At 70.1% G+C, this 57,671-nt stretch carries 45 protein-coding genes and 1 rRNA gene (1 of these 46 running past the window's edge); 26 read left to right on the top strand and 20 right to left on the bottom strand.

Annotated features, from left to right (window positions below):
* Nucleotides 1-225, bottom strand: the start of a protein-coding gene (locus E3O46_RS14455) for a nitrilase-related carbon-nitrogen hydrolase (protein ID WP_134446198.1). Its footprint begins 687 nt before the window's first position; the window shows 225 of its 912 coding nt (coding positions 1-225); it begins with the start codon at nt 223-225; the stop codon falls past the left edge of the window.
* Between the two features lie 176 nt (nt 226-401).
* Here E3O46_RS14455 and E3O46_RS14450 point away from each other — a divergent pair, with 176 nt between their 5' ends.
* The 5 genes from E3O46_RS14450 to E3O46_RS14430 all read left to right on the top strand — a co-directional run bounded on the left by E3O46_RS14450 (nt 402) and on the right by E3O46_RS14430 (nt 5,520).
* Nucleotides 402-1,454 (top strand): putative F420-0 ABC transporter substrate-binding protein, encoded by a 1,053-nt coding sequence (locus E3O46_RS14450; RefSeq protein ID WP_134446197.1) that lies wholly within the window; start codon nt 402-404, stop codon nt 1,452-1,454.
* A gap of 3 nt (nt 1,455-1,457) precedes the next feature.
* Complete coding sequence (locus tag E3O46_RS14445) at nt 1,458-2,531, top strand: putative F420-0 ABC transporter permease subunit (RefSeq protein ID WP_198413455.1); 1,074 nt, start codon at nt 1,458-1,460, stop codon at nt 2,529-2,531.
* Nucleotides 2,522-3,334, top strand: coding sequence for an ABC transporter ATP-binding protein (locus E3O46_RS14440; RefSeq protein WP_134561948.1), 813 nt, complete (start codon nt 2,522-2,524; stop codon nt 3,332-3,334). The genes E3O46_RS14445 and E3O46_RS14440 overlap by 10 nt, the downstream gene beginning before the upstream one ends.
* A 63-nt stretch (nt 3,335-3,397) precedes the next feature.
* Entirely contained in the window at nt 3,398-4,399 is a 1,002-nt protein-coding gene (cofD, locus tag E3O46_RS14435; protein WP_134560363.1) for a 2-phospho-L-lactate transferase, read from the top strand.
* Between the two features lie 86 nt (nt 4,400-4,485).
* Nucleotides 4,486-5,520 carry a PTS sugar transporter subunit IIA gene (locus E3O46_RS14430; protein ID WP_134561947.1) on the top strand — a complete coding sequence of 345 codons (1,035 nt, stop codon included), beginning with the start codon at nt 4,486-4,488 and terminating at the stop codon, nt 5,518-5,520.
* Between the two features lie 197 nt (nt 5,521-5,717).
* Here E3O46_RS14430 and fgd read toward each other — a convergent pair whose 3' ends face one another.
* The 3 genes from fgd to cofE are packed head-to-tail and all read right to left on the bottom strand — an operon-like array spanning nt 5,718 to nt 8,355.
* Nucleotides 5,718-6,740 carry a glucose-6-phosphate dehydrogenase (coenzyme-F420) gene (gene fgd / locus E3O46_RS14425; protein ID WP_198413725.1) on the bottom strand — a complete coding sequence of 341 codons (1,023 nt, stop codon included), beginning with the start codon at nt 6,738-6,740 and terminating at the stop codon, nt 5,718-5,720.
* A gap of 5 nt (nt 6,741-6,745) precedes the next feature.
* Nucleotides 6,746-7,459, bottom strand: a complete 714-nt coding sequence (gene cofC / locus E3O46_RS14420; RefSeq protein ID WP_134446193.1) for a 2-phospho-L-lactate guanylyltransferase — start codon at nt 7,457-7,459, stop codon at nt 6,746-6,748.
* A complete protein-coding gene (gene cofE / locus E3O46_RS14415; RefSeq protein ID WP_241987434.1) occupies nt 7,456-8,355 on the bottom strand; it encodes a coenzyme F420-0:L-glutamate ligase in 900 nt (299 codons plus the stop codon). The genes cofC and cofE overlap by 4 nt, the downstream gene beginning before the upstream one ends.
* A 199-nt stretch (nt 8,356-8,554) precedes the next feature.
* Between cofE and E3O46_RS14410 the strand changes: the two genes are divergently transcribed.
* From E3O46_RS14410 to E3O46_RS14400, 3 genes are read left to right on the top strand one after another with little or no spacing between them, the layout of a single operon-like run.
* On the top strand, nt 8,555-10,573 hold the full coding sequence (locus tag E3O46_RS14410; protein ID WP_134561946.1) for a fructose-specific PTS transporter subunit EIIC: 2,019 nt from the start codon (nt 8,555-8,557) through the stop codon (nt 10,571-10,573).
* 9 nt (nt 10,574-10,582) lie between these two features.
* The gene (locus E3O46_RS14405) at nt 10,583-11,419 is read left to right on the top strand and encodes an exodeoxyribonuclease III (RefSeq protein WP_134446191.1); all 837 of its coding nucleotides are present in this window, start codon (nt 10,583-10,585) and stop codon (nt 11,417-11,419) included.
* A gap of 43 nt (nt 11,420-11,462) precedes the next feature.
* Nucleotides 11,463-12,095 (top strand): antibiotic biosynthesis monooxygenase, encoded by a 633-nt coding sequence (locus tag E3O46_RS14400; protein WP_134446190.1) that lies wholly within the window; start codon nt 11,463-11,465, stop codon nt 12,093-12,095.
* 13 nt (nt 12,096-12,108) lie between these two features.
* Here E3O46_RS14400 and E3O46_RS14395 read toward each other — a convergent pair whose 3' ends face one another.
* Nucleotides 12,109-13,068: an AEC family transporter gene (locus E3O46_RS14395; protein WP_134561945.1), complete on the bottom strand. Its 960-nt coding sequence runs from the start codon at nt 13,066-13,068 to the stop codon at nt 12,109-12,111.
* A gap of 81 nt (nt 13,069-13,149) precedes the next feature.
* On the opposite strand from E3O46_RS14395, the gene E3O46_RS14390 reads away from it, so the two are divergent.
* Complete coding sequence (locus E3O46_RS14390) at nt 13,150-13,965, top strand: alpha/beta fold hydrolase (RefSeq protein ID WP_134560373.1); 816 nt, start codon at nt 13,150-13,152, stop codon at nt 13,963-13,965.
* Between the two features lie 233 nt (nt 13,966-14,198).
* Nucleotides 14,199-19,295 (top strand): SCO7613 C-terminal domain-containing membrane protein, encoded by a 5,097-nt coding sequence (locus tag E3O46_RS14385; protein ID WP_134561944.1) that lies wholly within the window; start codon nt 14,199-14,201, stop codon nt 19,293-19,295.
* Nucleotides 19,296-19,356: 61 nt separating this feature from the next.
* On the opposite strand, the gene E3O46_RS14380 is transcribed toward E3O46_RS14385, so the two are convergent.
* Genes E3O46_RS14380 through E3O46_RS14370 form a run of 3 tightly spaced genes read right to left on the bottom strand, consistent with a single transcriptional unit; the run spans nt 19,357 to nt 21,941 of the window.
* A complete protein-coding gene (locus tag E3O46_RS14380) occupies nt 19,357-20,391 on the bottom strand; it encodes an oxidoreductase (RefSeq protein ID WP_134561943.1) in 1,035 nt (344 codons plus the stop codon).
* Nucleotides 20,388-20,912 carry a pyridoxamine 5'-phosphate oxidase family protein gene (locus tag E3O46_RS14375; protein ID WP_134446185.1) on the bottom strand — a complete coding sequence of 175 codons (525 nt, stop codon included), beginning with the start codon at nt 20,910-20,912 and terminating at the stop codon, nt 20,388-20,390. The genes E3O46_RS14380 and E3O46_RS14375 overlap by 4 nt, the downstream gene beginning before the upstream one ends.
* A gap of 9 nt (nt 20,913-20,921) precedes the next feature.
* Nucleotides 20,922-21,941: a LacI family DNA-binding transcriptional regulator gene (locus tag E3O46_RS14370; protein WP_134446184.1), complete on the bottom strand. Its 1,020-nt coding sequence runs from the start codon at nt 21,939-21,941 to the stop codon at nt 20,922-20,924.
* A 139-nt stretch (nt 21,942-22,080) separates the two neighbouring features.
* Here E3O46_RS14370 and E3O46_RS14365 point away from each other — a divergent pair, with 139 nt between their 5' ends.
* On the top strand, nt 22,081-23,025 hold the full coding sequence (locus E3O46_RS14365; protein WP_134561942.1) for an NADP-dependent oxidoreductase: 945 nt from the start codon (nt 22,081-22,083) through the stop codon (nt 23,023-23,025).
* A 13-nt stretch (nt 23,026-23,038) separates the two neighbouring features.
* Here E3O46_RS14365 and E3O46_RS14360 read toward each other — a convergent pair whose 3' ends face one another.
* A complete protein-coding gene (locus E3O46_RS14360) occupies nt 23,039-23,875 on the bottom strand; it encodes an SDR family NAD(P)-dependent oxidoreductase (RefSeq protein ID WP_134446182.1) in 837 nt (278 codons plus the stop codon).
* Here E3O46_RS14360 and E3O46_RS14355 point away from each other — a divergent pair.
* Both E3O46_RS14355 and E3O46_RS14350 read left to right on the top strand, forming a co-directional pair.
* Nucleotides 23,874-24,641, top strand: a complete 768-nt coding sequence (locus E3O46_RS14355) for a hypothetical protein (RefSeq protein ID WP_338145030.1) — start codon at nt 23,874-23,876, stop codon at nt 24,639-24,641. The genes E3O46_RS14360 and E3O46_RS14355 overlap by 2 nt on opposite strands.
* A 103-nt stretch (nt 24,642-24,744) precedes the next feature.
* The gene (locus E3O46_RS14350; RefSeq protein WP_134446181.1) at nt 24,745-25,539 is read left to right on the top strand and encodes a 2,3-bisphosphoglycerate-dependent phosphoglycerate mutase; all 795 of its coding nucleotides are present in this window, start codon (nt 24,745-24,747) and stop codon (nt 25,537-25,539) included.
* Between the two features lie 26 nt (nt 25,540-25,565).
* Here the strand turns inward: E3O46_RS14350 and E3O46_RS14345 are convergent, their stop codons facing one another.
* From E3O46_RS14345 to E3O46_RS14315, 7 genes are all read right to left on the bottom strand, one after another.
* Complete coding sequence (locus tag E3O46_RS14345) at nt 25,566-26,711, bottom strand: glycerate kinase (protein WP_134560381.1); 1,146 nt, start codon at nt 26,709-26,711, stop codon at nt 25,566-25,568.
* A 116-nt stretch (nt 26,712-26,827) separates the two neighbouring features.
* The gene (gene rbsD / locus E3O46_RS14340; protein ID WP_134446179.1) at nt 26,828-27,211 is read right to left on the bottom strand and encodes a D-ribose pyranase; all 384 of its coding nucleotides are present in this window, start codon (nt 27,209-27,211) and stop codon (nt 26,828-26,830) included.
* Nucleotides 27,208-28,146, bottom strand: a complete 939-nt coding sequence (locus E3O46_RS14335; RefSeq protein ID WP_134560385.1) for a ribokinase — start codon at nt 28,144-28,146, stop codon at nt 27,208-27,210. The genes rbsD and E3O46_RS14335 overlap by 4 nt, the downstream gene beginning before the upstream one ends.
* Nucleotides 28,143-29,087, bottom strand: a complete 945-nt coding sequence (locus tag E3O46_RS14330) for a substrate-binding domain-containing protein (RefSeq protein ID WP_134560387.1) — start codon at nt 29,085-29,087, stop codon at nt 28,143-28,145. The genes E3O46_RS14335 and E3O46_RS14330 overlap by 4 nt, the downstream gene beginning before the upstream one ends.
* A gap of 65 nt (nt 29,088-29,152) precedes the next feature.
* Nucleotides 29,153-30,124 (bottom strand): ABC transporter permease, encoded by a 972-nt coding sequence (locus E3O46_RS14325; RefSeq protein WP_338145029.1) that lies wholly within the window; start codon nt 30,122-30,124, stop codon nt 29,153-29,155.
* Nucleotides 30,125-30,129: 5 nt separating this feature from the next.
* Nucleotides 30,130-31,791, bottom strand: a complete 1,662-nt coding sequence (locus tag E3O46_RS14320; protein ID WP_134561941.1) for a sugar ABC transporter ATP-binding protein — start codon at nt 31,789-31,791, stop codon at nt 30,130-30,132.
* 1 nt (nt 31,792) lies between these two features.
* Nucleotides 31,793-32,881: a LacI family DNA-binding transcriptional regulator gene (locus tag E3O46_RS14315; protein ID WP_134561940.1), complete on the bottom strand. Its 1,089-nt coding sequence runs from the start codon at nt 32,879-32,881 to the stop codon at nt 31,793-31,795.
* A 245-nt stretch (nt 32,882-33,126) separates the two neighbouring features.
* On the opposite strand from E3O46_RS14315, the gene E3O46_RS14310 reads away from it, so the two are divergent.
* Complete coding sequence (locus E3O46_RS14310) at nt 33,127-34,329, top strand: N5-glutamine methyltransferase family protein (RefSeq protein WP_134560395.1); 1,203 nt, start codon at nt 33,127-33,129, stop codon at nt 34,327-34,329.
* Nucleotides 34,330-34,408: 79 nt separating this feature from the next.
* On the opposite strand, the gene E3O46_RS14305 is transcribed toward E3O46_RS14310, so the two are convergent.
* Entirely contained in the window at nt 34,409-36,475 is a 2,067-nt protein-coding gene (locus E3O46_RS14305; protein ID WP_134561939.1) for a glucose PTS transporter subunit IIA, read from the bottom strand.
* A gap of 393 nt (nt 36,476-36,868) precedes the next feature.
* Between E3O46_RS14305 and E3O46_RS14300 the strand changes: the two genes are divergently transcribed.
* The 7 genes from E3O46_RS14300 (at nt 36,869) to E3O46_RS14270 (ending at nt 44,822) form a co-directional block, all read left to right on the top strand.
* Nucleotides 36,869-38,278, top strand: coding sequence for a DUF6421 family protein (locus tag E3O46_RS14300; protein WP_134561938.1), 1,410 nt, complete (start codon nt 36,869-36,871; stop codon nt 38,276-38,278).
* 15 nt (nt 38,279-38,293) lie between these two features.
* Nucleotides 38,294-38,983, top strand: coding sequence for an SDR family NAD(P)-dependent oxidoreductase (locus tag E3O46_RS14295; RefSeq protein WP_134561937.1), 690 nt, complete (start codon nt 38,294-38,296; stop codon nt 38,981-38,983).
* A 124-nt stretch (nt 38,984-39,107) separates the two neighbouring features.
* Nucleotides 39,108-39,992: an ABC transporter ATP-binding protein gene (locus E3O46_RS14290; protein WP_134561936.1), complete on the top strand. Its 885-nt coding sequence runs from the start codon at nt 39,108-39,110 to the stop codon at nt 39,990-39,992.
* Complete coding sequence (locus tag E3O46_RS14285) at nt 39,989-41,113, top strand: ABC transporter permease (RefSeq protein WP_241987433.1); 1,125 nt, start codon at nt 39,989-39,991, stop codon at nt 41,111-41,113. Before E3O46_RS14290 ends, E3O46_RS14285 begins: the two co-directional genes overlap by 4 nt.
* Before the next feature lie 72 nt (nt 41,114-41,185).
* Entirely contained in the window at nt 41,186-42,310 is a 1,125-nt protein-coding gene (locus E3O46_RS14280) for a threonine aldolase family protein (RefSeq protein ID WP_174774650.1), read from the top strand.
* Nucleotides 42,307-44,007: a long-chain-fatty-acid--CoA ligase gene (locus E3O46_RS14275; RefSeq protein WP_134560409.1), complete on the top strand. Its 1,701-nt coding sequence runs from the start codon at nt 42,307-42,309 to the stop codon at nt 44,005-44,007. Before E3O46_RS14280 ends, E3O46_RS14275 begins: the two co-directional genes overlap by 4 nt.
* 221 nt (nt 44,008-44,228) lie before the next feature.
* The gene (locus E3O46_RS14270; RefSeq protein WP_134561935.1) at nt 44,229-44,822 is read left to right on the top strand and encodes a nitroreductase family protein; all 594 of its coding nucleotides are present in this window, start codon (nt 44,229-44,231) and stop codon (nt 44,820-44,822) included.
* 112 nt (nt 44,823-44,934) lie between these two features.
* On the opposite strand, the gene E3O46_RS14265 is transcribed toward E3O46_RS14270, so the two are convergent.
* Nucleotides 44,935-45,981, bottom strand: coding sequence for a zinc-dependent alcohol dehydrogenase family protein (locus E3O46_RS14265; RefSeq protein WP_134446165.1), 1,047 nt, complete (start codon nt 45,979-45,981; stop codon nt 44,935-44,937).
* 139 nt (nt 45,982-46,120) lie between these two features.
* Nucleotides 46,121-48,307 carry an ATP-dependent Clp protease ATP-binding subunit gene (locus E3O46_RS14260; protein WP_134446164.1) on the bottom strand — a complete coding sequence of 729 codons (2,187 nt, stop codon included), beginning with the start codon at nt 48,305-48,307 and terminating at the stop codon, nt 46,121-46,123.
* 185 nt (nt 48,308-48,492) lie between these two features.
* Between E3O46_RS14260 and E3O46_RS14255 the strand changes: the two genes are divergently transcribed.
* The 5 genes from E3O46_RS14255 (at nt 48,493) to E3O46_RS14235 (ending at nt 57,154) form a co-directional block, all read left to right on the top strand.
* On the top strand, nt 48,493-50,424 hold the full coding sequence (locus tag E3O46_RS14255; RefSeq protein ID WP_134446163.1) for a primary-amine oxidase: 1,932 nt from the start codon (nt 48,493-48,495) through the stop codon (nt 50,422-50,424).
* 99 nt (nt 50,425-50,523) lie between these two features.
* Nucleotides 50,524-51,432 carry a universal stress protein gene (locus E3O46_RS14250; protein ID WP_166791086.1) on the top strand — a complete coding sequence of 303 codons (909 nt, stop codon included), beginning with the start codon at nt 50,524-50,526 and terminating at the stop codon, nt 51,430-51,432.
* 87 nt (nt 51,433-51,519) lie between these two features.
* Complete coding sequence (locus E3O46_RS14245) at nt 51,520-54,921, top strand: DEAD/DEAH box helicase (RefSeq protein WP_134561933.1); 3,402 nt, start codon at nt 51,520-51,522, stop codon at nt 54,919-54,921.
* A 137-nt stretch (nt 54,922-55,058) separates the two neighbouring features.
* On the top strand, nt 55,059-56,378 hold the full coding sequence (locus tag E3O46_RS14240) for a glycosyltransferase 87 family protein (protein WP_166790701.1): 1,320 nt from the start codon (nt 55,059-55,061) through the stop codon (nt 56,376-56,378).
* A 134-nt stretch (nt 56,379-56,512) separates the two neighbouring features.
* Nucleotides 56,513-57,154 (top strand): histidine phosphatase family protein, encoded by a 642-nt coding sequence (locus E3O46_RS14235; RefSeq protein WP_255454098.1) that lies wholly within the window; start codon nt 56,513-56,515, stop codon nt 57,152-57,154.
* 229 nt (nt 57,155-57,383) lie between these two features.
* Here the strand turns inward: E3O46_RS14235 and rrf are convergent.
* Nucleotides 57,384-57,500 (bottom strand): 5S ribosomal RNA (gene rrf / locus E3O46_RS14230).
* Nucleotides 57,501-57,671 lie beyond the last annotated feature (171 nt).

Genomic DNA, 57,671 nt, shown 5'->3' with positions numbered 1-57,671 from the left:
CTGGATGATGCCGAAGTAGGGGCCGTGGAAGAGCTCCTGGAAGCAGATCACCTGCGCTCCCTGCGCGGCCGCAGAGCGCACGAATCCCTCGTGCTTGGCGATCATCGACGCTTCGTCGCCGGTCCAGGTGGCCTGGGTGATCGCGGCTCTCACGATGTTCCCGCCCTTGCCGGCCGCATCCGCGCGGATCTTCGCGCTGGCCGGGGTATTGGATCCGTCGGACATGTCTGCCTCCACCAAGTCACTACTGCGAGATAACTGAAACGTCCGCCGAAACGTCCGGCGTGCTGAGTGCGTGTGGATCATCCTGTCGCCCAACGGGCCGGGAGGCAAGCACTCAGCGAAACCGTTATCCGGCGCTGGTACCATTCAGAAAGTCCCGCCCGGCCACCGAAGGTCTCATGACACGTCTCCCGTTCTTCCGCGGGCCCCGCGCTTCTCGCGCCTGGCCGGCGCTCATTGCTGCCACGGCGCTCACCGCCCTCCTCGGAGGCTGCGCGACCACGAGCCCGATTCCCGCAGGCCCCGCCCCGGATGCGGTCACGGCCAGCCCCACCCCGACGTCGAAGCCGGCCTACCCGCTCACGATCGAGAACTGCGGCACGACGGTCACGGTCACGAAGGCCCCGAGCCGGATCGTGTCGATCAAGTCGTCGGCCACGGAACTTCTCCTCGCGCTCGGCCTCGGCGACAAGATCGTCGGCACCGCGTTCCTCGACGGTCCGCTCCCGCAGGCGCTCAGCTCGATCGGCACCAACCTCAAGGTCGTCAGCGACTTCCTGCCCAGCCAGGAGGCCGTGCTCGCCCTGAACCCTGATTTCGTCTTCGGCGGGTGGGAGTCCAACTTCGCCGCTGACGGCGTCGGCACCCGCGACACCCTCGCCGCGGTCGGCATCGGCAGCTATGTCGCGCCGTCGGCCTGCAAGGGCGCCGACCAGCCCAATCCGCTCACCTTCGACACCGTCTTCGGGGAGATCACCCAGGCCGGCGCCGTTTTCGGGGCCCCCGAGGCAGCCGCACGGCTCGTCGCCACCCAGCGCAAGGAGCTCACGACGCTCTCCCCCGCGACGACGAAGACCTCTGCGCTCTGGTATTCGAGCGGCGTCGACAGCCCGTACGTCGGTGCCGGGATCGGTGCGCCGCAGATGATCATGGATGCCGCCGGACTCACGAACGTCTTCGCGAGCGTGAAGGACACCTGGACCTCCGTCGGCTGGGAATCCGTCGTCGCTGCCGATCCGAGCGTGATCGTGCTCGTCGACGCGACCTGGAACACGGCAGAGTCGAAGATCAAGACCCTCGAGACCAACCCCGCGACGAAGAACCTCACCGCGGTGAAGAACAAGCGGTACATCACCCTCCCGTTCGCTTCGACGGAGGCCGGCATCCGCAACGTCGAGGCCGCGGCAACGACGATCGACCAGCTGGCCGACCTCAACTCGCTGAGCAAGTAGTCGGTGACTGCGGGCACGGACTCCGTGGCGGGACGGACCCGGCCGGCCGCATCCGCTCGCCGGAACGGCCGCTTCGGGCTGTGGCTCGCGCTCGCCCTGGCCGCGCTTGTGCTCGTCTCCGCGCTGGCCGTGACGATCGGGCCCGCTCCGGTGAACCTGGCGGATGTCGCAGGCAGCCTCGCGGCGCACCTCGGCTTCCCGCACTCCGGCACGGTGCCCGTCCTCACTGACGCGATCGTCTGGCAGCTGCGGCTCCCCCGGGTGCTGACCGCGGCGTTCGTCGGTGCGGGCCTCGCCCTGAGCGGCGCGGTCATGCAGAGCGTGACCCGCAACCCGCTCGCCGACCCGTACCTTCTCGGGCTGTCCTCAGGGGCGTCGCTCGGCGCGGTCTGCGTCGTGATTCTCGGCGTCGGGGTCGCACTCCCGCTCGCCGCCTTCGCCGGCGCACTCGCCGCGCTCATCGCGACGCTCTCCATTGCCAGGGTCGGCGGAACGATCACGCCCGGCCGGGCCGTGCTCGCCGGCCTCGCGATCGCCCAGCTCGGCGCGGCGGGCACCTCCTTCGTGATCTTCTGGTCGGCCAAGGGCGACTCCTACCGGGAGATCCTGAACTGGCTGCTCGGCTCCCTCGCCGGCAGTTCCTGGGCCACGGTCCTCATCGCCGGGAGCGCGCTCCTCCTCGCCGGCACCGGGCTCGTGCTCGCCGCGAGCCGGCTGGACGCCTTCGCCTTCGGCGACACCGCCGCGGCCTCGCTCGGAGTCGACGTCAACCGCACCCGGTGGGCGCTCCTCGGCACGGTGGCACTGCTGACCGGGGCGATGGTCGCCGTGAGCGGTGCGATCGGGTTCGTCGGGCTGATCCTCCCGCACCTCGTGCGCGGGCTCAGCGGGCCGGGGCACCGCAGGCTGCTGCCGCTCGTCGCGGTATATGGCGCGGTGTTCCTCGTGATCGCGGACACCCTCGCCCGAACGGTCTTCGACCCGCGCGAGCTGCCGGTGGGCATCATCACCGCCCTGATCGGGGTTCCGGTGTTCATCGCGCTGATCAAGAGCCGGAAGTCCGTTTCATGGGTGTAGTCATCGAGCGGGTGTCGTTCCGCGTCGGCGGGCGCACGATCCTGGACGACGTCTCCGCGATCATTCCGACCGGCTCGGTGACGGGCCTGCTCGGCCCGAACGGCGCGGGAAAGTCCACACTGCTGCGCCTCATCGCGGGCCTGCACACCCCGACGAGCGGGCGGATCACCCTCGACGACGCACCCCTGGCGACCCTCGGCCGACGCGAAACCGCCCGCCGGATCGCCCTCCTCGAGCAGAACGCGAGCCCCACGATCGACCTGCTCGTGCGCGAGGTCGTCCTCCTCGGTCGTATTCCGTACCGCTCCGGAATCTTCGGCGGCTTCGACGGCGCCGAGGACCTGCGCATTGTCGCCGAATCGCTCGCCCAGGTCGGCGGCACCGACCTCGCCGACCGAAGCTGGGGCACCCTGAGCGGCGGCGAGCAGCAGCGGGTGCAGATCGCCCGCGCGCTAGCCCAGCGGCCGAACCTGCTCCTGCTCGACGAGCCGACCAACCACCTCGACATCGGCGGCCAGCTCGGTCTGCTCGCCCAGGTGCGGGACCTCGGCCTCACCGCCGTCCTCGCCCTGCACGACCTCAACCTCGCCGCCGCATACTGCGACCAGATCCTGTTGCTCGCCGACGGCCGCCTGGCAGCCGCAGGCACACCCGCCGATGTCCTGGTCCCAAGAGTCATCGCCAAGGTCTACGGCGTCGACAGTTTCGTCGTCCCGCACCCCCGCGGCGGGCATCCGTCCCTGCTCTTCGCCCCCTCACCCCCACCCCGCCCGTTCGCGAAAGCGGGTGAATCGTCGTTATGACCCATCGAAAACGACGATTCACCCGCTTTCGCGGCAGCAGGACGACAGCAGGAGGATAGGGACATGACGAAGATCACGGTACTGGCGGGCGGGATCGGCGGGGCCCGGTTCACGCGGGGGCTGCTGCACTACCTCGCGGCGAGCGACCCCTCCGCGCGGGTGACGGTCATCGTCAACACCGGCGACGACATGTGGCTCGATGGCCTGCGGATCTGCCCCGACCTCGACACGGTGATGTACACCCTCGGCGGCGGCATCAACGAGGAGCAGGGCTGGGGCCGCCCGGACGAGTCCCGCCGCACCTCGGCCGAGATCGCGGCGTACGGGCGCGGCTGGTCGTGGTTCACGCTCGGCGACCTCGACCTCGCGACCCACATCGTGCGCAGCGACCTGCTGCGCTCCGGCTCCACCCTGAGCGAGGCGACCGCGTTCCTCTGCGAGCGCTGGCAGCCAGGAGCCCGCCTCCTGCCGATGAGCGACCAGCCAGTCGAGACCCATGCGCGCCTCGCAGCGGATGCCGACGAGCACCGCGCCGGGGACCTGATCCATTTCGAAGAATGGTGGGTCCGGTATCGGGCGAGCGTGCCGGTCAGCCAGTTCGTGCAGCGCGGGCTCGACACGGCGGAGGCCGCCCCCGGCGTGCTCGAGGCGATCCTGGAGGCGGACCTCGTGATCCTGCCGCCGTCGAACCCCGTGGTCTCGATCGGCACAATCCTTGCGATCCCGGGCATCCGTGACGCCCTGCGATCCACGCCCGCCCGCGTCGTCGGCGTCTCGCCGATCATCGCGGGAGCCGCCGTCCGCGGCATGGCCGACGCGTGCCTCCAGACCATCGGCGTCGCCACGACCGCTGCGGCCGTCGGCCTGCACTACGGCGCCCGGTCCACCGGCGGCATCCTCGACGGCTGGCTCGTCGACGAAACGGATGCCGCGGCGCTGCCCGCTCTCGCGGCCGCCGGGATCCGCTCACTCGCGGTGCCGCTCTGGATGCACGACCTGGACACGACGGCGGAAATTGCGGCAACATTGTTCCGGATCGCGTCGCCTGCGCGGGGGATACACTAAGTCAGGCTAATTATTCTTCAAGCTAACTAATTTGCCCCCGGTTCAGCGCTCGATTCCGGTCGGCCTACCGGAAGGACCCTACTGTCATGCCCGCACATCTCGACTCCGCGTTGCACGGCGGCTCGATCACCGCCGTCGTCGGAGCTGTCCCCGGCATGCCGGCATACGTCCCCGCGCTCATCGTCGGCGCCATCATCGTCGCGGCCGCCGTCGCGATCGTTCTGATCGTCGTGCGGCACCGCGCAGCGCGCCGCAGCGCAGCCAGCGCCTCCACTGGGTCCGGCTCGACCAACACGGCCAGCGCGTCCGGCGCGGCCTCGGATGCCACGGGCACCCCGGGCCACCCGGCCGGCGCGGCCCCGACCACCGTCGGGAACGCCCCGGGCAGCACCCAGACGACCGCACCCGGCTCCGATGCCGCCCACGCTCCCGCTTCGGCCGGAACGCCGGGCGCATCCGCTCTCGCCTCGGCCGCCGTATCCGCCCCGGCGCCGTCCCTGGTGCACCCGAGACATGAGCCCGTCGTCATCAGCACGCCGCACCCCAAGCGAAAACTCGCCACGATGACGATGCCGCTCACCACGGCGATCCCGATCGTGCCGACCACCTCAACCGGCTCGGTGTCGACCGGCAAGAAGACCGTGCTCGACTACATCGACGAGCGCACCATCGTGCTCGACGTCGAGGAGACCGACCGGGACCGGATGATCCGCACCCTCGCCGGCATGATGAGCACGACCGGGCGGATCACCGACGTGGGGCTCGTCGCCCAGGCCGCGTTCCGCCGCGAGACCCACGGCACCACGAGCATGGGCAACGGCATCGCGATCGCGCACGCCAAGTGCGACTCCGTCGTCGCCCCGGTGCTCGCTTTCGCGCGCAGCAAGCACGGCATCGACTGGAACTCAGCGGACGGCGAGAAGGCGACCCTGATCTTCATGATCGCCGTGCCCAAGGCCTCGGCAGGAACCGAACACCTCCGGGTGCTGTCCCAGCTCTCGCGCTGCCTCGCGAAGCCGGCGTTCCGCGCCGCGATCCAGTCCGCGCAGACCCCGGCCGCCGTGCTCGAGGCCCTCGCGATCAGCGCCAACCTCAAGAAGCCCGAGCAACCCCAGCCCTAGCCCGATCCGGCCGTCATCCCAGCTCCAGCTCCAGCTCCAGCTCCAGCGATCGTCAGTCTTCCGAATTCAGGAGTTGCGGCCGCCAGACTGCAGCACTTCCCGGAGCAGTGCGGCGAGGGCGGGCACCGCGGGCGCAACTCCTGAATTCGGCACGCCCACTGTCGAAGGTGACGCTCGGTCGTGTCTGCACGCGCGGCTCAGGCGCGGGCGCGGATGCGGGGGGCCAGATCGCGCTCGAAGGCCGTCAGGAACCGCTCCTGGTCGTGGCCGGGCGCGTGGAAGACCAGGTGGTTGAAGCCGGCATCGATGTACTCGCCGATCGCCGCGACCGTCTCGTCGGGGTCAGAGCCCACGATCCAGCGCTTGGCGACCTGCTCGATCGGCAGGGCATCCGCGGCCGCCTCCATCTCCGACGGGTCGGTGATGTCGTGCTTCTGCTCGGGCGTGAGCGACAACGGGGCCCAGAACCGGGTGTTCTCGAGCGCGAGCGCCGGGTCGGTGTCGTAGGAGAGCTTGATCTCGATCATCCGGTCGATCGTGGCCGCATCCCGCCCGGCCTTCTCCGCGCCGGCCGCGACAGCCGGTAACAGCTTCTCGGTGTAGAGCTCCATGCCCTTTCCCGAGGTGCAGATGAAGCCGTCCCCCGACCGGCCCGCATAGCCCGCCACGAGGGGTCCGCCCGCGGCGACGTACACCGGGATGCCTCCCTCGGGTCGGTCATAGATGCTCGCGTCATGGGTGCTGTAGTACTCGCCCTCGAAGCTCACCTTGTCCTCCGACCAGAGCGCGCGCATCAGCGCGATCGACTCGCGCAGCCGGGCGTAGCGTTCCTTGAACTCGGGCCAGTCCTGGGCGCCTGCGCCGCGGAACCCGGTCGCGATCTCGTTGAGGGCCTCTCCCGTCCCGACACCGAGCATGATCCTGCCCGGGTAGAGGCAGCCGAGCGTCGCGAAGGCCTGGGCGATCACGGCGGGGTTGTACCGGAAGGTCGGCGTCATCACCGAGGTGCCGATCTGCACCCGTGTCGTGCGCTCCCCGACGGCCGCCATCCAGGCCAGAGAGAACGGGGCGTGGCCGCCGGTGTGCCGCCAGGGCTGGAAGTGGTCACTCACCGCGACCGATTCGAAACCGTGCCGCTCGGCGGCGACGGCGATCTCGACCAGCTCACGCGGGGCGAACTGCTCGGCGGAGGCCTTGTATCCGAGTTTCAGAGGAAGCATGATGCTCATTTCTCGAGGGGGCGATCGGGGGACGGAACCAGGGCTGCGGGCGGTGGGACGGGCGACTCCTGCTGGGCCGAGTCCTGCGGGGCGGCGGATGCTGCGGTGAGCAGGGCGGATGTGTACGGTCCGGCACCCAGTCGTTCGACCAGGGCCAGGTCGGCCGGGGTGTCGACGTCGCGGCGGATTCCGGACCCGGCCGGCAGCGTGAGCGGAACGTGCCCGGCCGCCTCGTGCGCCGCGCGTGAGCCGGAGCCGAAACGCGGGCTGATCGGCACCCCGGCGAGCGCGAGCAGGGTCGTGGTGCCGGTCCGGTCGGCATCCGGCACCATCGACCGCTCGTGGTGGGCGGCAAGCGCGAGCGTCCGTTCGACGTCATCCGCGGTGAGGGCAGGCAGGTCTCCGGTGATGACGGCGCGGTGCGCAGCGGGGAACTCCGCAGCGGCCGCGGCCAGTCCCACGTCGATCGCGGCGTTGAGCGGGTCGACCGGGTCCCGAACCTCGGCGACGATGTGCGCGCCCAGGCGGGCGAGTCGCGCGCCGAGGACGGTGTCCCCGGTCACGACGAAGACGGCAAGGACCGGGGCGGCTGCGGCGAGGGCAGCAACGGTGTCGAGGGCGAACGCGTCGGCGAGCTCGGCACGGTCCGGGCCGGCGCCGCCGAGGCGTGTCTTCGCGCCAGGGTTTCCCTTGACCGGAACCACGACCACCCAGCTCACGGCAGGTCGGCTTCCGCGGCGGTGAGTCCGGCGGCCAGTCCGGCCGCGTAGCCCCTGGTGTAGCCGAGGGCCTCGGCCTCCGCGCTGCCGAGCCGGAACATGTCGGTCTCGCTCGGGCGCAGCAGAATAGCCGCCCCGCGATCGACAACACCCGATCTGGCGGTGACGGGGTCAGCGGCCGGGAGCGGCAGGACCAGCCGGCCGAGCCCCCGGATCACGGCGACCGGGTTGCCGCTCGCCTTGCCCTTGACGAGGTCGGCGGCGCCGGCGATCTCGTCGCCGACGGCGGGCGCGGTGACGTTGAGGAGTTTGCCGGCGGCATCCGTCGTGCCGCGCAGGTCGTCGAGCACGGCGACGCCGGCCGCGCCGATCGCGATGTCGGTCTGGCCCTCGCGCCAGGGGCGCCCAGCGGTGTCGGTGATGATGACACCGAGGCGGAGCCCGGTGCGTGCCCGCACCGCGGCGCAGAGGGCGCGGGCGGAGGCATCCGGATCGGCCGGAAGGAGCAGCACGAAGCCCTCGGGGGTGTTGCTCGCGTCGACGCCGGCCGCGGCCATCACGAGGCCCTGCCGGTTCTCGACGATGCGGGTCACGCCACCCGGGTACGCGCGGGTCGCGACGACGCGCACGGTCTCGTCGGTGATCGCCTGCTCGCGGTCGGCCGCCGCGCGCAGGCGGCCTTCGGCCTTGGAGACGATCTTGCTCGTGACCGCGAGGATGTCGCCGTCACGCAGCAGGGTGCCCCCAGCGACTCCGGCGGCCGCGACTTCTGCAGCGGCGAGGATCAGCCCGGCGAGGTCGGCGCCCGCCGCGACCTCGGGGATCCCCTCGAGGGCGAAAACGCTCAGTTCGCCGCGCACCGGTCCCGCTTTCCGCTCATCCTTCGATCCTGTCACGTCCCGCAACCGCCCGGAGGTCCCGGCTCTTCCCGACTCGTCGCAGATCGAGGTTCCCACGTCACGTGAACGTCGATGTGCGACACCTCACGAGCCACCCTCGTTCGCGGGGCGAAATAAAGTTAGTTAAGCTTATGAAATTGAGCTGCGGTGTTCACGGAGATTCCGGTCGACCTCGGCCCGGAAGGACTCTCGAGCCATGCCCGAACCCCTCACCGCGACAACAGCACCACATCGACTCCTGATCCTGGGGATCACGGCCTGCCCCACCGGCATCGCGCACACCTACATGGCTGCCGAGAAGCTCGCGGCCGCTGCGGCCGAACTCGGCTATGACATGAAGGTCGAGACGCACGGCTCCGTCGGCGTCGAAGGCGCCTTCAGCCCGGCCGACATCGACCGTGCCGACGCCGTCGTGATCGCGGCAGACACCAGGATCGACCCGTCACGCTTCGCGGGCAAGCGGATCATCTCCGTCGGGGTGGCCGACGGCATCCACCGCCCTGCCGCTTTGATCCGGGAGGCCCTCGCCGCCGCGCCGTCAGCGGCCGCCGACGGACCCGACGGCTCGGCCGGGAATACCCCCGCCCCGACCACCGGCAGGTCAGACGTCGGCGGCACCCTGTACCGCGCCCTGATGAACGGCGTCTCCTACATGATCCCGTTCGTCGTGGTCGGCGGGCTGCTGATCGCCATCTCGCTCTCCCTCGGCGGCGAGGCGACCCCGAAGGGTCTCGTCATCCCGGAGGGCAGCTTCTGGTTGACGATCAACCAGATCGGCGTGCTCGGCTTCACCCTGATGGTGCCGATCCTCTCCGGGTTCATCGCCTACGCGATCGCCGACCGGCCCGGGCTCGCGCCGGGCATGATCTGCGGCTGGATCGCCACGACAGGGTCGTTCTACCACTCCGAGTCCGGCGCCGGCTTCATCGGCGGCATCGTCACCGGGTTCCTCGTCGGTTTCGTCGCCCTCGGCATCAAGAAGATCCCCGTGCACCGGTACATCAAGCCGATCATGCCGATCCTCGTGATCCCCGTGCTCACCACCGTGATCGTCGGCGGCGCCTTCGTGCTCGCCCTCGGCCAGCCGATCAGCTGGGTCTTCTCCACCATGAGCACGTTCCTCACCGGCCTGCAGGGCGGCAGCGCGATCGTGCTCGGCCTGATCCTCGGCGCGATGGTCGCCTTCGATATGGGCGGCCCGGTCAACAAGACCGCGTTCCTCTTCGGCAGCGCCCTGATCGCGACAGGGAACCCGGCCCCGATGGGCATGGTCGCCGCCGCGATCGCCGTCCCGCCACTCGGGATGGGCCTGGCCACCCTGATCCGCGGCCGCTACTTCTCCAAGCCGGAGCGTGAGGCCGGGATCGCCGCCCTGTTCATGGGGTTCTTCGGCATCACAGAAGGCGCCATCCCGCTCGCAGCCGCCAAGCCGCTGCAGGTCATCCCCGCGAACATGCTCGGCGGAGCCGTCGCCGGCGGCATCGCAGCCCTCTTCGCGGTCACCGACTCCGTGCCGCACGGCGGACCGATCGTCGCCGTCTTCGGCGCCGTCTCCGGGGTGCCGATGTACTTCGCGGCCCTGCTCATCGGTGCCGTCGTCACCGCCCTCGTCTCCCTGCTGCTCCTCGGAATGTCCGCGCGCAGGGCCGAACGCCACACGCGGCAGGCCGCCGCGGAGACACCCGTCTCGACGGCACCACAGGCAGTGCCGGCACCGGCCCCGGCCCCGGTACCGAAGACGGTTCTCGACTACATCGACGAAGACACGATCGTGCTCGACGCCGCCGAGACCGACCGCGACGCGATGATCCGCACCCTCGTCGGCCGGATGGGCGCCACCGGCCGCGTCACCGACGCAGGCGTCGTCATCCAGGCGGCCCTCGCCCGCGAGAAGCTCGGCACCACGGCCGTCGGAGACGGCATCGCGATCCCGCACGCCAAATCGGACGGCGTGAGCGCCCCGATCCTGGCCTTCGCCCGCAGCAGGCACGGCGTCGCCTGGAACGCGCCCGATGGCACCCCGGCCACGCTGATCTTCCTGATCGCCGTTCCGGAGGCGGCGGCCGGAACCGAGCACCTCACCGTGCTCGCCCAGCTGTCCCGCGCCCTGATGAAGCCCGCCTTCCGCGCCGCACTGCAGTCGGCAGCGACCCCGGCGGACGTGCTCGCGGCGCTGGCCGCGCAGGTCGGCCCGAAGCCGGCATCCGTCAAATAGGCTGGGCGCATGCGCATCGCCACCTGGAACGTCAACTCCATCCGAGCCCGCTCCGCCCGTGTCGTCGACTGGCTCGTGCGCGAGGACATCGACGTGCTCGCCATGCAGGAGATCAAGTGCAAGCCGGAGCAGTTCCCCTCCGACGTCTTCGAGGAGGCCGGCTACGAGCTCGCCATCCACGGCCTCAGCCAGTGGAACGGCGTCGCCTTCGCGAGCAGGCACCCCGTGACGGATGTCGCAACGAGCTTCCCCGGCATGCCCGGCTTCCTGAAAGGCCAGGAAGGCCCCGGGCTGCCGCTCGAGGCCCGTGCGCTCGGGGTCACGGTGAATGACCTGCGGCTCTGGAGCCTCTACGTTCCGAACGGGCGCGCGCTCGACGACCCGCACTACGCGTACAAGCTCGACTGGCTCGCGAAGCTCGACGAGCACACCCGCGCCGAACTCGCCGCCCGCCCCGATCTCGCCCTCGCGCTGATGGGCGACTGGAACGTGGCCCCCCTCGACTCCGACGTCGGCGACCCGACGCTGGTCCCCGGGGTGTCGACGCACATCTCACCGCCGGAACGGGCCGCATTCGAGGCCTTCGCCGCCGCAGGGCTGACCGACCCCGTGCGCACCCTCGTGCCGGAGGGCTTCACCTACTGGGACTACAAGCAACTGCGGTTCCCGCGCAACGAGGGCCTCCGCATCGACTTCATCCTCGGCTCACCGGCGTTCACCGACCTCGTCACCGCCGCGAGCATCCACCGGAACGAACGCAAGGGTGACGCACCGAGCGACCACGTGCCCGTCGTCGTCGACCTCACCCTCGACGACGAGGACGACGACCGCCCGATGATCTTCTGACCCTTTCGGGCGAGATGCCGCGACCGTCGGGGATACTGGAAGCATGTCTTCCGTATCGCCGGGGAACGACGGCAATCCGGCGGCGGCCGGGCCGTCCGATTCCGTCACCGTCTCCATCACGCGCCGGGTGCAACCCACCCGGATAGCCGAGGCGACCCACTGGGCCCAGCAGGGCATGGACCTCGCGAGCGCGTTCCCCGGCTTCCTCGGCTCCGGCTGGGTGCGCACGAGCGCGGACTCGCTCAGCTGGCACATGCTCTACCGTTTCGACAACTCCGATTCACTGGATGCCTGGGAAGGCTCCGATGAGCGCGCCGAGTGGCTCGCCCAGGGCGTCGACTACATCCTCGACTCGCGCGTGCAGAAACGCACCGGCATCGAAGGTTGGTTCGACACCCCGCAGGAGGGCGCGGACTCGGGCATCTACCAGCCCTCGCAGTGGAAGCAGACCGTCGCGATCGGCCTCGGCTTCTTCCCGACCAACGTGGTCTTCACCTTCCTCGTCACACTCGCGATCCCCGAGTGGGGCGGCTACCCGATCGTGCCCCGCATCCTGATGACGACCCTCGTGATGGCGCCCACGATGACCCTGCTCGTGATGCCGTGGATCACGCGGTGGCTCCGCCCGTGGCTGACCCGGCCGCCGGCATCCGCCTACCGCCGCCCACAGGTCTAGACCACCCGCAGCTCTAGGCGGCCGGCGCGAGCAGGGCCGCGATCACGAGCAACGCCGGGATGGCGGCGATCGTCGTCACGAGCACGGTGTCGCGGGCGACGACCATGCCGCGGTCGTACCGGGCCGCATAGTTGAAGACGTTCTGCGCGGTCGGCAGGGCTGCGACTGTCACGACCGCGAACAGCTCTGCGGGGCCGAGCCCGAAGACGAATCGGCCGAAGGCCCAGGCAACGACCGGCATCACGGCCACCTTGAGCGTCGCCGCGAGCGCGACCTGCTTCCTCCCTGAGCCGGGTCGCAGGATCCGGTCGCCGTGCAGTGACATGCCGAACGAGAGAAGGACCATCGGGACACCGGCCCCTCCGAGGATGTCGAGGGGTGCGAACACGGCGTCCGGGATCGGGATCCGGAACACGGCCACGATCAGACCGGACAGGGAGGCGAGGATCAGCGGGTTCCGGAACGGCTGCGTCAGGATCGACCCGACCGAGACCCGGCCGCTCGTCGCGACGTCGAGGATGCCGAGCAGGATCGGCGCGAAGACGAGCAGCTGCAGGAGGAGCACCGGGGCGACGTAGTGCGCACTGCCGAGCACGTAGATCGCGACGGGCAGGCCGATGTTGTTCGCGTTGACGTAGCCGGCTCCCGCGACGCCGAGCGCGGTTTCCGCCACGCGGTCCCGGCGCCGGCTCCCACCGATCGCCCTGCGGCGCACGAGGAACCGGCTGGCCACGAGGTAGACCACGACGATGACCAGGACGGTGCACAGGGTGGTCAGGAGGAACCAGGAGAACAGCACCCGGACATCCGTGTGGCTCAGGACGGTGAACATCAGCGCGGGCATCGCCACGAAGAAGGCGACCCGATTGAGCACGAACCCGGCCGTCGGGCCAGCGAACCCCGCACGCTCGATGAGGTAGCCCACCAGGATCACGAATCCGATGATGGAGAACCCGACCAGGACGCCGCTCATTACTCCCAGATTAGGGGACAGTTCTGCTGCAGGAGAGCGCGAGTCTTGCCAGCGGTCACGCCACAGCCGTACGCTCGAAGCATGCCTCATCTCAGCGTTCCGGGTGCGTCGATGTACTACGAGACCGAAGGTGCGCTGTCGTCGCCGGCGATCCTGCTGCTGCACGCCGGCATCGCGAACCTGCGCATGTGGGACCCCCAGGTCGCAGCCCTCGCCGCCAGGCATTTCGTGGTGCGGTTCGATGCGCGCGGCTTCGGGCAGACCACGACCGAGAACGTCGCGTTCTCCAACCGGGCGGATGCCGTCGCGCTGCTCGATCATCTCGGCATCGCGTCCGCGACCCTCGTCGGCTGCTCGCGCGGAGGGTCGATCGCGATCGACATCGCCCTCGAGAGCCCGGACAGGGTCGCCGGGCTCGTCACGATCGGGTCCGGCCCGAGCGGTTTCCCCGAAGTCGAGCTCACCGAGCTCGAGGACGCCCGGTTCGACGAACTCGACGAGGCCTTCGACGCCCGTGACTGGCACCGGCTCGCCCGGCTGGAGGTCGCGCTGTGGGCGATCGGCACGACCAGGGACGAGAAGGCCCTCGATCCCGAGTTCGTGTCGACGGCCTACGCGCTCAACCGGGTCAATGTCGTGCACGCCGAGGAGAACCCGATCCCGATCCCGCTCGAACCGCCCGCGAGCAACCGGGTGATCGATATCGAGGTTCCCGCGCTCGTGACGGTCGGCGAGTTCGACGTGACGCCCGCGCTCGCCCAGTACGAGTACCTGCTGTCGACGCTGCCCTTCGCGAGCGGCTGCACCTTCCGCGACGCCGCGCACCTGCCGAGCGTCGAACTCCCTGACGAGTTCGAGCGGGTACTCCTCGACTGGCTCACCTCGAACGGCCTCTAGCCCCCGTCGCCCCGCCCCGCCCCGCCCCGCCCGGAGCATCCGCTCGCACTCCCGCGAGAGCGGAGTTATGGCCCTTAAAACGCTGGTTTAGGGGCCACAACTCCGCTCTCGCGGAACGACAGGGGGCGCGGGCGGAGACGGGAGCGGTTGTCCACAGGCCGAACGGGGCATCCCGCCAGCGGGCGGCGACACGCTAACCTGTGGGGGCAGTCCACATCAAGCGAGGGGCAACGATGTCAGACCCGGCCGGCGGCGATTCAGCCGCACCCGATCCATTCGCGCAGCACGCGGGCACGGTGCTCTGGCCCGGCTCGCTCCGCGACCTGACCGACACGACCCTGTGCCCGGCCTGCCAGACCCCGCTCGCGCCATACGGGTGCCCGTCCTGCGGGCTCGACCTGCGGCATCCGGTCGCCGCCGAGCTGCTGGCCGTGTCAACGGATGCCGCGAAACTGCTCGACCGGCGCGTGGCGCTGATCGGGCGCCTGCGTTTCGACGCCGCCCGGGCCCGGGCCGCCGCCCAACAGGTGCAGCACACGCCGACCGCGCCGGCTCCGGCGCCTCCCCTGTCCTGGCTCCCCCAACCGCCGGCGACTGCTCCCCTGGTGGTCCCGATCGCGGCTTGGGCTTCGACCGCGCCATCGGTGCCGGTTCCGTCAGAGCACGCGACGCCGACGCCCTCCCGATCAGCGCCCGCGCTGTCCACGCCGGCGCTGTCCACGCCGGCCCACCAGTCCCCGCCGCGGCAGGCACTCCCGAAGGCCGCACCTGCGCCGCGGGACCCCTCGCTCCCGCCGAAACGGTCGAGCGTGCAGATCCTGCTGCTCGTGGTCGGGGTCACTCTCGTGTCGGTCGCCGCGATCTTCTTCCTCACGGTCGCCTGGATCTTCGCCGGGCTCCTCGTGCGTTCCCTCATCGTCGGGGCATTCACGGCCGGGGCGCTGGTCACGGCCGCGGTGCTCAAGCGCCGCGGACTCGGGGTCACGGCGGAGGGCATCGGCGCCCTCGCGGTCGTGCTCGTGCTGCTCGACGCCTGGTCCCTCCGGCAGAACGACCTCTTCGGGCTCGGCGCGGCGGAGTCCGACGGCTACTGGGGGGTGACGCTCCTCGTGTGCACCGGGCTGTTCCTCGGCTGGCACGCCGTATCCGGGCTGCGGGTTGCGAGTGTCGCCGGCTTCGCGGCCGCCGCGCCCGGGCTCGGCCTGCTCGTCTCCGCCGCGGCGGTCGGCCAGGACGACCTGACCCGGGTCTACCTCGCGTGCCTCGGGGCATCCGTCGGCGCGCTCATCCACCGGTTCACCCGGGCGTCGACGCCGAAGGGCGCCGCCGCGCCGGTCGGTCGTTGGCCAGGCGCCGACCGGGCGCCCGAGCGGGCGATCGTGTTCGGTTTCGCCGTCGTGTCGCTGCTCGGTGCCCTCGCAACGGCCCCGTTCGTGGAGACGGGCAGCGAACTCTCCCCGCTCTGGCTGCTCGGCGCGGTCGCGCTCGTCGCCGCCGTGCACTCCGTCACGATCCTCGGGGTGCGCGCGGTACCTCCGGCCCAGGCCCCGGCCGACCCTGCCCAATCCGTCGCCTCAGCCTCTGCCCCGGCCGGCCCGGGCGCAGGCTCGCTCGCCTTCGCCTGCTTCTGTTCGGCCGTCGCGGCCCTCGCGCTCGCCCTGATCGCCCTGATCGTCGCGATCCGCACCACCAGCATCCCGCTCCTTGTCACGGCGCCCCTGCTGGTCGCGCTCACCCTCGCGCTCGGCCTGGAGCTCGTGTCCAACCGCGCCGCCGGTCCGCGGCGCACCGCCGAGCGCGTCGCGGCCCTGACGGCGGCCCTCGCCGCGGGCTATTTCGCCCTCGCGACGGTCTCCAGCGCCGCGTGGCCGCTCGGCGTCGCGCTCGTGCGTGGCCTGACTGTGTTCGCGAGCGACCCGGGCAGGCCGTTCAACCCGCTCCTCTCCTGGTTCGACGAGCTGGACAACCCGGTCGGCCCGAACAGTCTCTGGGCCCTCAGCGCCCTCGTCGCAGCCGGCGCCCTGGCCGCCGTCATCTGGCACGCCGGGGGGCTGCTGCACGCTCGCACGCGCCTGGTCGCGGCGGTTTTCGCGGCTACTCTCGTGCTCGCGGTCCCGTTCGCGGGGCAGCTCCCCGGCTCGGTATGGCTGGTCACCCTGCTCTTCGGGCTGCTCGGCGGCGGCGCGCTGTTCGCCCTGCTCGCGCACCAGCGCGACCGGCTGCCGCTCGGTTCCCTCCGTCCCATCGTGCTCACCCTCGTCATCGTGAGCGTCTCCCTCGGCTTCCTGGTCGGCTGGGCGCGGTCGGACACCTGGTGGATCGGCACAGCCACCGGCATCCTCGCGCTCGTCGTCGCCCGCGGCCTGCTCGGCAACGTCCAGGAAACCCACATCGCGGGAACCCCCGACCGCCCCGCGCACAGCGGGCGGGAACAGGGACGCGGCGCGCTCCTGGCGGGCGCGCTCCTGCTCACCCTGCTCGCCGCCGTCGTCGCGCCGTGGGCGCTCACCCTCGGCGCCCGACCGCCGGCGACCGTGCTGCTCGTGGACCAGCTGCGCGGCCTCACCCTCGCGACCGCGCTCCTCCAGCTTTTCTTCGCGGTGCCGCTGCCCCGCTGGGTGCAGCCCACCGAGCGCCGCTGGGCCTTCCGGACCCTGCTCGCCCCCACGATCCTGGCCTTCGCCCTGCCCGTCGGGGACCTCGCCGCCGCCCTCGACCCGACCGGTCGCGCCGTCCTGCTGCAGCCCGAACCGGCAGCGGGCATCATCCACACTGTGCTGCTGCTCACTGCCGCCGTGCTCTGGCTCACGCTCCGCGGCAACCGCGCCGCCGCTCCCATCGAGCGGCTCACCGCGATCGTCGCGATCGCCCCGGTGCTGTTCCTGCTGTTCGGCGCCGTGCTCCGGGCAGCGGATGCCCCCGCCACCGTCGCCGACGTGGCCGCGCCGGCCGCCGCCATCCTGTGCTGCGCCCTCGGGCTCACGCTCGGGTCGCTCGCGCTACGCACGTCGCCAGGGACGGTGTCCCGCGGTCACTCCGACCGGCTCGCCCTCGAGGTCGGCGCACTGCTCGTGCTCGGCCCGGCAACGATCACGGCGATCGCCACGAGCCGCCCGCTCGGCTGGGTCGCGCTCCTCCTCGCCGGCCTCGCCGCGCTCCTGGCCGCGATCACCCCCGACGGGCTCTTCGGCTCGCACTCCGCGCGACGGCACCTCGGCTGGGTGGCGCTCTGCCTCGGAATCGCGGGCCTCTGGCTCGGCCTCTCCCGGTCAGGCACCGAGGCCGTGGAACCCTACGTGCTGCCCGTCGCGGCGGTCCTGCTCGTGCTGGCCGCGCTCATCCGCCGCTTCGGACTGGTCGACCGCAGGACGGCCGGGAGCCCGGTCGCCGCTTGGCTCACCCTCGCCGGGCTGCTCGTCGCGCTCGTGCCCGTCGCGCTTGTCGCCGGGACCGGCCCGCTCGCCCGCCCGCTCGCGGTCACCGGCGTCTCGGCCGCGCTGCTGCTCACTGCCTGCACCCTGCGCTGGACCCCGCCGCGGTCCGGGTACCTCGCCGCGGCCGCGGCGAGCGGCACCCTCGGGCTGCTCGTGACGAGCGGCGGCCGGATCGTGGCGCTCCTCCGCTCCACCGAAGACGCAGGGCTCCTCATCGAGGCCTGGCTCCTGCCCGCACTGCTGGTTCTCGTTGTCGCCGGCATCCTCAGCGCACGCTCCGGGCGACGGATGCTCGGGGACGCCTCGGGTCCCGGTGACGCCCACCTCACGGCCAGGCTCGCCGTGCGCACCGGATACGGCCTGCTCACGGTCGCCGTCACCTTCGGGTCACTCGCCGAGGTCCTCAGCCTCGCCGCAGCGGCCCCCGACGAGACCCCGCTCGCCGCTCCGCGCGTCGTGCTGCTCGCCCTCGCCTGCGCGGCAGCGCACGTCGGTCTGATCCGGTGGGACCGCACCAGGGAGGGCCGCGCTCTCGCCTGGGCCGCCCTCGGCGGCGCCGGCGTCGCACTGCTCGGCGGATACCTGCACGGTGTCCCGGTTCCGCTCGAGATCGTGACGGTTCCGGTCGGACTCGTGATCGTCGGCGGGCGCCTCCTCGCCGCCGGCCAGTTCCACAGCCCCGTCCCGGCCACGGCCGCGGACTCGGGCGCGGCCCGGTCGACCCGGTTCTGGATCCAGGCCGGCCTCCTGCTCGCCGTGCTCCCGAGCGCCACGATCCCGCCGACACCGGACGGGTCCCTGCTCCGCCCGATCCTCGTGCTCACCTTCGGCGGCGCACTCGCGATCGCCGGCGCCACGCTCACAGCGACACCGGCGTGGCGTCCGCTGGCCTGGCCGGCCGTCTCCGCCGGACTCGTCGCCGTGCTGCTCACCGCCCTGAACCGAGTCAGCCCGCTCCTCGACACCGTCCCGGCCGGGCCGGATTCCCGGCTCGAGGGCTGGCTCCTGCCCGCGGCTGTGCTCGTGGCCGCGACCGGGATCGCCCTCCTGGCCGCGGCCCGCCGCGGCCCCGTCGCCGGTCTCGCCGCGGCCGTCGGCGACCACCCACCGACTGGCCCGGTCGACGGCGATGCGCGCGACGGCATTCGCTTCACCGGTTCGACGCCCGGCCCGGTGCGGACCGGCCCGCGACAGGTGCCGGCCACGGATGCCGCGACGTCGGCGCTCGGCTACGGTCTCGTGATCCTGGCGATGGCCGGCGTGCTCGGGGCCGAAGTCGCCGCGCTCGGGTATGCGCCTCTCGCGACGATCCGCGTCGTGCTGCTCGCCTGGACATTCTCCGCGGTGCACGTCACGGTGTTCCAGCTCGACCCGGGCCGGGCCGGCCGCTGGGTCGCGTGGCTGGCCATCGCCGCCGGCGGAGTCGCGGTGCTCGCCGGCTATGGCCACGGCGTGCCGCACCCGATCGAGATCGTGAGCGTTCCGCTCGCCCTCGCGCTCGTCACGAGCGGCTGGCTGCACCTCGAGGCGACGCCGTCCGCGCGCAGCTGGCCGTGGCTCGCACCGGGCCTCTTCGTGCTGCTCGGTCCGTCGCTCCTGCTCGACGTGACCGAGAGCCCGCTCTGGCGGGTCGTCGGGCTCGGAGTACTCGCGGTCGCCGTGCTGCTGGCCGGCCTGTGGCAGCGGTTGCAGGCGCCGTTCGTGCTGGGCGCCGTGGTGTTACTCGTGCACGGTCTCGCCCAGCTGTGGCCGTGGATCGCGCTGGCCTACGAGGCCGTCGCCTGGTGGCTGTGGCTCGGCATCGGCGGCACCCTGCTGATCGTGCTCGCTGCCCGCTACGAGCAGCGGATCCGCGCTCTCAAGCAGATCGCGCTCGGCATCTCGTCGCTCCGCTGACGGGTCAGCGCAGCGACACCGTCGCGTGTCGCCGCCCCCCTGCCGTGACGCGGGCGCGCTGTCAGCCGAGATCGAAGGTGACCCCGGTCAGGCGTTCGCTTTCCGACCACAGGCGCACGGCATCCGCGTGGTTGCCGGCCCGTTCGGACCGCCCGACCGGATGCGGGTGGCCGTGCTGCTCGCCGAAGCCGTCCGGCCCGACGAAGGTGTTGCCGGCGAGTCCCGGCTCGGTCGCGGCGTAGAGCGTGGGCAGCGCCCCCATCTCGGCCGGCTGGGCGAGGACCCGGTTGGCGAGATCCGTCAGTCGGCGTTCGAAGCCGTTGTTGTTGCCGCGCATGGTTGCGCCGACGGACTGCAGGTTCGTACGGGCGTACCCGGGGTGGGCGGCGAGGGCGAGCAGGGGTGCCCCTGCCGCGTGGGCCCGGCGCTGGAGTTCGCTTGTGAAGAGCAGGTTGGCGAGCTTGCTCTGGCCGTAGGCAGCCCAGGCCCTGTACTTCTGCGCGCCCATCAGGTCGTCGAAGTCCATCCGGCCGCGCCGGTGCAGTGCGGAGGAGAGTGTGACGACCCGGGCCTTCCGGCCGGTGTCCGGGCCGGTGACCGCGTCCGGGGCGGTGGCCGCCGCGGCGCGGGCGAGGAGGCCGGGCAGCAGCAGCCCGGTGAGGGCGAAATGGCCGAGGTGGTTGGTGCCGAACTGCAGTTCGAATCCGTCGACGGTCCGGCGCTCCGGCACGTTCATCACGCCCGCGTTGTTGACGAGGACGTCGAGTCCTTCGGGGTGCTCGGCGAGCCAGGCACTCGCGAAGGACCGAACCGAGGCGAGGCTGGACAGATCGAGCTCGCGCACCTGCACCGCGGCATCCGCCGCCCGGTCGGCCGGCAGCCCGGCCAGGATGCGCCGCGCTGCGTCTTCGCCCCTGGCGAGATCACGCACGGCGAGGGTGACGGATGCCCCGTGCCCGGCCAGCTCGGACGCCGTCACGAATCCGAGCCCCGAGTTCGCTCCCGTGACGATGACCGTACGGCCTTGGAGGTCGGGGATGTCCGCGGCGGTCCAGCCGGGCTTCTTCGGCGACTTCTTCGGAGAAGCGGTGGTCATTTCGACAGCTCGATCCGGTAGCGCACGTGGTTCCGGTCGGCGCTCGCCTGCCAGAACTCGATCTCGCTCGGCTGCAGCGCGTAAAGCCGCCAGCTCGAGTTGGGCCGGCCGTCGGCGCCGGGGCGCTCGTCCCAGTCCTGCGCGGATGCCCGGGCCGAGAGCTCGATCACCGAACCGACAACGCGCACCTGCCTGCCCAGCTGCGGCCAGTAGAAGTTCATCGCCGCGCTCGGGTTCTCACTGAGCTCGAGGCCCTTGCGCGAGGTCGCGGAGCTCGCGAAGTGCCAGCCGGCCTCGTCGATGTTCTTGAGGATCAGCATCCGTGAGGACGGCTGGCCGGCAGCGGTCGTCGTGGCGAGGCTGAAGGCGTGCGGCTGCGGCACCCCGGCGGCGAGGGCGGCGGCAAGCCAGGCCTGGAAGAGCAGGGCGGGATCGGACTCGGCGGCCTTCGCGTCGAAGGGCGGGAGGGAGGCCGGGAAGTCCGGCAGGGAGCGCAACAGGGAACGGAAGGATTCGGTCACGCGCAGAGCCTAGCGGGATCGACTGGGATCGACCGGGGTCGCGGAGGAGCCCCGGATGATCAACCGGCTGGGCAGGCGCACGGACTCCGGCGTGCCGCCGTCGATCACGGTCCTGAGCATGTCGACGGCGATCCGGCCCATGTCCGCGACACTGTGCGCGATGACGCTCACGGGCGGATCGAGCAGGGCGAGCCAGTCGATGTCGTCGAAGGAGACCAGGGCGACGTCGGTGCCGATCCGGAGGCCGAGCTTCTGGATCGCGCCGATCGCGCCGAACGCCATCGGGCTGTCCGCGACGAGAAGCGCGGTCGGCGGTTCATTGAGTGCGAGCAGGGTGCGCACGGCGGCCGAGCCGCTCTCGGGCTGGAAGTCGCCGAAGACGATGAGCGCTGGGTCGAGGCTGAGGCCCCGGTCGCCGGCGGCCCGGACGAAGCTCGCGTAGCGTTCACGGCCGGTCGAGGTGGACTGCGGCCCGGCAATGTAGCCGATCCGGGTGTGCCCGAGCGCGGCGAGATGATCGACCGCCTCCCGGATCCCGGTGTCGCTGTCCGTCGTGACGCTCGGCAGGTCGATGCCCTCGATGGTGCGGTCGATGAAGACGGCCGGGATCTCCCGTCCGACGACCGAGCGGATGCTGCCGCTCCCGTCACCGAGCGGCGCGACGATGATGCCGTCGACGCGCCGGGCGATCAGGTTGTCGAGGTACCGGTCCTGCTGGTCCTTCCGCTCGTTCGCGTTGCCGAGCAGCGTCACGAAGCCGTGCACGAGGGCAGCCTGCTCGACCGTGTGGGCGAGGTCCGCGAAGAACGGGTTCCGGACATCCGGCACCAGCAGGCCGATCGCGTGCGTGCGGGTGGACCGGAGCGCCCTGGCCTGGGCGTTCGGCCGATAGTCGAGCTCCGCGACGGCCGCCTGCACCCGGGAGCGGGCGTCCGCCGAGGTGGCGGGGTTTCCGGAGAGCACCCGGGACGTCGTCGCGACGGAGACGCCGGCGAGCGCGGCAACGTCCTTGATGGTGATCGTGACCATCACTGCACCCCCTGCCCTGCCGGGACTGCGTCAAGTGGAAACGTTTCCAAGCTGATGCCCAGACTATTGCGGAGGCGCAGAGGTGTCAAAATGCGGGAGGGGGTTGTCATTCCGCCCTCCACCGACTCGAGGAGACCCCATGGCCCAGATCGTTCAGTACAGCAAATTCGGCGGACCCGAGGTGCTCGAGCTGGTCGAGGTGGCCGAGCCCCGGGCATCCGCCGGCGAAGTCGTGGTCGCGGTCCGGGCGGCGGGCGTGAACCCGATCGACTGGAAGATCCGCAGGGCCATCCGCCCGACGGGCCCGATCACGACGCCGAGGCGGCCGGGCTCCGACGCCGCCGGGCGGATCGTCGAGGTCGGCGCCGGCGTGACCGGCTGGTCGGTCGGGGACGCCGTGATCGTGCTCGGCGCCGCTGGCGCCTATGCCAGCCACCTGACAGCGACCCCCGCGCAGCTCACTCGCAAGCCGGACGGACTCGGCTGGGCGGAGGCCGCGGCCCTCGGAGTGCCGGCCGGTACGGCCTACCAGGCGCTCCGCTCCCTCGGACTGGGATCGGCGGACACCCTGCTCATCCACGGCGGTTCTGGCAGCGTCGGACAGGCCGCGATCCAGTTCGCCCTGCTCGACGGCGCGACCGTGATCGCGACGGCGAGCGAGCCGAACCAGGCCCGGCTGGCCGAACTCGGCGCGATCCCGGTCGTGTACGGGCCCGGTCTCGTCGATCGCATCCGTTCGGTGGCTCCCCGGGGCGTCGACGTCGTCCTGGATGCCGCGGGCACCGACGAGGCCCTCGAGGCTTCCTTCGCGCTCGTCGCCGACCGCAGCAGGATCGGCACGATCGTGGTCGGCCGGAAGGCGGCGGAGCTCGGCATCCAGGCCTGGTCAGGCGGCAGCCCGGTTCCGCTCACCCCGGAGCAGGTCGAGCTCAGGGCGGCGGGCCTGCGACTTGCAACCGAGCTGGCGGCCGCCGGCCGGTTCGATGTCGAGATCGCGGCGGTCTTCCCGCTCGCCGAGGCGGCCGCAGCCCAGGAGCTCAGCGAGCACGGGCATCCGCGCGGCAAGATCGTCCTGCTGCCCTGACCCGCCCGGACGGTCAGCGACGCCCGACGAAGTCGTCCATGGTGTTGTAAACGCCGAAGACGCGGCCGGCCACGAGATCCCAGACCGGCAGCGGCAGGATGCCCCGCAACACTTTCGACAGACCGACCGTCCACGGCATGGTCACCTGCGGAGTCCCGGCGAGCATGGCCCGCCAGACCCGGTCGACGACGTATTCCGGTGTGAGTATGGGAGTCAGGAGCGGCCCGCGCGCGCCGTCGAACATGCCGGTCGAGATATAGCTCGGCGACACCGTGGTGACCTTGACCCGGCTGAAACCCTGCTGCACGAGCTCGAGCCGCAGGGAATCGCTCCAGCCGATCAGGGCGGCCTTCGAGGCCGCGTACACGCTCATCCTCGGGTTGGAGAGCAGGCCGGCCGCCGAGGCGATGTTCACGATCCGCGATTCCCGGCCGTTGGTGCTCATCATCCCCGGCAGGAACTCGCGGGCGATGTACATCGGGGCGAGGGCGTTGATCTGCATGGTGGGGCGAGTGTCGTCGCCGTTGTCGTGTTCCCAGAAGAAGGCGCCGCGCACGATCCCGGCGTTGTTGATCACGATGTCCGGATTTCCGATTTCCGTGCGCACGCGTTGGGCTGTCTGCGCGATCGCACCCAGGTCTCCGATGTCGACGACGTACGGAAACACCGCGGTCGAGCCGGTGGCCCCCTCGGAGAGGCGAGCGGCCGTCCTGGTGAGAGCGGCGGCGTCCCGATCCCACAGGATCACCGCCCGCGCCCCCTCTGCGACGGCCCGCTCGGCGTAGAGGCGGCCCATGCCGCTGGCAGCGCCGGTGATCAGCACGCGGGCTCCGGAAACGGTTCGAGTCATGCCTCCATCATTCATCATCGCCGCCGGTCCGGGAGCCGCCATCCTGGGGAGCGCCCCGGAAGCCCAGTGCATACCCAGCCCCGGCTGGCATCGTGGACGCAACCGATCGACGACTCACAAGACGACTGACCAGGAGCACACCATGGGATTCCTCGACCGCCTCTTCGGCCGCGACGAACAGGGCAGCACGGCACAGGCCCGCACCGCGCCCACCACGCGTGGCGCCGTCCCGCAGCGCACCGACGACGAGATCGCCGTCGAGCGCTACCAGTACCTGTTGCGCACGGCGCCGCCGGAGACCATCGAGCAAGTGCACACCGAGGCCTTCGCCAAGCTCACCGACCAGCAGCGCGACCTGCTCTTCCAGCGCCTCACCGAGAACGCCACGCCGAGCGAACGCCCGGCCGACGCCGCGCCAGCGACGCTCGCGAAGGCCGCCACCCGTGCAGAGCTCCGCGAGCCCGGCACCCTCGAACGCACCCTCGGCCGCCAGGGCCAGGGCGGCCTGGGGTTCGGCGGCATGGTCGGCAGCACCATCCTCGGCACGGTCGCCGGTTACGTGATCGGGTCCGCGCTCGTGAGCGCGTTCCTGCCGGACCCGGGGGCGACGGATGCCGCAGCGAGCGATTCAGGGACCGATTCCGGCGGGGACTCCGCGAGCGACACGAGCACGGAAGCCGGAGCGGACACGGGGTCCGACACCGGCGGTGACTTCGGCGGGGGCGACTTCGGCGGCGGGGACTTCGGCGGCGGCTTCGACTTCTGAGCCGTCCGCCCCGGAACGGCCGTGCCCAGCACGACCGCGCCGGGCACGGCCGGGCGATAGCCTGACAGGAGCGTCCCGGTCGGAACGCCGAGAGGACAGGCCAGTGAGCACCCGCACTCCCGGCACTCTCGTGCTCCTGCGGCACGGCGAGAGCACGGCGAATGCCTCCGGCCTGTTCACCGGGATCCTCGACGCGCCGCTGTCCGATCTGGGGGCGGCAGAGGCCCGGTCCGCCGCCAGGCTGGTAGCCTCGGCGGGCCTCCACCCCGACGCCGTGTTCACCTCAGCCCTGCAGCGGGCCCGGCGAACGGCCGACATCCTGGTCGAGGAGCTGCGACAACACCCAGCGGCCCCGCAGGCCGACTGGCGGCTCAACGAGCGCAACTACGGAGCCCTGACCGGTCGCTCGAAGGCCGACGTGCGGGCGGAATTCGGCGAGGCCCAGTTCCTGGCCTGGCGCAGGTCGGTCAACACCGCTCCGCCCCCCCTCGACGACGAGGCTTTCGCGGCCGCGCGCGAATCGCCCCTGTTCCGCGGGCTCCCTGCCGAAGCGCTCACCCGCACCGAGGCGCTCAGCCACGTCATGGCGAGGGTCGGCCGGTTCCACGCCGAACAGGTGGTTCCGCGCCTCCGCCTCGGCCAGACCGTGCTCGTCGTCGCCCACGGGAACTCGCTCCGGGCCTACTGCGCGCTGCTGGACGGCCTCGACGACCACGCGATCCACCGGCTCAATCTTCCGACCGGGCATCCGCTCGTCTATCGCTTCACGGCCGCCGACCTGGCGCAGGAACCCACGGGCGCGCTCCCGCGGCAGCCGCTCTCGGCGGGCGGCCACTACCTCGATTCCGCCGCCGCACTGCCCGCCGCGGCCCGGCTCACCGCCGACGGCGGCACCTAGTCCCCTCGAGTTGCGGATGCCACAAGTCAGGGCCGGGAGTGCTGCGGAACCGTGAGCAGGCGACAGGTGGTCGCGACGGCCTTCTCGAGGTTGGCCGCGCCGGCGGCGAGCGCCTCCGCCAGGGTGCAGACGCCCAGGACGATCGGAACGAGAGCGGCGAACCCGTGCCCGTACAGCGCCTCGGCACCCTCCCCGACCCGGCCGGCGAAGGCGATCACGGGCACGCCGTGCCTGGCCGCGGTTTCCGCGACGCCGAGCGGGGTCTTCCCGCCGAGGGTCTGGGCGTCGATGCTGCCCTCCCCCGTGAACACGATGTCGGCGCCCGCCATCGACTCGGAGAGGTGGGCGGCCTCCATCACGACGTCAACGCCGCGCTGCATCGTGCTGTCGAAGAAGGCGAGGAAGGCCGCTCCGAGCCCGCCGGCGGCGCCGGCGCCGGCGACCGTGGCGACCTCGCGGCCCGTCATCGACGTGACGACGGACGCGAAGACGCCGAGGGCAGCGTCGAGCTCGGCCACGGTCGACTCATCCGCACCCTTCTGGGGTCCGAACACCCGGCTGGCCCCGCTCGGGCCGAGCAACGGGTTGGTCACGTCGCACGCGATCCGGAAAGACGTGTCCGCGAGTCGCGGATCGAACCCGGACAGGTCGATCCGGGCGAGGCGGGCAAGGGCTGCGCCTCCGCGGGGCAGCTCAGCGCCGCCGACGTCGAGCAGCCGCGCGCCGAGCGCCTGAAGCATGCCCGCCCCGCCGTCGTTGGTGACCGATCCGCCGAGCCCGACGATGAACCGGCGTGCGCCGCGGTCGAGCGCGTCAACGATCAGCCGGCCGACCCCGAAGGTGCTCGCGATCCGGGGGTCACGGTCGGCGACCGCGACGAGGTGGATGCCGGCGGCCGCGGCGATCTCGACGACCGCCAGGCCCTCGGCGGCCACGAACCCATAGGTCGCCGGAACCGTTCGTCCGAGCGCATCCTGCACCTCGGCCGTGACGAGGGTGCCGCCGAGCGCGGTCACGAGGGCGTCTGCCGTTCCCTCCCCGCCGTCGGCCATCGGCGCGACGATACACACGGCATCCGGGAACACCGAACGGATGCCGCGTTCCATCGCGGCCGCGGCCTCCGCCGCGGTCATCGATTCCTTGAAGGAGTCGGGTGCCAGAACGAACTTCATGCGGTGATCCTCTGCCGGGCGCAACCGATGGGGTGAGAAAAGGGGGCCGGGGAGATTTCCCCGGCCCCTTCAGTGTGGCCGTTTCGGCGGACCACGTCGATCTCAAGAGCCGTGGCTCAGAATGACACCCCGCAGACCAGGGCCGCATTCGCGTACGGCGTGGCCTCGCCCGTGCGGATGAAGAGCTTGGCAGACGCGGAGAGCGCCTTGAGATCCTCGTGGCTGATGTACTCGATCCCGTCGAAACGCTCGGCCAGCCAGGCACCCGCCGGGGCGCCCTTCGCTTCCTCGGCGGCGATGCAGTGCTGGAACACCATGTCGCTTGTGAGGGCATCGAGGACCTGCTCGAACCGCGGAATGCCGTGGACGAGAGCGAGGTCGACCACCGGCACCCCCGCCGGGATCGGCATGCCGCAATCGGCCACCAGGACCAGGTCGGTGTGCCCGAGTCTGGCGAGGGCGCCGCAGAGGTCGGCATTCAGGATGCCGGTCCGCTTCACTTCTCCACCTCGGGGAGTTCGTCGTCCGCGCCGGGATACGACTGCTGGGTGCCGAGCGTGCGCACCGCGAACGCGCCGACCCTGACCGCGAGGCGCACGGCGTCGAGGAGACTGGAGCCGGCGGCGAGCCGTCCGCTGAGCGCCCCGACGAAGGCATCGCCGGCGCCGGAGGAGTCGACCGCTGCGACCCGGGGCGAGGGAACCGTGGTCGTGCCGAGGGAATCGGAACAGATCGCACCCTGTTCTCCCCTGGTCAGCACCACGGCGGGAACGCCCCAGGCGCGGAGCCTGGCCACGAGCTCGGCGTCCCCACGGGGGATGTCCGTGCCGGGGTCGACGAGCGCGAGGACGAGTGCGGCCTCGTGCTCGTTGACGACGAGCGGGTCGGCCCGCCGGATCGTGGCGGGGTCGACGGCGATCACGGGAGCGAGGTTGAGCACGACCCGGCCGGTGGCCAGGCGGACGGCCGCCTCGATGCCGGCGGCGGGGATCTCGCCCTGCAGCACGACGACGGCGGCCCGCGCGATGAGGTCGGCGGCGTCACCGACGACATCCGCCCCCACGGCGGCGTTCGCCCCGGGGACGACGACGATGGTGTTCTCCCCGTCGTCGGCCACGGTGACGAGGGCGAGGCCGGTCGGGCCGTCGATGGCGGACACGGCGGACAGGTCGACGCCGGCCCGCTCGAGGAGAGCCATCGTGAGCCCGGCGACGGAATCGCTCCCGGTGGCGCCGACGAGGCTGACGTGCGCGCCCAGCCGGGCCGCTGCGACGGCCTGGTTGGCGCCCTTGCCGCCCGGCAGGAATTCCATCGACCGCGCGATCAGGGTTTCCCCTGGCGCGGGATGGCGCTCGACGACCATGAGCTGGTCGACGTTGATCGAGCCGACGACGACGATCGGGCCGCCGTCAGCGGTGGGGGTGAAGGAGCTCACTTGGTGAAGTCGCCCACGTTCGTCTTCGTGACGGTGACGACCTCGACGGGGACGGTCGCGTCGACCTTTTCGCCGGCGAGGGTCTTGACGGCCAGTTCGATGGCGAGCTTGCCGAGTTCGGCGGGCTGCTGGGCGATCGTGGCGGCGAGGGTGCCTGCTGTGATCGCGGCGAGTCCGTCGGTGGTTCCGTCGAAGCCGACGACCTTGACGTCGGTCCCGGCGCGGGATCCGAGCGCCTGCACGGCTCCGAGGGCCATCTCATCGTTCTCGGCGAAGACACCGGTCACCTCGGGGTGGGCCTGGAGCAGGTTCGTCGTCACGTCGAGTGCGGTGGCGCGGTCGAAGTTGGCGGTCTGCTTGGCCACGACGGTGATGTTCGGGTAGGCCTTCATGCCCTCTTCGAAGCCGGCGCCACGGTCGCGGCTCGCGCTGGTTCCGGAGACACCCTGCAGGTCGATGACGCTGCCCTTCTCGCCCATCGCGGTCGCGAGCTCGACCGCGGCCTGCTTGCCGCCGGCGACGTTGTCGCTCGCGACGAGGGAGGCGACGGTTGCGCCGTTGACGGTGCGGTCGACCGCGATCACCGGGATGTTCGCGGTGTTGAGCGCCTTGACGGCCGAGCCGGCGGCATCCGAGTCGACGGGGTTGACGATGACGAGCTTGGCCCCGCTCGATGCGGCCGTGGCGAGCTGGTTGGCCTGGGTCGCCGAGTCGTTCTGGGCATCCACGATGTTGAGCTGCAGGCCGGCGGCGGTCGCGGCGGCCTGGGCGCCGTCGCGCAGCTCGACGAAGAACGGGTTGTTCAGGGTGGAGACGGCCAGCACGATCTTGGTGCCGGATGCCGAGTCCCCACCGCCCCGGCCGCACGCGGTCGTGCCGACGAGGATGAGGGCGGCTGCGGTGGTGACGGCGGCGATTCTGCGGAAAGAGGACGACTTCATTGTGTGTTCCTTTGGTTTGAGCGATGGAGGGAAAGGGAGAAAGTGCGGGTGTGGAGGAATAGTGCTCAGCTGTTGCGCGTCTTGCGGCGCAGCACGTCGACGCCGACGGCGAGGGCGATCACGAGGCCGATGACGACCTGCTGCCAGAACGAGGTGACGTTCAGCAGGTTGAGGCCGTTGCGGATCACGACGAGCACGAGCGCGCCGACGAAGGTGCCCGAGATCTTGCCGAGGCCGCCAGAGAGCGATGCGCCGCCGATGACGACGGCCGCGATGGCGTCGAGCTCGTAGCCGGCAGCCGCCTGGGGCTGCGCGGAGTCGAGCCGGCCGGCGAGGAGGAGCCCGGCGAGCGCCGCGAACAGGCCGGCGAGGGCGAAGACGGTGACGAGGATGCGCTTGACCGGCAGCCCGGACAGGCGCGCCGCCTCGGCGTTGCCGCCGACCGCGTACATCGACCGCCCGATCACGGTGCGGTTGAGCACGAAGGAGGCGACGACGGCTGAGAGCAGGAGCACGACGATCGGCATCGGGACCGGTCCGAGGTTTCCGCCGAGGAAGGAAACCTCGGCCGCTGTCTTGATCGGGCGGCCGTCGGAGATGACGAGGGTGAGGCCGCGGGCGACGCTCAGCATCGCGAGGGTCGCGATGAACGAGGGCAGCTTGCCGTAGGCGTTCGCGAGGCCGTTGACCATCCCGGCGAGGAGCCCGGTGACGAGCCCGCCGATCAGGGTCAACCAGCCGGGAAGCCCGGCGGCGACGAAGAGCCAGCTGGACACCATGGCCGCGAGGGCGGCGACCGCGCCGACCGACAGGTCGATGCCGCCCGCGACGATGACGAAGGTCATCCCGAACGCGAGCACGGCGACGGTGGAGACCTGGATGCCGATGTTCAGCAGGTTCTGCCCGGTCAGGAAGTCCGGGGTGGCGATGAAGAGGGCGAGGCACAACACGACGAGGCCGACGAGCGCTCCGTTGTTGGCAAGGAATTTCTTGTAGTCGACGCGGCGGCGCGCCGGGGCCAGGGTAGTCGTGGACATCGGTGTCATTCCTTCTCGTGGGTCGGTGCGTTGTCGCGGGTGACGGCGGCGAGGTCGCCGTCGGTCGTTGTGGTGATCGGTTCGTTGATCGGTTCGTTGATCGGTTCGTTGATCGGTTCGTTGATCGGTTCGTCGGATTCGATGTCGTCGACGATGGCGTCGATCTCGGTGCTGCCCGCTTCCCGGGCGGCGAGGGTCATCACGGCGTCCTGGGTGGCGTCCGCGGCGCTGAGCTCGCCGGCGATCCGGCCGTCCCGCATCACCAGGATGCGGTCGCTCATGCCGAGGACCTCGGGGAGTTCGCTCGAGACCATGACGATCGCGCCACCGGCATCCGTGATCGCGTTCATCAGTTCGTAGATCTCGACCTTGGCGCCGACGTCGACGCCGCGGGTGGGCTCGTCGAGCAGCAGCACGGTCGAGGCGGCGATGATCCAGCGGCCGAAGACGGCCTTCTGCTGGTTGCCGCCTGACAGTGCGCCGACGGGCTGGTCGATGGTGTGCATCCGGATGCGGAGCTTCTCGGCGACGGCCTGGGCCCTGCGGCGCTGGCCGGTGAAGTCTGCGAGCCCGAGGCGTGCGGTCGACGCGAGCGTCGCGTAGCCGAGGTTGTCGTTGACGGATGCCCCGAGCACGAGCCCCTGTCCCTTGCGGTCCTCGGGCACGTGGCCGATGCCCGCGGCGATCGCGGCCGGGATGTTGCCCTTCGGCAGGCGGTGCCCGCGCACCACAACGGCGCCGGAGTCGTAGTGGTCGACGCCCGCGATCGCCCGGATCAGTTCGGTGCGACCGGCGCCGACGAGTCCGGCGATCCCGAGCACTTCACCGGCGTGCACGGTGAAGCTCACGTCGCTGAACGAGCCGCTCGCGCTGAGGTTCTCGACCGCGAGGATCTCGGCCGGTTCGGCGAGCACGGGGGCGCGCCGGGGGAACTGGTCCTCGATGTTGCGGCCGACCATGAGCCGCACCAGCTCCGCTTCCGGTGTCGAGGCCGGCACCTCGGCGACGAATTCGCCGTCGCGCAGCACCGTGACCGTGTCGCCGACCTCGGCGATCTCGTCGAGGTGGTGGCTGATGAAGAGCATCGCGACGCCGCGGCGCCGGAGGTCGGCCATCACGGCGAAGAGCGCCTGGGTCTCGTGCCGGGTGAGTGCGGCTGTCGGCTCGTCGAGGATGAGGATGCGCGCGTTGATGCTGAGCGCCTTGGCGATCTCGACGAGCTGCTGCTTGGCGATGCCGAGCTCGCCGACCGGGGTGTCCACGTCGACGTCGAGACCGATCAGGGCGAGGGCGGCACGCGCCCGGTTGCGGAGGGCGCGCCGGTCGACCATGCCGTGCCTGGTCGGCATCCGCCCGAGCATCACGTTCTCGGCGACACTCATGGTCGGCACGAGGTTGAGTTCCTGGTGGATGGTGGCGATACCGAGGTCCTCCGCCGCGCGGGTCGTCGGGAGCGTCACGACGGCGCCGTCGACCACGATGTCGCCGGAATCGGGCTGGTATACCCCGGCCATCATCTTGATCAGCGTGGATTTCCCGGCGCCGTTCTCGCCGAGGAGCACCTGTACGTGGCCGGCGTAGACGCTCACGGTGACGTCCTTGATGACGGTCACCTGGCCGAAGGTCTTGCCCACGTTCTGCAGGGTGACCAGGGGTTGTGGATTCATTTCAGTGCGTCCTTACGCTGTTATGACTGGCTGTGGGTGCTGGGGGTGCCGCGGGCGGCGTGGGCGGGCGGGGCGGTGTTCCCGGTGTTCCGGCCGGTGCCGACGACGCCCGGACGATCAGTTCGCTCGGCAGCACGACCGAGGCAGGGGTGCCGCCGTCGATGACCTGCAGCAGCAGGTCCACCGCGGTGCGGCCCATGTCGGCGACGCTGTGCGAGATGACGCTCAGTGCGGGGTTGAGCAGCGCGAACCACTCGACGTCGTCGAAGGCGACCATGGCGAGGTCGACGCCGAGAAGCACCCCGCGGTCGTGCAGGCTGGCGATGGCGCCGACGGCCATCAGGCTGTCGGCAACGATCAGGGCGGTCGGCGGCTCGCGGAGGCCCAGCAGGGCGTGCACGCCGGCCGAGCCGCTGGCCGCCTGGTAGTCGCCGAAGTAGACGAGTGAGGGGTCGGCGCTCAGCCCGTTCTCGGTGACGCACCGGGTGAAGGCGGCGAACCGGTCTCGCCCGGTCGAGCTGGCCTGCGGCCCCGAGATATAACCGATCCGGGTGTGGCCGGCCGCAGCGAGGTGTTCAACGGCCTGGCGGATGCCGGTGGTTCCATCCGTCGTCACGCTCGGCAGGTCCATGCCCGCGATCGTGCGGTCGACGAAGACGGTGGGGATCTCACGGGCGATGAGGGAGCGGATGCTGTCGCTCCCCTCCCCGACGGGGGCGAGGATGATGCCGTCGACCCTCCGCGAGATCAGGGTGTCGAGGTACCGGTCCTGCTGGTCGGCGCGTTCGTTGGCGTTGCCGAGCAGGGTCACGTAGCCGTGCAGGTTGGCCGCCTGTTCGACGGTGTGGGCGAGGTCGGCGAAGAAGGGGTTCCGCACGTCGGAAACCAGGAGGCCCAGGGCGTTCGTCCTGGCTCCGCGCAGCGCGCGGGCCTGGGCGTTCGGCCGGAAGTCGAGTTCCGCCGCGGCCGAGGCGACGCGGGCCCTCGAGGTCGGCGAGGTGGCCGGGTTGCCGGAGAGCACCCGGGAGGCTGTGGCGACGGAGACGCCGGCGAGCGCTGCGACCTCGCGGATCGTGATCGCGTTCATCATGCTCACCTCATTGTGTGATTGGGCCCTGCGTCGTGGAAACGATTCCATGGAATCGTTTCCATACTAGGTGGCTGCCCTCCCGGCTGTCAACACCCCTGCCGCACAACCCCGTTCGCCAGCCCCGTTCCCTTCCGAACGCTGCGATACTCAGGGGAGACCGCCGGCACTCGTCCGGGGGGACGAGTCCCACGCGCACGAGCGTCGGAGGCCCAGCCACCACGTGTCGTGTCACAGGAGCGGACCCCATGTCCCGCACGCCGCTGAAGCCCACCGATCTCACGCATCCGTCGCCCCCGCTCACCGGCTGGCACTCAGAGAACCACTGGCCGGCACCCGAGACCGTCGTGGTCGCCGACGACCGGATGACCGCGGACGCGGCATACCGCCTCGCCAAGTCGGGCACCGGGATGCTGTGGGCCGGCGATTTCCAGAACGCCCGGCAGCTGCTCGGCGCACTCGCCCGCCGCATCGACCACATCGACACCGCGCGCCGCCGCACGCATCCGCCGCGCCGCGGCCCGGCGGCCCTCTTCGAACGGACCAGGGCCGACGCCCACGAGCGCGCCCGGCTGCTCGGCCTCGTGCTCATTCCGCTCGACGCCGACTACACGATCGCCCTGCGGCGCGCGCCCGATGCCCGAGCCGCCTGCCTCGAGACCTACGGCCCGGCCGGCCGTGCCGCGACGGTCACGTCACTGCGCGAGTTGCTCGGCGTGATGGGCGCCCACGAGTGGCGGGTGAGGGGCGTCGTCGTCCCGGCGCTCGGCGGCAGCATCCACGCGCACTACGGCGTCTTCTCGCCCGTTCGCGGAGAATACCTCGACCTCGTGCTCGCCGCGCCGCTCCCCGCGACGGCCTCGACCGGGAGCACGAGCGCGGCAACGGATGCCTCCCGCACCGCCTTCGACATCGGCACCGGCACCGGCGTGATCGCCGCGATCCTCGCCGGCCGTGGCTTCGATCGCGTGATCGGCACGGACACGTCCCCGCGCGCGCTGGCCTGTGCGCGCGAGAACGTTGCGAGGCTCGGCCTCACGACGTCGGTCACGATCGAGGACACCGACCTGTTCCCGTCCGGACTCGCCGACCTGATCGTCTGCAACCCGCCGTGGATCCCCGGAGCCGCCGTCACCGCAACCGACCACGCCGTCTACGATCCGGACGGGCAGATGCTGCAGGGCTTCCTCTCCGGCCTCTCCGGGCATCTCGCACCCGGAGGCGAGGGCTGGCTCGTGCTTTCCGACATCGCCGAGCACCTCGGGCTGCGTTCCAGGGACGCCCTGCTCGACCAGTTCGACGACGCCGGTCTCGAGGTCGTCGCACGCCTCGACACGAAGCCCGTGCACCGGAAGGCCGCCGACGCCGACGACCCGCTGCACGCGGCGAGGGCCGCAGAGGTGACCTCGCTCTGGCGACTGCGCGCGGCATCCGCCCCTGAGCGCTCCTGACAAAGAACACAAGGCGAGCAGAGAATCCTCTGCCCGCCTTGTGCGGTGAAACGTGATGCGTATTACCTGATGACGACCGTTACTTAGCGGCGACCGTCAGGAGCGGGCTTCCGACCTGGACGTGGCCGGAGGCAGCCTGCTCGACGGGCCCGAACTTCCGGGCGTTCGTCACGAGCACCGGGGTGACGAGCGAGTAGCCCGCGTCCTCGATGATCGTGCGGTCGAAGACCACCAGCGGGGTGCCGGCTTCGACGCGGTCGCCGGCGGCGACCTTGACGTCGAAGCCCTTGCCGGCCAGGTTCACGGTGTCGATACCGACGTGGATGAGCAGTTCGACGCCGCTGTCGAGCAGCAGCCCGAAGGCGTGACCGGTCGGCTGGGCGACGAGGACCTTGCCGGCAGCGGGGGCGTAGACGGTGTCCTCTGTCGGGTCGATCCCGACGCCGGGGCCGACGATTCCCTTGCTGAACACGGGGTCAGGGACCTCGGCGAGCGGAACGACGATACCGGCGACCGGCGAACCGATCGTGGCGAGCAGGGTGGCGACGGCGGTGGCCGTTCCGGCGCTGGTCGCAGTGGCGACGCCTGCGCCTGCAGTACCGGCGGCAACCGGTGCTGCGACGGATGCGACGTGTGCGGACTTCTTGCTCGTTTCGGCTTCGTCGGCCGCAACCTGGGCGGCAACTTCCGCCTTCTGTTCCGGCGTCTGATAGCCGGAGAGGATCACGAGGATCATCGCGGTGAAGAAGGCTGCAGCGATGGCGATCGTGTACAGCGGGATGTTGTCGAACGCGGGGATGGTCAGCAGCGAGGTGAAGACGAATGCGCTGGTCTTGACGCCGCCGCCGAGTCCGATGATGACGCCACCGACGAGGCAACCGATGAGCATGCGCGGGTAGATGCGCTTGAACCGCAAGTGGATTCCGTAGAGGGAGGGTTCGGAAATACCGCCGAGGAGACCGGCAGCGAGAGCGCCCGTCGCGGTCTGCTTCATCAGGCGGTCCTTCTCGCGAATGGCGAGGAAGAGCACACCGGCAGTGGCGCCGAAGCACGCGAAGTTCCAGGCGCCCATCGGGCCCTGGATGAAGTCAAACCCGAGGGACTGGATGTTGAGCAGCATGATCGCGTTCAGCGGCCAGTGCAGGCCGAGCGGAACCATGAACGGGTAGGCCAGCGGGATGACGACCGCGAAGATGAACGGCGAGAAATCGTTGATCGACTTGAGGAAGTTACCGAGTCCGGCTCCGCCGTACACACCGATCGGGCCGATCAGGAAGGCGGTCAGCGGGATCATGATGAGCATGCTGATGAACGGCACGAAGATCAGCTGGACGCTGGACGGAATGATCTTCTTCAGGAGCACGGTCAGGGCGGCGAGCACTCCGGCCATCAGCAGCGGCGGGAACACCTGCGAGCTGTAGTCGAACACCGTCAGCGGCAGTCCGAAGATCTGCACGACGGATGCGTGGCCGCCGAAGACGGACTCCGCACCATCGGTCTTCCCCAGGGCGGTGAAGCCCGGGAGCATGACGACGGCCATGATGCCGAAGCCGACCCACGGGTCGGCGCCCATCCGCTTGGAGGCGTTGTATGCAACCATCAGCGGCAGGAAGACGAAGACGCCCTGCCACATCAGGTTCACGAACTGCCACGACGGATCAAGGGTGACGCCGGGCGCGTTCCAGGCCGGAATGACACCGAGGGTCGCCATCAAGGCCATGAAGGTGATGAACAGCGACGCGCCCAGCAGCGCACCGAGGATGGGACGGAACGAGTCGGACAGGACCTCGAAGAACGTGTCGAGGGCGGCGAACTTTCCGCGCGGTCCCTTTGCCTTCCCCGCAGCCTTCATATCGGCGACGGAGTCGCCCTCGCTGGATCCGCCGGAGCTGATCCGCTTCATTTCGGGGAGGGCCATAATTTCGTTGTACACGGTCTCAACCGCGCCACCGATGACGACCTGGTAGCGGTCGCCCGTCTGGGGGACGGCGCCGAGGACGGCGGGAATCGCCTCGACGGCCGACTGGTCGATACCGGATGCATCCTTGAGCTGGAAGCGGAGCCGGGTGGCGCAATGGGTGAGACCCACGACGTTTCCGGCACCTCCGATACTTTGAATAATCTCTGCAGCAGGTTTCGACGCCACCTTGGACTCCTTTGGGTGTGGATTAAGAACGTGTGTCTCCGGTGGCACGACTCAGGGCGACCGTGTGGGCCGGCTGAGAAAGTCGTGTGGGTTTTCACACATCATTAGCAACGTACACGATCTTTGTGCACATCTCAGCACCGGTTTTGACCGACGCTTCGAGCGCAGGGAACATGAATCGTTTCAGGATGGACCGAGGGAGATCGGGAGCGCCCGTGGGCGGTACCGGGCTGCACTGCGCGGCTTATTCACGCGCGAAACCGGCCGAACACGGCGATTCACTGCGGCAGCCCGCATGAAAACGCCGTCTGTCCCCGGATACGCTGGGGGCTCGCGCAGAGAAGCGCGTACACACCGCCGCGACCGCGGCATTCACGAGGACGGGAGGTTCCCATGTCGAATTACAGTGCAGAAGCATTGGTCGGTGAGCCCGAGGTTCTCGAGGACACGCCGGACCTCGGCACCGCAGTCGGCACAGACGTCGCCACCACCCCGGCGTGGCTGCGACTGAAGGCCGCTGCCACGGCGATGCAGGCCATCCAGGCCAAGGACGGTTCGGTCCCCGAGCCCGCCGACCGGGCGGATGCCGCCGGCCACGTCGCCGTGATTCGCTCGGCCATCGAGGAACTCGCCCCGTTCTTCGCGCACGACGCCGGCTACCTCGCGGCGCTCGGCCGCGACTTCGCCCGCTGGGCGGCCGAAGACTTCGGCGTGCCCGACTTCTTCGACTCCCTGATGGAGTTCCAGCCGCAGCTGCACCGGACCGATGGCATCCGTCACCTCGTCGTCTTCCCGATGTACACCCAGAACGGCAGCACGAACCGTCTGGTCGAGGCGGTCCTGGTCGAGGTGATCTGGCCGGAGTTCGTCGCCGAACTCGAGCAGGAGTATACGAACAAGCTGTTCGTGCCGATCCGGTTCCTCGATTTCACACCCGGTTACGACACCAATTCGGCCGTGCTCTTCCCCGAGACGGTCGCGATGCGCGAGATCCCGACCTTCACCTGGGGTGCGATCTTCGCCGACCGGGAGGCCGCGCGCTTCCGCAGGGTCGTCGGTGCAGCATCCGCCATCACCCGCCTCGAGCTGCCCACCGAGGCCGCGGCGCTTCTCGACGACCAGCACCTCACCGAGGAAACCTTCGTGATGTGGGACCTCATCCACGACCGCACCCACATGCGCGGAGACCTCCCGTTCGACCCGTTCATGATCAAGCAGCGGATGCCGTTCTTCCTCTACTCCCTCGAGGAACTGCGCTGCGACCTCACCGCCTTCCGCGAGTCGGTCACGATCGCGCGCGACGACAACGCGAGCCCGGAGGCCCGCAGGCATGCGAGCCTCGTGCAGTACGCGGTGATCTTCGACCGGATCTTCCGCTTCGCGATCAGCGGTAGCCGGGTGCGCAACTACGACGGCCTCGGCGGCCAGTTGTTGTTCGCGTGGATGCACCAGCACCACGTGCTGCACTGGACGGACACTGCGCTCAGCCTCGACTGGGACGCCGTCCCCGACGTCGTGATCGCACTCGGCGCCCGGATCGACGAACTCTACTGGGCCTCGATCGACCGGCCGAAGAAGGCGCACTGGCTCGCCGCGTACGCGATGATCGCCGAGACGCTCACGCCGAACCCGGCCTCGGCCTGGGCGCGCGGGCTCCCGCTCGACGTGCTCGCCGGACCTCCGAAGGGGTACACCGACCTCGTGCTCGACGACGAATTCCCGCTCTCGATGTTCTTCGAGGCGCTCGACAAGAAGATGAAGGCCGTCATCGAGTCGACGGCCGGCATCACCGGGCGCGACTAGGCGGGGCGGCCGACGATGACCGAAGCAGCGGATGCCGCCCGCAGGTTCGTCGCCGGCCGCACCGTGCTCGTCGCCGGTGCGACGAGTGCCGCCGGGCTGGCCGTTTCCGCGGCGCTCGCGGCTGCGGGCGCCCGCGTGATCGTCGTCGGGTCGAACCGGCAACGCCTCGATGCACTCGTCGGGAGCGTGCCCGGCTCCTTCCCCTATGCCTGCGATCTCGCCGACTTCGCCGCCGTCACCGACCTCGCCGAACGCGTCCATGCAGACCACGGCATGATCGACGGGCTCATTCACCTCGTCGGCGGCTGGCGCGGCGGCGGCGGCCTCGCCGGCCAGTCGGACGAGGACTGGGCATTCCTGCACCGGAATATCGTGACCACGCTCCGCAACACGAGCCGCGCCTTCAACGCCGACCTGCTCGCGTCGCCGACCGGTCGCCTCGCCATCGTCTCGTCTGTCTCGGTGGAAGTGCCGGCCCCCGGCGGTGCGAACTACGCCGCGGCGAAGTCGGCGGCGGAAACGTGGACCCGCGCCGTCGGCCACGGCTTCGCGAAGGCGGCCCCACCGAGCGGCCAGACCGCCGCGACCGCGGTCTTCGTGGTCCGCGCCCTTGACGGCCTCGAACCCGAGCTCGCCGAACGGGTCGTCTCCCTCTGGGACGTGCCGGCGGCATCCGTCAACAACACGCACATCCCCCTCGGCTGACCGCGCCACCCGACAGGTGTTGCCGCTGCGGACGACTGCGGCCGGTGTCACGGCCACTATTGTCCGAACCGGCGACAGGTAGCGGAGAGGCGCGCTAGCGTGGGCAAGCATACGGAGGAGGGGCATGCTCTCGATCGAGCACGTCAGTAAGCGGTTCGGCACCCGGCAGGTGCTGACCGACGTGAGCTTCGACATCGCCGACGGCCGACTGACCGGCTTCGTCGGCGCGAACGGCGCAGGCAAGACGACCGCGATGCGGATCATCCTCGGCGTGCTGTCGTCCGACTCCGGCGACGTCCGGCAGGGCGGGGTTCCGCTGACCGCGGATGACCGCCGCCGCTTCGGTTACATGCCCGAGGAACGCGGGCTGTACCCCAAGATGAAGATCGGCGAGCAGCTCGTCTATCTGGCCCGCCTGCACGGGCTGCCCCCGGCATCCGCCCGGCGCAACGCCGCAGAGCTGCTCGAGCGCCTGGGCCTCGGCGAGCGCAGCGGCGACCTTGTCGAATCGCTCTCCCTCGGCAACCAGCAGCGTGCGCAGATCGCGGCGGCCCTCGTGCACGACCCCGAGTTCCTCGTCCTCGACGAACCGTTCTCCGGACTCGACCCGCTCGCGGTCGAGGTCGTGATGGGCGTGCTCGGCAGTTATGCCGCTCGCGGTGTCCCCGTGCTGTTCTCCTCGCACCAGCTCGACATCGTCGAACGCCTCTGCGACGACCTCGTCATCATCGCCGGCGGCGAGATCCGCGCGAACGGCCCCCGCGAGGAACTTCGCGAGCGGCACAGCAGCCCGCGCTTCGAGATCCGCACGGGTGACGACGCCGGCTGGGTCCGCACGGTGCCCGGCGTCGACGTCCTCGAGGTGAGCGGCGGTTTCGCTGTCTTCGAGGCCCAGACGGATGCCGCGAGCCAGGCCGTCCTCCGCCTCGCCCTCGAGCGCGGCCCGGTCCTCGCTTTCAGCCGGCAACGCCCGAGCCTGGCCTCCATCTTCAAGGAGGTCGTGCAGTGAGCACTCCATCGGGAACGGCCGACCGGTATCCGGTGCCGACGCTTCGGCAGAGCGTCTGGCTCGTGGCGACCCGGGAGATCGTGGCCCGGCTCCGCAGCAAGGCCTTCCTGATCTCCACGGGCATCCTTCTGCTCGTCTCGATCGGGTCCGTCGTGGCCGGCGGCATCGCGAGCCAGAACCAGACCCTGCCCAAGGTCGCGGTGGTCGGGTCCGCCGCCGCGCAGGTCGTGCGCCAGGCCGGCACGCTGGCCGCCGTCGAGGCCGACGATGTCGCCGCCGCCGAGGCCCTCGTGCGGGCGGGCACGGTGACCGCCGCGATCGTGCCGGCGGAATCGCAGGCCGGCTATCCGCTGCCCCTGCGGGTGATCGCCCTCTCCGCGACCCCGCTCGAGGTCATCGGCGTCCTCAGCCTCCGCCCGGAGGTGACCCTTCTGGAACCATCGAAACAGGGCGAGGGCCTCGTCTACCTCGTCGCGATCGGTTTCGGGCTCGTCTTCTTCATGTCGGCGATCACCTTCGGCTCCACGATCGCGCAGAGCGTCGTCGAGGAGAAGCAGACCCGCGTCGTCGAGATCCTGATGACGACCATCCCGGTGCGGGCGCTCCTCGCCGGCAAGGTCGTCGGCAACAGCATCATGGCCTTTGGGCAGATCGTCGCGATCGGCCTGCTCGTCTCTATCGGCATGGCGGTGACCGGCCAGCACGCCCTGCTCGGCGACATCGGCCCGTCGCTCGTCTGGTTCGCGGTGTTCTTCGCGTTCGGGTTCGTGATGCTCGCCTCGCTGTTCGCGGCGACGGCGTCGATGGTGTCCCGGCAGGAGGACGTCGGCTCGGCGACCTCGCCGGTGCTCGTCCTCGTGATGATTCCCTATTTCCTGGTGATCCTGTTCAACGACAACCCCACCGTGCTCGCGATCATGTCCTATATTCCGTTCTCGGCACCCGTCGGAATGCCCATGCGGATCTTCCTCGGCACCGCCGCCTGGTGGGAGCCGCTGCTCTCGCTCGCGATCCTGCTCGCCTCGACCGCCCTCGTGATCCTGATCGGCTCCCGCATCTACGCGAATTCTCTCCTCCGGATGGGGGCACGGGTCACCTTCCGCGAGGCGCTCCGGGGCTGAGCGGATGCGCGGGCGCCGGTCCGCGAGCACATCTCACAGTGGCGGCGGAGCCGGATGCGCAAGGATGGAGGGGTGACTCAACTCCATGACCTTTCCTCGCGCGGTTTCGCCTCGGACAACTACTCCGGGGTGCACCCCGAGATCCTCGAGGCGATCGGCAGGGCCAACGGCGCCCACCAGATCTCCTATGGCGAAGACGTGTACACCGAGCGCCTCCAGGAGGTGTTCGCGCGGCACTTCGGCGAGGGCACAGAGGCCTTCCCCGTCTTCAACGGAACCGGCGCGAACGTGGTCGGCCTGCAGTCGATGCTGCCGCGCTGGGGCGCCGTCATCTGCGCCTCGACCGCGCACATCAACTCGGATGAGGGCGGCGCCCCCGAGAAGGTCGCCGGCATCAAGCTCCTCACCATCGACACCCCCGACGGCAAGCTCACCCCCGCGCTGATCGACCAGCAGGCCTGGGGCTGGGGCGACGAGCACCGCGCCCAGCCGCTCGTCGTCTCGATCACCCAGACCACCGAGCTCGGCACCGCGTACAGCATCGAGGAGGTGCGGGCCATCGCCGACCACGCGCACGCGAACGGCATGACCCTGCACATGGACGGCGCCCGCCTCTCCAATGCGGCCGCGGCGCTCGGCGTCCCGTTCCGCGCGTTCACGCGCGACGCCGGCGTCGACGTGCTGAGCTTCGGCGGCACCAAGAACGGGATGATGTACGGCGAGTGCATCGTCGTGCTCAACCCCGAGGCATCCGCCGGCCTGGTCTACCTGCGCAAGCTCAACATGCAGCTCGCCTCGAAGATGCGGTTCATCTCGGCACAGCTGATCGCGCTGCTCGACGGCGACCTCTGGCTCCGGAACGCCGGCCACGCGAACGCCATGGCCACGAAACTGCGAACCGCCCTCGACGACGGCATCGCGGACGGCTCGATCACAGGCGTCTCCTTCAGCCAGCCCACCCAGTCCAATGCCGTGTTCGCGGTGCTGCCGCCCGGCGTCGCCGACAGCCTGCGGGAGGCGTTCCGTTTCTACGACTGGAACCCGGCGACCGGCGAGGTGCGCTGGATGTGCGGCTTCGACACCGAGGAGGCCGACATCGACGCCTTCGTCGCCGCCCTCAAGGTCGAACTCGGGTCGGCTCGCGCGCTCGCGAGCGACCGGGACACCGTGCAAACCCCCGAACCGGCCGAACGATGAACGCCTTCGCCAACAAGCCCTGGCTCGGCTCGTACGCCCCCGGGGTGCCGAACACCATCCCGGCCCCCTCCGACACCCTCGTCGGCATGATCGAGGCCTCCTGCCGGCTCTACGCCGACGCGATCGCGCTCGACTTCTTCGGCGGCACCACGAGCTACACCCAGCTCGGGGAGCAGATCTCGCGCGTTGCGAACGGGCTGATGCGCCTCGGCGTGAAGCCCGGCGACCGGGTCGCTCTCGTGCTGCCCAACTGCCCCCAGCACGTGGTCGCGTTCTACGCCGTGCTGCGCCTCGGCGCGATCGTCGTCGAGCACAACCCGCTCTACACCGAGCGCGAGCTGCGGCACCAGTTCGAAGACCACGGCGCCCGGGTCGCGATCGTCTGGGACAAGGTCTACGCGACCGTGCGCGACTTCCCGGCCGACCTGGGACTCCGCACCGTCGTCGCCGTCGACCTCACGGATGCGATGCCGCTGGTCAAGCGCATCGCCCTGCGGTTGCCGATCAAGCAGGCCCGGTCCTCGCGAGACGCACTCACCGTCTCCGAGCTGCCGAAGGACGCCATCGAGTGGTCCTCCCTCGTGCGCGCCCGCAAGCTCCGCCACAACCACCCGCGACCGGCCCTCGGCGACACCGCGGTTCTGCAGTACACCAGCGGCACGACCGGCACCCCGAAGGGCGCGATCCTCACCCACTCGAACCTGCGGGCCAACGCGCTCCAGGGCGAGGCGTGGGTGCCCGGTCTCACCCCCGGCCAGGAGGTCTTCTACGCCGTCCTGCCGATGTTCCACGCCTACGGCCTCACCCTCTGCCTCACCTTCGCGATGGCGACAGGGGCCCGGCTCGTACTGTTCCCGAAGTTCGATGAGAACCTGCTGCTGGACGCCGCGAAGCACACTCCGCCGACCTTCCTTCCCGCGGTCCCGCCGATCTACGACCGGCTGGTCACCGCTGCCGAGAAACGGAACGTGAGCCTGCGGAGCATCCGCTTCTCGATCTCTGGCGCGATGAGCCTGCCCGTCTCGATCGTCGAACGCTGGGAGTCCGCCACCGGCGGGCTCCTCGTCGAGGGGTACGGCATGACCGAGGCCTCGCCGATCGCCGTCGGAAACCCGATCGGCCCGAGCCGCCGCCCAGGTACCGTTGGAGTGCCGTTCCCGAGCACAGAGATCCGCGTCGTCGACCCGAAGGACCCGTCGATCGACCGCGGTGTCGAGGAAGAGGGCGAGTTGCTCGTCCGCGGCCCGCAGGTCTTCTCCGGTTACTGGGACCAGCCGAGCGAGACCGCCAAGGTGCTCCTCGAGGGCGGCTGGCTCCGCACCGGCGACATCGTGCGCGTCTCCGCCGACGGCTTCGTCACCATCGTCGACCGCATCAAGGAACTCATCATCACGGGCGGGTTCAACGTGTCGCCGTCCGAGGTCGAAGCCGCTCTGCTCTCACACCCCGACGTCGCCGACGCCGCCGTCGTGGGCATCGCGAGCAAGAACGGCGGCGAGGACGTCGTCGCCGCGATCGTGCTCACCGACGGCGCCGCGCTCGACGTCGACGCCCTGCGTGAGTACTGCCGCACCCGGCTCTCGGCGTACAAGGTGCCGCGGCGCATCGTCGAGGTCGAGGAGCTCCCCCGCTCGATGATGGGCAAGGTGCTGCGCCGCCAGGTGCGGGACAACCTCATCGCCGCCACCCCCGCCTAACGCCCGCCCCACCCGCCACCCGGCCCGGCCCAACCCGCGAAAGCGGGTGAATCGTCGTTATCCCGCGCTGAGACCGACGATTCACCCGCTTTCGCGACACAAAGCGACACACGGCCGCGCAGTATGCGTGTGCATGGAATAACGACGCGGCGCGCGCGCGTTGAAGAGAGCGGGTCAACGTTGCCCCGGACACCCACACGCTCCAGACGAAAGACGGGCACATGACCCTCATCACCGACCCCCTCAGCCGCGCCGCCGACACGACGTCGCCCCTTCTCCCCGCGCTCTCCGGACGATGGAGCCCGCGCGGCTTCGACCCGACCGCGGTCATCGACGAGACGACTCTCACCACGCTTCTCGAGGCCGCCCGCTGGGCCCCGTCCGCGAGCAACATCCAGCCGGCCCGCTTCATCGTCGCGCGCCGCGGCACCGCGAGCTTCGCCAAGGTATACGAGGGCCTGATGGGCTTCAACAAGTCCTGGGCGGATGCCGCGTCCGTGCTCATCGTGAACATCGCGCATCTGCCGATCGACGAGACCCGCGAGAACCCGTGGGCCCGCTACGACCTCGGCCAGGCGGTCGCGCACCTCACCATCCAGGCCCAGGAAGAGGGGCTGTACACCCACCAGCTCGGCGGCATCGACGGCGCGGCGATCGCCGAGGCCTTCGGCCTCACGTCCGACCTCGCCGTCGTCTCGGTGACCGTCCTCGGTGTCCTCGGTGACGTCGACGCCCTCTCCCCCGAGCTCTACGCCCGTGAGATCGCGCCGCGCACCCGCAAGCCCCTCACCGAGCTCCTGCTCGCCAACGACTGACCCACCCCGCTTCCCCCGCGAGAGTACGAAAAAGGCCCCTTCACGCGAAGTGAGGGGGCCTTTTTCGTACTCTCGCGGCCAGGAAGGCTGCGAGCGGCGGGTTCCGGGCGGGTTAGGGGCGGAGGAGGACCTTGATCGCGCGGCGCTCGTCCATCGCGGCGTACGCCTCGGCGACGTCGGCGAGCGGCAGCTCCAGGTCGAAGACACGGCCCGGGTTGATCGCCCCGGAGAGCACCTCCGGCAGCAGTTCCTCGATGTAGCCGCGCACGGATGCGACGCCGCCGTTGATCCCGACATTGCGGCCGAAGAGGGGCTGCATGGCAATCGGGCCACCGGTGGGCACGCCCACGTAACCGACCATTCCGCCGGGTCGGGCCGATGCGACAGCTTGCTCCATCGATTCCTTGGTTCCGACGCACTCGAGCACGAAGTCCGCGCCGATGCCGTCGAACATCTCGTGGATCTTCGCGACGCCCTCGGCGCCACGCTCCTCGACGATGTCAGTCGCGCCGAATTCGCGCGCGACGACCTGCCGCGAGGCGTGCCGGGACATGGCGACGATCCGTGAGGCCCCGAGGCGCTTCGCGGCGAGGATCGCACACAGGCCCACGGCGCCGTCACCCACGACGACGACGGTGCTGCCCGGGGTCACTCCCGCGGAGACCGCGGCGTGGTGCCCGGTGCCCATCACATCTGCGAGGGTCAGCAGGCCCGGGATCTGGGCATCCGTCGGCTGGGACGGTGTCGCGACGAGGGAACCGTCCGCGTGCGGCACGCGGACGCGCTCGCCCTGGGCGCCGTCGGCGAAGCCGCCGAGCCGGTCGTCAGCACCCCACCAGCCGCCGTGCAGGCAGGAGGTGCTCACGCCGTTCCGGCAGTTGATACACGTGTTGTCGCAGTCGTAGAACGGCGCGATGACGAAGTCGCCGACCTTGATCGTGGTGACGTCTGCGCCGATCTCCTCGACAACGCCGACGAATTCGTGGCCGATCCGGTGCGGCTCCTTGGTCGGCTGCACGCCGCGGTACGGCCACAGGTCGGAGCCGCACACGCAGGCTGCGACGACGCGCACGATCGCGTCACCGCCGGTCGAGAGAATCGGGTCGGGTACTTCTTCGAGGCGGATGTCCCGCTCGCCATAGATCACAGTTGCACGCATGCTCCGAGCCTAGTTCCCGACCTCGCCGGCACGCCGTCGCCCAGCCCCCGTTCCGCTGACCGCGAAAGCGGGTGAATCGTCGGTTTCAGGGTGCGAAAACGACGCCTCACCCGCTCTCGCGATGATACGGGCCGGCGCTCTAGAGGTCGGCCTCGTCGAGCGGATGCGGCGGCACCGGCACAGCGGGCGCAGGCGCGACCGTGAGGGAGTCGCCATCGGCCGCGAGGTCCACGAGCACGGTGTCACCGTCCCGCACCTTGCCGGAGAGGATCGCGGTCGCGAGCCGGTCGTCGATCTCGGTCTGCATGAGCCGCCGCAGTGGGCGGGCGCCGTACATCGGGTCGTAGCCGCGTTCGGAGAGCCAGGTGCGCGCCCGCGGCGTCACGGCCAGTTCGAGGCGGCGCTCCACGAGGCGCTTCTCGAGCCGGTCGATCATGAGCTCCACGATCTGGCCGAGGTCCTCCATCGACAGCGACTGGAAGACGACGATGTCGTCGAGCCGGTTCACGAATTCCGGCTTGAAGGTCTGCCGCACGAGCAGCTGCACGGCTTCCTCCTTTTGCTCGGTGCTGAGCGTCGGGTCGATCAGGAACGCCGAGCCGAGGTTCGACGTCAGCACGAGGATGGTGTTGCGGAAGTCGACGGTGCGGCCCTGGCCGTCGGTGAGGCGCCCGTCGTCGAGCACCTGCAGCAGCACGTCGAAGATCTCGGGATGCGCCTTCTCGACCTCGTCGAACAGGATCACCGAATACGGGCGCCGGCGCACCGCCTCGGTGAGCTGCCCGCCCTGCTCGTAGCCGACGTAGCCGGGAGGCGCCCCGACCAGGCGGGACACCGAGAACTTCTCGCCGTACTCGCTCATGTCGATGCGGATCATGGCCTTCTCGTCGTCGAAGAGGAACTCGGCGAGCGCCTTGGCGAGCTCGGTCTTGCCCACGCCTGTCGGTCCGAGGAACAGGAACGAGCCGGTCGGCCGGTCGGGGTCGGAGATGCCGGCCCGGCTGCGGCGCACCGCGTCTGCGACCGCGCGCACGGCGCGCTTCTGGCCGATCAGCCGGTGCGCGAGCTCGCCCTCGAGGTTGAGCAGCTTCTCGGTCTCGCCCTGGAGCAGGCGACCGACGGGAATACCCGTCCACATCGCGACGACGGCGGCGATGTCCTCCGCGGTGACCTGGTCGTTGACCATCCGCGGTCCGTCGGACTCTGCCTGCTCGGCGGCGGCGAGTTCGCGTTCCATCACGGGGATGTCGCCGTAGAGCAGCCGGGAGGCGCGTTCGAGGTTGCCCTCGCGCTGGGCCCGCTCCGATTCACTCCGCGCGGTGTCGAGTCGGGTCTTGAGCTCGCCGACCCGGTTGAGCGAGGCGCGTTCCTTGTCCCACCGGGCCTGCAGCCCCTTCAGGGTGTCCTCACGTTCGAGCAGGTCGGCCCGCAGCTTCTCGAGCCGCTGGCGGGAGGCGTCGTCCTTCTCCTTCTTGAGGGCCAGCTCCTCGAGCTTGAGTCGGTCGACGCTGCGGCGCAGCTCGTCGATCTCGACGGGGGCGGAATCGATCTCCATCCGCAGCCGGCTCGCGGCCTCGTCGATCAGGTCGATGGCCTTGTCCGGCAGCTGCCGGGCGGTGATGTACCGGTTCGAGAGGGACGCGGCCGCGACGAGAGCGGCATCCGCGATCGACACCTTGTGGTGCGCCTCGTAGCGCTCCTTGAGGCCGCGCAGGATCGCGACCGTGTCCTCCACGCTCGGCTCGTCGACGAGCACCGGCTGGAAGCGCCGCTCGAGGGCGGCGTCCTTCTCGATGAACTCGCGGTATTCGTTGAGCGTCGTCGCTCCGATCAGGCGCAGTTCGCCGCGGGCGAGCATCGGCTTGAGCATGTTGGATGCCGCGACAGAGCCCTCCCCGCCGCCCGCACCCATCAGGGTGTGCAGTTCGTCGACGAAGGTGATGATCTGACCCTCGGCGTCGTTGATCTCCTTGAGCACGGCCTTCAGCCGCTCCTCGAACTCGCCGCGGTACTTCGCCCCGGCCACGAGGGCGGCGAGGTCGAGCGCCACGAGCTGCTTGCCCTTGAGCGAGTCGGCCACGTCGCCGGCCACGATCCGCTGGGCGAGACCCTCGACAACGGCGGTCTTCCCGACACCGGGTTCGCCGATCAGCACCGGGTTGTTCTTGGTGCGGCGGGTGAGCACCTGGCTCACGCGGCGAATCTCGGCGTCCCGCCCGATCACGGGGTCGAGCTTGCCGCTCTTCGCGATCTCGGTGAGGTTCACGCCGTACTTCTCGAGCGCAGACTTCGCCTCTTCCTGGGGCGGCTGCTGGCCTGCTTGCATGGGAAGTTCCTCTCTCTCGTGCGACAGCCCGCCGACAAACAAAGCTGAGTCGCGTCGACTCAAGTTTAGAGGCTGGCGACGCTCGGCGCCAGCACTCGCGTCCGGCGGTACCGGTGCCATAATGACCGCAAACGGCGGCAGGCGACAGCGCCGCCGAGACACGCCTTCGATGATGAGGAGCCCCGATGACCTTCCATCCCCTCGACCCGCTGACGGCCGACGAGTTCACCGCGGCCGCTGCCATCGTCGGCCGCGAGCGCGGTGTCGGACCGGGCTGGCGCTTCGCCTCGATCGAACTCGTCGAGCCGGGCCGGCACGCCAGGTCCGCCTTCGATCGTGCCGGTGCGGTGCCCGAGCGCCTCGCCCGGCTCGTCGTGCTGAACCGGGCCGAGAACAGCACCTGGGTGGCGGTCGTCTCCCTCAGCGCAGACGCCCTGCTCGACTGGACCACGGTGCCGGGCGTGCAGGCCAACTTCACGGTCGACGAGTGGGACGAAGCGGATGCGGCTCTCCGCGCGCACCCTGACGTCGTCGCCGCCCTCGCCAGCCGGGACATCACCGATCTCGACAACGTCTTCATCGACACCTGGACATACGGTGACGCCGTCATCCCTGAGCGATTCCGGGGCAGGAGGATCGGCTGGTCCGACGTCTGGGTGCGCGCGGAGGCGGGCGCCAACCCCTATGCCGGACCGGTGAGCGGACTGCACTTCGTGATCGACGTCAACACGATGGAACTCCTCGACGTCGAGGACTCGTTCGCGGTCGACCGCCCGGCCGTGATGGGCGAATACGTGCCGCATCTCATCCCTCCTCGCATCCGCGACCTGAGCCGGCGGCCTCCGCTGAGGCCGCTCGACATCGTGCAGGCAGAGGGGCCGAGCTTCACCGTCACCGGCCACCGGGTCGAGTGGCAGAACTGGTCGCTCCGGGTCGGCTTCAACTACCGGGAGGGCATGACGCTGCACGAGGTGAGCTACCGGGACGGCGAGCGCGTCCGCCCGATCGCCAACCGGCTCTCCTTCGCCGAAATGGTCGTGCCCTACCGGGATCCGAGCGTCGATCATTTCCGTCGCACGGCTTTCGATATCGGCGAGTGGGGCCTGGGCTTCATGACGACCTCACTCGAACTGGGCTGCGATTGCCTCGGCGAGATCCGCTACCTCGACGCCGTGCTGCACAACAGCGCCGGCGAACCGTACTCGATTCCCAACGCCATCTGCATCCACGAAGAGGACAACGCCGTGCTCTGGAAGCACGTCGACCACGATGGCGGATCGGAGGTACGGCGGATGCGTCGCCTCGTCGTCTCCTTCCACGTCACCGTCGCGAACTACGAATACCTCGTCTACTGGCGCTTCTACCAGGACGGCAATATGGAGTGCGAGGTGCGCGCGACCGGGATCATGGTCGTCACGAGCCTCGACGCGGGCCACCCGCATCCGAACGGCACCCTTGTGGACACCCGCACATACGCCCCCTTCCACCAGCACTTCATCGTCGCCCGGATGGACCTCGACATCGACGGGACCGAGAACACGGTGTTCCGCTCCGAGACGCGCGTCGAGCCGATCGACGAAGCGAATCCGCTCGGCCTCGCCCTCACCCAGCGGAACACGCCGATCGAGACCGAGGGCTTCGACGACTATGACTGGGCCACCCAACGCAGCTGGAAGGTCGTGAACGAGGCGACGTTGAACGGGCTCGGCACCCCGGTGTCGTACAAGCTCGTTCCGGGCGGCGCCATTCCCTCGTTCTTCGACCCCTCCTCGCCGGTGTTCCAGCGCGCCCAGGTGATCGGGCACACGGTGTGGGTCACCCCCGGAGACGAGACGCAGCGCTGGCCCTGCGGCGAGTTCGTCAACCAGAGCGCGGTCGACCACGGCCTGCCCGAGTGGACCCGCGCCGGGCGGCCGGTGCGGAACACCGACATCGTGCTCTGGTACGTCTTCGGCATCCACCACATCACCCGCCCGGAGGAGTGGCCCGTCATGCCGGCCGACACCGTGTCATTCTGGCTCAAGCCGGTCGGCTTCTTCGACCGCAACCCCTCCCTCGACGTGCAGCCGGGTGCCGCAGGACACGCGCACGGACATGAGCATCACGACCAGCACTGACCAGCGTTGAGCAGCACCGAGCAGCACCGAGCAGCACCGGCCACGAAGCGCACAAACCAGCCCCACCGACATTTCACCGAGAACCCAGGGAGATCCAGCGTGACCAGGACAGCGAGCTACGTCGTCGCCTACGAAGCGACCGATCGCGGCAATGATGCCATCGAACTCGGGGTCGCCCTCGCCCGGCTGACCGGAGCCGAGCTGCGGCTGTGCCTCGTGCTGCCGCACTCCACTATCGCGCCCTCCCGGCTGCGCGCCTCCGGCTCCGACTTCGAGGCACTCCTCGAACAGCAGGGCCTCGAGTGGCTCGCCGGCGCCGCGGCGAGAGTGCCGGCCGACATCGTGGCCACGACGCACCTGATCTGGGCGGATGCGACCTCCGACGGGCTGCTGAGGGCCGTCACGGAATTCGACTCCGACCGGATCGTCGTCGGAGCCTCACGCCACGGCATCCGCGGTCGCTACACGATCGGCAGTGTCGCAAACGCCCTCCTGCACGCCTCGCCCGTACCCGTCGCCCTCGCGCCGCACGGGTACCTCGCCCCGGCGCAGATCTCCCGGATCACCTGCGCGATCGGAACCCGGCCCGGCTGGTCGACTCTCCTCGATTCGCTGCTGGCGTTCACGGAGGGCCTCAGCGTTGACGTGCGCTTCCTCACCCTCGTCGAGGTCGACTCCCGGCGCGCCCAGCACGGCGAGTCGACGCCCGCTGTCGAGGCGGCCCGGACCGCGGAGAGCACGGCGCATCTCGAATCGGTGCTCGAGTATTACTCGACGCGATCGTCTGCTCCGGGCGCCATCACGACCGAGGTCGCCGTCGGCGAGAACGTGGAGTCCGCGGTGGAGGCCATCGAGTGGCGAACGGACGAAGTCGCCTTCGTCGGTTCGAGCCGCCTCGCCCAGCCGACCACGATCTTCCTCGGCATCACCGCCCACCGGATGCTCAACGCCCTTCCGGTGCCGCTCGTCGTCGTCCCCACCGGCGCCGCCGCCCGCCTCGCCCGCTGAGCGGCAGCGGAGGCCGCCGCCGCCTCCGCTGCCGGCCACACCGTGGGAGAATGGGGTTCGACCTTCTAAGGAACCCTCTTCCCCCTTATGGCTCACTCTCTCAGCTCACACGAGATCGCCCTCCTCGTCGGAAGCCAGGCCTTTTCGCGCGGTGAACGTTATGCGCGCAACGGCCACGTCCTGTCCGAAGTCTGGGACGACTCGGGCACCAGGCTCATCGGAAAGGTCCGGGGCACCGGACGCACGCCGTACACGGTGACCATTTCGTTCATCCTGAATCCTGCCGGGGTCGCGGTGCGCGCGACCGGGCTCTGCACCTGCCCGATGCGAACCAACTGCAAGCATGTCGCCGCCCTGCTCGTCACCAGCCGGAACGGCGGCAACCCGGGCTCGATCGAGGTCGACGAGGGCGACGTCGACCGCTTCCGCAGGCGGTCCGCGCCGCCGGCGTTGTATGCACTCCAGTCTCCGCGCGTCCCCGCGGCGCCGCCGACGCCGACGGTTCCGCGCTGGCGCAGCGCGCTCGGCGGCCTGCCCACCCCCGGTGAAGCGGCCACGCAGACCGGGACAGAACTCGCGTTGCAGTTCCAGGTGCTCGCCCCGGTCAACTCCCGTTTCCAGTCCGGCGGACGGCATCTCGCCGCCCGGCCGATGCTGCTGGGCAAGCAGGGCCGCTGGATCCGCGGTGCCCTGACCTGGGACAACATCGCCCAGACCGCGGGCACCGCGCAGCGCGCCCAGCGGCGGGTGCTTTCCGCGATCTATGCCCTGCACCTCGCCGGACGCCCGTACTACGGCTCGGCGACGCAGTGGATCCAGCTCGACGACTTCCCGGACCGGGCGCTCTGGGGCCTGCTCGAGGAGGCGACGGCCGCCGGCATCCCGCTCATCTCCACCTCGGGCGCCCAGGATCCCGTCCACATCAACGAGCGTCCGGCATCACTCGAGCTCGACATCCGCCGCACAATGGCCGGTCTCGCCCTCACCCCCACGGTCGTGCTCGACGAGCGCCGGCTGCCCGGCGGCCGGTTCGGTTTCACCGGCGACCCGGCGCACGGCATCTACACCTGGCAGGACGCCCCCGCCGGGGACCCGACCGGCGGCCGGCTGACTCTTGCCCCGCTCGCCGTCGAGGTCAGCAGGGAGCTGCGCAACCTCGCCGTCACCGGTCAGTCGATCGACGTGCCCACCGACGACGAGCCCGACTTCCTCACCGAGTTCTACCCGTACCTCCGCGATCGCGCTCTCGTCACGAGCCGCGACGACTCGTTCGAGCTGCCCGAAAGCCCGCGCCCCGCGCTCACGCTCACGATCAGCCACCAGGCGGATGCGCGCATCGCTCTGAACTGGGCGTGGCGCTACCAGGCGGGCCCGGCCGCCACCAGCACCAGCACCAGCACCGAAACCCCAGCAGGGGAATACGACCTCGAACTGCGGCCGGCTCCGGGAGAGCACCGCTACCGGGACTCCGCCGCCGAGGCACGGATCCTCCGCTCCGTCGACGAACTGCTCGCACCCCTCACCGAGCTCGCCCCGCGGCGCGGCGGGGTGCCCCGGCTGTCCGGGCACTCCGAACTCACCGGCGCCGGCATGATCGACTTCCTCGAGGGGGTCGTGCCGCGGCTCGAAGTACTCCCCGACGTCGTCGTCGTGCAGAGCGGCGTCGTGGTCGACTACCGGGCGGCGGACACCGCCCCGGTGATCAGCGTCGGCACGAGCGAGCGCCTCGACGACCGGGACTGGTTCAATCTCGCGGTGTCCGTCTCGATCGACGGAGAGGACGTGCCCTTCGACGTGCTGTTCCGGGCACTCGCCACCGGCCAGGACATCCTCATCCTGCCCAGCGGCATCTATTTCAGCCTTGACCGGCCCGAACTGCACACCTTGCGCCGACTGATCGAGGAGGCCCGCAGCCTGCAGGAACCATCCGCGACCTCCCTCGGCATCAGCCCCTTCCAGGCGGATCTCTGGGAGGAACTGCAGGAACTCGGCGTCGTCACGAGCCAGGCCGCCGGCTGGCGCGACATCGTCGCCGGCCTCACCGACGTCGAACGGGTACCGACACTCCCCCTGCCGGACGGCGTGCACGCGACCCTCCGCAGCTACCAGCAGTCGGGCTTCGAGTGGCTCGGCTTCCTTCATGACCACCGGCTCGGCGGGATCCTCGCCGACGACATGGGACTCGGCAAGACCCTGCAGGCGATCGCCCTGATCAGCCGAGCGGTGGCCGCACGCGACCTGGACGCTCCCGCGCACCCGTTCCTCGTCGTCGCGCCCACGAGCGTCGTCTCCAACTGGGCCGCAGAGTGCGCGAGATTCGCGCCGGACCTGCGCGTCGCATCCGTCACGGAGACCTCGCGCAAACGGGCGACGGGCATCGCGGCCCTGCACGCCGAAGCGGATGTCGTGATCACCTCGTACACGTTGTTCCGCCTGGACTTCGACGAGTACAACGCGGTGCCGTGGGCGGGTCTCCTGCTCGACGAGGCCCAGTTCGTGAAGAACCGCACCTCCCGGGCCTACCAGTGCGCCCGTCGCCTCGACACGCCGTTCAAGCTCGCGATCACCGGCACCCCGCTCGAGAACAACCTGATGGAGTTCTGGTCGCTGCTGTCGATCACCGCGCCCGGCCTGTTCCCGAGCCCCACCCGTTTCGCCGACTTTTACCAGAAGCCCATCGAGCGGGACGCGAACGACGAACGGCTCGCCCAGCTCCGCCGCCGCATCCGCCCGTTCATGCTGCGCCGCACCAAGGAGGAGGTCGCCGGCGACCTGCCGAGCAAGCAGGAACAGGTGCTCGAGCTGACCCTGAACCCCCGGCACCGGGCCGTCTACGACACCCACCTGCAGCGGGAACGGCAGAAGGTGCTCGGCCTGATCGAGAACCTGAACGCGAACCGTTTCGAGATCTTCCGCTCCCTCACGATGCTCCGCCAGCTCAGCCTCGACGCGGGCCTCTACGACGCCAAGTACGACGGGATCCCCTCAACCAAGCTCGACGCGCTCCTCGAACTGCTCGAAGACATCGTCGCCGGCGGGCACCGCACCCTCATTTTCAGCCAGTTCACCCAGTACCTCGGCCGGGCCCGCAACCGGCTCGAAGCCGCCGGCATCAGCTACTCCTACCTCGACGGCAAGACCCGCAACCGGGCTGCGGTGATCGACGAGTTCAAGACCGGTACCAATTCGGTGTTCCTGATCAGCCTCAAGGCCGGAGGCTTCGGGCTCAACCTGACCGAGGCCGACTACGCCATCCTGCTCGACCCCTGGTGGAACCCCGCGACCGAGGCGCAGGCCGTCGACCGGATGCACCGGATCGGCCAGACCAAGAATGTGTTCGTCTACCGGCTCGTCGCGAAGAACACGATCGAGGAGAAGGTCATGGCACTCAAGGCCACCAAGGCACGCCTCTTCGACAGCGTGCTCTCCGCCGACGGCGCCAGGGGAACCGCGCTCACGGCCGCGGACATCCGCGAACTGCTCGCCTGACCGCCATCAGTCTGTGAGCTCTCTCAGCAGGAAGGGCCGGTAACCGGGCAGAACTGTCTTGCAACCCAGCGCACAAACCTATAATTTGGATGAAGTCTGCCCTCCCGGGCTTTTGGCCGTCTGCAGAGGTGAGTGAAATGTCCTACATTCTTGACCAGGTCGACCACCGGGTCCGACGCGTTCTCACGCCCGCCCGCCGCCTGTGGCTGGAAACCCCCCGCACCCTCGTGATCGGCTTCATCGCCATCCACGTCGTCTTCCTCCTGGCCCTCCTCCCCGCGATCCTGACCGGCAATGTCCTCGGCGACCTGCCCCTCTACCGCACCTGGGCCCAGCAGGGCCTCGTGCACCACGTCTGGATGGGCATCAACGTCGAGTGGGTCTACCCGATCGGCGCCCTGTTCCCGATCGTGTTCGCCGGCCTCGGCGGTCCGCTGTTGTACCAGCTGATGTGGTTCCTGATGACGGCCGCGCTGAACGCCCTGGCCGTCATGGTGCTCACGGATGCCGGCCGCAAGATCAGCGGCTACCGTTCCGCCTGGTTCTTCCTCGTGATCAGCTTCGTCCTGAGCCCCGTCGGCCTGCTCCGGCTCGAGGGCCTCACCGCCCCGCTCGTGATCATGGGTCTCGTCCTGCTCGCCCGTCGCCCGATCGTGGCCACAGCACTGCTCACCATCGCCACCTGGGTGAAGGTCTGGCCGGCGGCCGTCGTTGTCGCCGTCGTTGTCGCGTCCCGGCGTCGCATCACGGTGATCCTCACGGGCATCGCGGTCACGGCCGGCGTCGTCGGCACTGTCTTCGCTCTCGGCGGACTCAAGTACATCACCGGCTTCGTCACGATGCAGTCCGACCGGGCTATGCAGCTCGAAGCGCCGATCACGACCCCCTGGGTCTGGCTCGCCGCCCTCGGCCACCCGAACACGTTCATCTACCAGAACTACGCGATCGCCACCCGCGAGGTCAGCGGACCCGGCACAACGCTCGTCGCCTCCCTGATGAATCCGCTGATGTTCATCGCCATGGGGGCGATCGTCACGCTCATGCTGGTCGCGTTGCGCCGTCACCACGACGTCTCGCAGCTCCTGCTCGTCGGGTCGCTCGCGCTCGTCGGCGCCTTCATCATCTTCAACAAGGTCGGGTCCCCTCAGTACATGCTGTGGCTCGCGCCCGTCGTCATCGTCGGAGTCAGCCACAGCTGGCACGCCTGGCGCGCGCCGGCGTACATGATGGTCGCCATCGGCGTTCTGACCACGCTGATCTTCCCGGTGTTCTACATGCCCCTCGTCAACGGCGACCTGTCGGCGCTCGTGCTGCTGACGGCGCGCAACGGCCTCCTGATCGTGATGTTCGGCTGGTCTCTCGTCACGCTGTGGCGCATGGTCGTGGCTCCCGTCACCTCGCCCGCACTGCTCTCCCGCCGCCTGGCCGCGAGCAACTCGCGTAGCGTCGCCGCCTGACCCGGCGTCAACCCGCGCAGTCTCCACCCGCCCAGAGCCGGGCGTAGCCCTGCCGTGCGTCGCAGGCGTTCGGGCAGGGTCCGGGCCGCCTGGGCGATTCCCGGTTGGGTCCCCGGCCGGGGGACAATGGAGTAGTGACTTCACCAACGACCTTCGCCCTTATCCGCCACGGCCAGACCGACTGGAATGCCGCCATGCGGATCCAGGGTCTGTCGGACATCCCGCTGAACGACACCGGGCGCGCGCAGGCCGCCGAGGCGGTCGGCCACCTGGCGGACTACGACTGGGACTTCATTGTTTCCTCGACCCTGTCCCGGGCCGCGGAAACCGCCGACCTCATTGCGGACGGCCTCGGCCTCACGGTGACCCGCCGCATCCCGGAGATCGTGGAACGCAACTACGGTCCCGCAGAGGGCCTGAGCGCCGGCCCTGAGCTCGACGCCCTGCGCATCGATGGCGGTCCGACCGGCAACGGCGGCTTCATCGGCGCGGAGTCCGAAGCGGATGTCGCCGCGCGCGGCCTCGAGGCCTTGCGTGAGCTCGCCGTGGCGCACCCCGGGGCCCGGATCATCGTCGTCTCCCACGGCACGCTGATCCGCCTGACCCTGATGAAGGCCCTCGGCGAGTTCGTCGGCACCATCACCAACGCGGCCCTGACCGTCGCCAGCCTGGACGACACCGACTGGTCGCTCCAGGTACTCAACGGCGAGGTCCTGACGGCAACAGACGACCTCGACAACGACCTGGACGCCCTCGACGCCGTCCCCGCCCGCTGACCCCTGAGCTCCCGCTGACCGCTCCCGCTGACCGCTCCCGTTGACCTCCGCGGGTTGCGCGCCAGTTGCGCCGCTACGCGCCCGGCGTGCCTGGGGCGTAGCGGGGCCAGTGCAGGGCGGGCCGGCTGGCTGGCTGGCTGGCTGGCTGGCTGGTGGTTGTANTTGTAGTGTGCGGGTTAAAGCAGAAAAGCCACCCCGTGGGGTGGCTTTTCTGGTGTTTCTAAGTTAAGTCCGGCGGTGTCCTACTCTCCCACAGGGTCCCCCCTGCAGTACCATCGGCGCTGAGAGTCTTAGCTTCCGGGTTCGGAATGTGACCGGGCGTTTCCCTCTCGCTATAGCCGCCGAAACATCTTTCGATGGATCGATTCTATATTTTTCAGTTATAGACCCCGACTGCCTGTGAGGGCGATGCCGGGGTTGTTCTCGACCGTACGTCGAGAACCACATAGTGGACGCTTGCAGCTAATTCAAACTGGTGTGTTATCAAATTATTGGCTTATTAGTACCGGTCAGCTCC

The organism is Cryobacterium glucosi (genome assembly GCF_004402235.1).
Lineage (GTDB): Bacteria > Actinomycetota > Actinomycetes > Actinomycetales > Microbacteriaceae > Cryobacterium > Cryobacterium glucosi.
Note: the sequence above shows the minus strand (reverse complement) of the source record. Positions and strands in the feature narration are given on the sequence as shown.

Coding starts and splice junctions, on each gene's coding strand:
- E3O46_RS14450 (WP_134446197.1), top strand. CDS start 402: ATGACACGTCTCCCGTTCTTCCGCGGGCCCCGCGCTTCTCGCGCCTGG.
- E3O46_RS14440 (WP_134561948.1), top strand. CDS start 2,522: ATGGGTGTAGTCATCGAGCGGGTGTCGTTCCGCGTCGGCGGGCGCACG.
- cofD (WP_134560363.1), top strand. CDS start 3,398: ATGACGAAGATCACGGTACTGGCGGGCGGGATCGGCGGGGCCCGGTTC.
- E3O46_RS14430 (WP_134561947.1), top strand. CDS start 4,486: ATGCCCGCACATCTCGACTCCGCGTTGCACGGCGGCTCGATCACCGCC.
- fgd (WP_198413725.1), bottom strand. CDS start 6,740: ATGCTTCCTCTGAAACTCGGATACAAGGCCTCCGCCGAGCAGTTCGCC.
- E3O46_RS14410 (WP_134561946.1), top strand. CDS start 8,555: ATGCCCGAACCCCTCACCGCGACAACAGCACCACATCGACTCCTGATC.
- E3O46_RS14405 (WP_134446191.1), top strand. CDS start 10,583: ATGCGCATCGCCACCTGGAACGTCAACTCCATCCGAGCCCGCTCCGCC.
- E3O46_RS14400 (WP_134446190.1), top strand. CDS start 11,463: ATGTCTTCCGTATCGCCGGGGAACGACGGCAATCCGGCGGCGGCCGGG.
- E3O46_RS14395 (WP_134561945.1), bottom strand. CDS start 13,068: ATGAGCGGCGTCCTGGTCGGGTTCTCCATCATCGGATTCGTGATCCTG.
- E3O46_RS14390 (WP_134560373.1), top strand. CDS start 13,150: ATGCCTCATCTCAGCGTTCCGGGTGCGTCGATGTACTACGAGACCGAA.
- E3O46_RS14385 (WP_134561944.1), top strand. CDS start 14,199: ATGTCAGACCCGGCCGGCGGCGATTCAGCCGCACCCGATCCATTCGCG.
- E3O46_RS14380 (WP_134561943.1), bottom strand. CDS start 20,391: ATGACCACCGCTTCTCCGAAGAAGTCGCCGAAGAAGCCCGGCTGGACC.
- E3O46_RS14370 (WP_134446184.1), bottom strand. CDS start 21,941: ATGGTCACGATCACCATCAAGGACGTTGCCGCGCTCGCCGGCGTCTCC.
- E3O46_RS14365 (WP_134561942.1), top strand. CDS start 22,081: ATGGCCCAGATCGTTCAGTACAGCAAATTCGGCGGACCCGAGGTGCTC.
- E3O46_RS14355 (WP_338145030.1), top strand. CDS start 23,874: ATGCCTCCATCATTCATCATCGCCGCCGGTCCGGGAGCCGCCATCCTG.
- E3O46_RS14360 (WP_134446182.1), bottom strand. CDS start 23,875: ATGACTCGAACCGTTTCCGGAGCCCGCGTGCTGATCACCGGCGCTGCC.
- E3O46_RS14345 (WP_134560381.1), bottom strand. CDS start 26,711: ATGAAGTTCGTTCTGGCACCCGACTCCTTCAAGGAATCGATGACCGCG.
- E3O46_RS14330 (WP_134560387.1), bottom strand. CDS start 29,087: ATGAAGTCGTCCTCTTTCCGCAGAATCGCCGCCGTCACCACCGCAGCC.
- E3O46_RS14325 (WP_338145029.1), bottom strand. CDS start 30,124: ATGTCCACGACTACCCTGGCCCCGGCGCGCCGCCGCGTCGACTACAAG.
- E3O46_RS14320 (WP_134561941.1), bottom strand. CDS start 31,791: ATGAATCCACAACCCCTGGTCACCCTGCAGAACGTGGGCAAGACCTTC.
- E3O46_RS14315 (WP_134561940.1), bottom strand. CDS start 32,881: ATGATGAACGCGATCACGATCCGCGAGGTCGCAGCGCTCGCCGGCGTC.
- E3O46_RS14310 (WP_134560395.1), top strand. CDS start 33,127: ATGTCCCGCACGCCGCTGAAGCCCACCGATCTCACGCATCCGTCGCCC.
- E3O46_RS14300 (WP_134561938.1), top strand. CDS start 36,869: ATGTCGAATTACAGTGCAGAAGCATTGGTCGGTGAGCCCGAGGTTCTC.
- E3O46_RS14295 (WP_134561937.1), top strand. CDS start 38,294: ATGACCGAAGCAGCGGATGCCGCCCGCAGGTTCGTCGCCGGCCGCACC.
- E3O46_RS14290 (WP_134561936.1), top strand. CDS start 39,108: ATGCTCTCGATCGAGCACGTCAGTAAGCGGTTCGGCACCCGGCAGGTG.
- E3O46_RS14275 (WP_134560409.1), top strand. CDS start 42,307: ATGAACGCCTTCGCCAACAAGCCCTGGCTCGGCTCGTACGCCCCCGGG.
- E3O46_RS14270 (WP_134561935.1), top strand. CDS start 44,229: ATGACCCTCATCACCGACCCCCTCAGCCGCGCCGCCGACACGACGTCG.
- E3O46_RS14265 (WP_134446165.1), bottom strand. CDS start 45,981: ATGCGTGCAACTGTGATCTATGGCGAGCGGGACATCCGCCTCGAAGAA.
- E3O46_RS14260 (WP_134446164.1), bottom strand. CDS start 48,307: ATGCAAGCAGGCCAGCAGCCGCCCCAGGAAGAGGCGAAGTCTGCGCTC.
- E3O46_RS14255 (WP_134446163.1), top strand. CDS start 48,493: ATGACCTTCCATCCCCTCGACCCGCTGACGGCCGACGAGTTCACCGCG.
- E3O46_RS14245 (WP_134561933.1), top strand. CDS start 51,520: ATGGCTCACTCTCTCAGCTCACACGAGATCGCCCTCCTCGTCGGAAGC.
- E3O46_RS14240 (WP_166790701.1), top strand. CDS start 55,059: ATGTCCTACATTCTTGACCAGGTCGACCACCGGGTCCGACGCGTTCTC.